Consider the following 57,671-nt stretch of genomic DNA (forward strand, 5'->3'; position numbering starts at 1 on the left):
GGGACGCGCCGCGAGATCGACCGATTCGGCGCGCGCCGACGATGCCGCGTTGCTCGCGGAAAACTCGTCACGCTTTTGCGCCGCCTTCTTTTCCGCGCGCTGCGCCGATACCGCGCCGGCCGCCGCCGCGCGCTCGCGCCGACGCACCGCCGACGACAGTCTCACGCTGCCCAGACCGAGCACCAGCAGCACGGCGCCCACGACGGCCGCGCTGATCTGCCCGAAGCCATCGATCTGAGGCGAATGCAGTCCGAGCAGCCAGACCAGCACCACCACCCCCGACAGCCACTGCACGTGTCCCGACACGCGCGCGGCGCGAGCCGTCAACGCGCCATCGACGGCTGCGTGAAACGCAAGCCACGACAGCCCGATGAGCGCGATACCGAGCAACTGCCCGGCGAAGGCCGGCTGAACGCGGATCGAATCCAGTTGCAGCGCGCCGTACAGGCCCGCCCACGGCGTCAGCAGAAACAACAGGCCGAACGCCAGAAAAATCAGGGCATTGATGACGAGCACGACCCGCAGCAACGGTTTCATGATCAGTCCGCTCGATTAGTCGACGTGATAGTTGGGCGCTTCCTTCGTGATCTGCACGTCATGCACATGCGATTCGCGCATGCCGGCCGCCGTGATCTGAACGAATTCCGCCTTCTCGTGCAGTTCGGAAATCGTGCGGCAACCGCAGTAGCCCATGCTCGCGCGCACGCCGCCGACGATCTGGAACAGGATCGCGTTGACCGAGCCCTTGTAGGCCACACGGCCTTCGATACCTTCCGGCACGAGCTTGTCGATGTTCGCCGAGTTGTCCTGGAAGTAGCGGTCCGCCGCGCCGTCCTTCATCGCGCCGACCGAACCCATGCCGCGGTACGACTTGTACTGGCGGCCCTGATACAGGAACACGTCGCCCGGCGATTCTTCGGTGCCCGCGAGCATGCTGCCCATCATGACGACGTTCGCGCCCGCCGCGAGCGCCTTCGACACGTCGCCCGAGAAGCGCACGCCGCCGTCCGCGATGACCGGCACGCCGGTGCCGCGCAGTGCTTCGGAAACATTCGCGATCGCCGTGATCTGCGGCACGCCGACGCCCGCCACGATCCGCGTCGTGCAGATCGAGCCCGGGCCGATACCGACCTTCACCGCGTCCGCGCCGTACTCGACGAGCGACTTGGCTGCCGCCGCCGTCGCGATATTGCCGCCGATGACCTGCACGTGCGGATAATTCTGCTTGACCCAGCGCACGCGCTCCAGCACGCCCTGGCTATGGCCGTGCGCGGTATCGACGACGATCACGTCGACGCCCGCCTGCGCGAGCAGCTCGACGCGCTCTTCATTGTCCGGACCGACGCCCACGGCCGCGCCCACACGCAGCTTGCCGTCTTCGTCCTTGCAGGCGTCCGGGTTTTCGGTCTGCTTGGTGATGTCCTTCACCGTCATCAGGCCGCGCAGCTCGAACGCGTCGTTCACCACGAGCACGCGCTCCAGGCGATGGCTGTGCATCAGCGCCTTCGCCTCGGCGAGCGACGTGCCTTCCTTGACCGTCACGAGGCGTTCGCGCGGCGTCATGATGTTGCGCACCGGCTCATCGAGCCGTTCTTCGAAGCGCAGGTCGCGATTGGTGACGATGCCGATCAGTTGCGCGCCTTCGACCACCGGGAAACCCGAAATGCCGTGCTGCTGCGTCAGCGCGATGACGTCGCGCACGCGCATTTGCGGCGGAATCGTGATCGGATCGCGCACGACGCCCGATTCGAAGCGCTTCACTTTCGCGACTTCGCGGGCCTGTTCCTTGGCGGTGAGATTCTTGTGGACGATGCCGATGCCGCCCATCTGCGCCATCGCGATGGCGAGCCGGCCTTCGGTGACCGTGTCCATGGCGGCGGACACGAGAGGCATGTTCAGGGAAATATTGCGAGTCAGCTGGGATTTCAGGCTGGTGTCGCGCGGGAGAACGCTGGAGAAGGCGGGCACGAGGAGCACGTCATCGAACGTGAGTGCTTTCTGGATCAGACGCATGGCAAATCCTATGGGCGCAAAAGCAGATTATACCGATAGTTCCCTGCATTTTCACTGCCCGAACAGCAGCTTAGCCCATTCGGACGCAAATTCCGGACCGCTTTCGCCCGTCTGCCGGGCGCCCGCGTTGTTGCAGTTTTAGACAAGACGGCCGCCCGGGGCCACATGCTACGCTTCGCGCCGTCAGTTGAAATTTCGGCAGGAGTCGGACGATGCAGCGCGGTGTGATGTACGGAATGGCGGCGGGAGCGATCTGGGGTTTCATCTTTCTCGCGCCACGGCTCTTGCCGGATTTTTCGCCGCTGACGCTCTCCGTCGGGCGCTATCTGATGTACGGCGCGGTTTCGCTCGCCGTGGCGCTGCCGTTCGCCCGGCGCCTCGCGGCCAAGCTCACGCGCGCCGATTTCATCGCGCTCGCGAAGCTCGCGCTGGTCGGCAACCTGCTGTACTACATGCTGCTCGCGAGCGCGGTGCAGCTCGTGGGCGTCGCGCCTTCGTCGCTGATCGTCGGCATTCTCCCCGTGACCGTCACGCTCGCCGGACGGCGGGATCGCGGCGCGGTCGACCTGAAAAGGCTCATCGGGCCGCTCCTGCTCGTGCTGGCGGGCATCGCGTGCATCAATCTCGATGTATTCAGCGACGCCGATCACGCGACGAGCGTGCTCACGCGCCTCGCCGGACTCGGATGCGCGCTCGGGGCGCTCGCTTCTTGGACGTGGTACGCGGTCGTCAACGCGCGGTATCTGCAATCGAATCGCCATTTCGACGGCAACGAGTGGTCCATCCTGTGGGGCATCGTGACGGGTCTGCTCGGCGTCGCGCTCGGCGCGATCGTCTGGATGCTGCCCGCGGGCACGGTGCAGGCGAGCGTGCCCGCCTCGCGCTGGCATCTGTTCTGGATCGTTTCTTTTGCGCTGGCCACCGGCGGCTCGTGGCTCGGCAACATGCTGTGGAACGCGGCAGCGAAGCGCCTGCCGCTCACGCTGTCAGGGCAGATGATCGTGTTCGAGACGCTCTTCGCCCTGCTCTACGCCTTCGTCTACGACGGCCGCTGGCCGCGCTCGCCCGAAGTGCTCGCGATCGTGCTGCTGCTCGCCGGCGTAATCTGGTCGGTCAGGCAGCACACGCTGGAGCCGGCGCCCGCCGCGGCGAAAGAAGCGCCCGCGCATTGAATTCGTTCAGCGCGAATCCTTCGACTGCCACTTGCGCCCTTCGATCGATCCCGCCTTGCGCGCCTTGTCCACGCGGCGCTGGCGCGCGGCCTTCGGATCCACCTTCAGCGGCCGATAAATCTCGACGCGGTCGAAGTCGGCGAGCGCCGCGTCGAGCGGCTTCGGCTTGCCGAACACGCCGACCTTCTGCGTCGTCAGATCGATGTCGCGATGCGCGAGCAGCACGCCGCTTGCGTCGATCGCATCGCGCACCGTCGCGCCCTCGGGCAGGTCGACGCGCTTCAGGAACGCGCCATCGGGCAGGCCGTAGCAGACATCGATATGCATCATGGCTTGCCGTAGCGCTGGTCCGCGCGCTTCACGAAGGAATCGACGAACGTGTTGGCGATATGGCTGAACACCGGCCCGATGATCTTCTCCAGAATCACGTTCGAGAATTCGTAGTGCAGCGCGAATTCGATCTTGCAGGCGTCCGCGCGCAGCGGCGTAAAGTGCCAATATCCGGTGAATTTCTTGAAAGGGCCGCTCAGGAACTCCATATCGATATTGGTCGGACGCTTTTGCACATTGCGCGTCGCGAAATGCTGCTTGATGCCCTTGAAGCTGATGTCGATCTTCGCTTCCATGCCGTTCTCGTCGTGGCGGCCGATTTCGACGCCGCCGCACCAAGGCAGGAAATTGGGGTAGTCGGCGACATCGGTGACGAGGTCGAACATTTCTTCCGCTGAATGGCGGATCAATACGGTTTTCTGGACGTCTGCCATATAGGGCGCAGCGGTGGCTGAATTGGGCGGCAACGCGCAAGAGAACGAGGCATCGGATCGAACGCATGCCGGCGCGCTGCTAAAATCAGGATTTTAAACGAGTTGGGCACTTTCCATTCATGAGCATCATCGACAACAGAAAAGCCTTCTTCGATTACTTCGTCGAAGAGCGCTACGAGGCCGGTCTCGTGCTCGAGGGCTGGGAAGTCAAGGCGCTTCGCGCCGGGCGCGCGCAGATCAAGGAAGGCTACGTCGTGATCAAGAACGGCGAGCTCTTTCTGATCGGCACGCATATCAGCCCGCTGCCCGAAGCATCGAAATTCGCTAACCTCGATCCGGTGCGCACGCGCAAGCTGCTCCTCCACCGCGAACAGATCGACAAGCTCATCGGCAAGGTCGAGCAGCGCGGGCACACGCTCGTGCCGCTCAACTTCCACTACAAGGATGGCCGCGTGAAATGTGAAATCGGCCTCGCGAAGGGCAAGAAGTTGCACGACAAACGCGAGACCGAAAAGAAGCGCGACTGGGAACGCGAACGCGGGCGTCTGATGCGAACCGCCTCGCGTTAAACCGTGAAACGAATCGGGGGCGCTTTTTAGCGCCCCCGATTGCTTCAGCTCTTCCTGATTATGCCGCTGCCCTCGCCTTTCACGATCGACAACGCGGACGCGATCATCGTGCTCATGTCGGACATGTTGCCCGGCACGATCAGCGTGTTGCCCTGCTTCGCGAGATTGCCGAACGCGCCGACATACTGCTCCGCAACCTTCAGATTCACCGCTTCCATGCCGCCCGCTGTCTGAATTGCAGTGCCGATCTTCTCGATGGCTTGCGCGTTCGCTTCCGCCACCGCGAGAATCGCGGCGGCTTCGCCCTGCGCCTGATTGATCGCCGCCTGCCGTTCGCCTTCCGACTTCTGGATCGCGGCCTCGCGCGCGCCCGATGCCAGATTGATCTGCTCCTGCTTGCGCCCTTCGGACGCGGCGATCAGCGCGCGCTTCTCGCGCTCGGCGGTGATCTGCGCCTGCATCGCGTGAAGGATTTCCTTCGGCGGCGTGAGATCCTTGATTTCATAGCGCAGCACTTTCACGCCCCAGTTCGACGCGGCTTCGTCGAGCGCATTCACGATGCTCTGGTTGATGAAGTCGCGCTCCTCGAACGTCTTGTCGAGCTCCAGCTTGCCGATGACCGAACGCAACGTCGTCTGCGACAGTTGCGTGATCGCGAACACGAAGTTGCTCGATCCGTACGAAGCCTTCATCGCATCCGTGACCTGGAAGTACAGCACGCCATCGACTTGAAGCTGCGTGTTGTCGCGCGTGATACAGACTTGGCTCGGCACTTCGAGCGGAATCTCCTTCAGCATGTGCTTGTAGGCGATGCGATCGATGAACGGCAGCACGATGTTGAGGCCCGGCGTAAGCGTCGCGTGATAGCGGCCGAGGCGTTCCATGATCCATGCGTGTTGCTGAGGGACGATCTTGACCGTTTTCGACACGATGACGATCGCGATGACGAGCACGATGAGCGCAAAGTACATTGACATTATTTTTCTCCTTATAGGACTACCGTTTGGCCGCGACGATCAGGCGATTGCCGTCGAGCGCCGTGATGCGATAAAGCCGTGCGCCCTCCGTTTCGCCCGGTGCGAGCTCGACATCCCACTGCGCGCCGCGATACATTGCGCGCGCGTGGCCGTGATGCCATTGATCGACTTCCAGGGTCGCGCCGATATCGAGATTCACGGCCGCATCGCGCGAGGCGTCGTCACGCCGCTTCCAGCTGACGAAGCGCGAGCGCCGCAGCACCGCCACCGCGATCAGCGCGATGACCGCGGCCGCGCCCATCTGTACGTGCGGCAACGCGCCGAGCACATGAGCGACGCCGCCCGCGATCATCCCGAGCGCGATCATGAGCAGATAGAACGTTCCGGTAAACAATTCCGCGACGATCAGCGCGCCCGCAGCGACCCACCAGATCAACCCGCCCGTTTCCATCATCGGTCTCCAAACGAAAACACCCCGGAAAAGTCCGGGGTGTTTTTATATCACGCTGCACCAATCCGAAAGCAAGTGGAAAGGTGTGACATCGACTTATTTTGACAAGGTCTTCGCGAGCTGCTGCCACGTATCGATGATCGTGTCCGGATTAAGCGACATCGACTCGATGCCCTGCTTCGCGAGCCACTCGGCGAGATCAGGGTGGTCCGACGGGCCCTGACCGCAAATGCCGACGTACTTGTTCAGCTTCAGGCACGTCTCGATCGCGCGCTTCAGCATGAACTGCACCGCTTCGTCGCGCTCGTCGAAGTCCGCCGCGAGCAACTCCATGCCCGAGTCGCGATCGAGGCCCAGCGTCAACTGCGTCAGGTCGTTCGAACCGATCGAGAAGCCGTCGAAGCGCTCCAGGAACTGCTCGGCGAGAATCGCGTTGGACGGCACTTCGCACATCATCACGAGCTTCAGGTCGTTCTTGCCGCGTTCGAGACCGAACTTCTTCAGCAGCTCGACCACGCGATCCGCCTGCTTCAGCGTACGCACGAACGGCACCATGATCTGCACGTTGTCCAGGCCCATTTCCTCGCGGACCTTCTTCAGCGCGATGCATTCCATGTGGAACGCCTCGGCGAAGTCTTCCGCGATATAGCGCGACGCGCCACGGAAACCGAGCATCGGATTTTCTTCATCCGGCTCGTAGCGCGAACCGCCGATCAGCTTCTTGTACTCGTTCGACTTGAAGTCCGACAGACGCACGATGACGGGCTTCGGATAGAACGCCGCTGCAATCGTGGCGATGCCTTCGGTCAGCTTGTCGACGTAGAACGCCTTCGGCGATGCATGGCCGCGCGCGACGCTTTCAACCGCCTTCTTCAGATCGGCATCGACGTTCGGGTACTCCAGAATCGCCTTCGGATGCACGCCGATGTTGTTGTTGATGATGAACTCGAGTCGCGCCAGGCCGACGCCCGCGTTCGGCAACTGCGCGAAGTCGAACGCGAGTTGCGGATTGCCGACGTTCATCATGATCTTGACCGGGATCTTCGGCAGTTCGCCGCGCTGCACTTCGGTCACTTCGGTTTCGAGCAGGCCGTCGTAGATCTTGCCTTCGTCGCCTTCCGCGCACGACACCGTGACGAGCGCGCCGTCCTTCAGGATGTCCGTTGCGTCGCCGCAGCCGACGACCGCCGGCACGCCCAGCTCACGCGCGATGATCGCCGCGTGGCACGTACGGCCGCCGCGATTGGTCACGATGGCCGATGCGCGCTTCATCACCGGTTCCCAGTTAGGGTCCGTCATGTCGGCGACGAGCACGTCGCCCGGCTGCACGCGTTCCATTTCCGACGGATCGTGAATCACGCGCACGGGGCCCGCGCCGATCTTCTGGCCGATCGCGCGGCCGGTCGCCAGCACGTTCGACTGCCCCTTCAGCTTGAAGCGCATTTCGGCCTTGCCCGACGCCTGGCTCTTCACCGTCTCCGGGCGCGCCTGGAGGATGAACAGCTTGCCGTCGCGGCCGTCCTTGCCCCACTCGATGTCCATCGGACGCTGATAGTGCTTCTCGATGATGACCGCGTACTTCGCGAGCTCGATCACGTCTTCGTCGGTGATCGAGAAGCGGTTGCGCTGTTCGTGCGGCACGTCGACGGTCTTCACGCGGCCCGGCTCGCCCGGCTTCGTGAATTCCATCTTGATGAGCTTCGAGCCGATCGAGCGGCGGATGATCGGGTATTTGCCCTGTTCGAGCGTCGTTTTGAAGACGTGGAACTCGTCCGGATTCACCGCGCCTTGCACGACGGTTTCGCCCAGGCCGTAGCTCGACGTGATGAAGACGGTTTCCTTGAAGCCCGATTCGGTGTCGATGGTGAACATTACGCCGGCCGCGCCGACGTCGGAGCGCACCATGCGCTGCACGCCCGCCGACAACGCGACTTCCGCATGCGTGAAGCCCTTGTGGACGCGATAGGAAATGGCGCGGTCGTTATAAAGCGACGCAAACACGTGCTTCATGCGATCGAGCACGTCCTCGATGCCGACCACGTTCAGATAGCTTTCCTGCTGGCCCGCGAAGGATGCGTCCGGCAAGTCCTCGGCCGTCGCCGACGAGCGCACGGCAAACGAAAGCTCTTCGGGCGAGCTGGCTTGAAGGACTTCGAAACCGCGGCGGATTTCGTCTTCGAGGCGCGGCTGCATCGGCGCGTCGACGATCCACTGACGGATTTCCTTGCCGGCTTCGGCGAGCGCCTTGACGTCGTCGACATCGAGCGTCTCGAGACGATTGGCGATGCGGTCCGTCAGATTGTTGTGATGGAGGAAGTCGCGGAATGCGAGCGCAGTCGTGGCGAAGCCCGTCGGCACGCGAACGCCGGCTTCGGAAAGCTGGCTGATCATTTCGCCGAGCGACGCATTCTTGCCGCCGACGATTTCCACGTCGGTCATTCGCAACTGCTCGAATGGAACTACATACGCCTGATCCTTTGCGACATCTTTCGCAACATTGACTGCGTTAGTCATACAAGCCCCTAAGGTGGATGGAATTCACGATCGCACGAGTGGGCTCATATGCGAGCGCGCTCATTGGAAGCGCGCTCGCATCTCGTACAACCTGTTTGATAAACCTTCGGGGACACGCGCCCGCGAGAACCGGGGCACGTCAAAAAGAAGCGGGGTACGTCTGAAATCTGCTCGAAAACGTGGACTGACGTAACGAAATGCCACGAAACGACCGCGATTTGACGAAAATCCGATTCAATTTCTCCGCAATTGCTTATCGAACAGGTTGCCGCTATTCTACCTTGCCGTATTTCAAAATTGTTTCGGCCGGGCAGTCGTTCCACGGCAAAATCGAGGTCTTTAACGCCTGATCGTGGGCTCACCCACACCCCGGCGCTCACGCCCGGTTCACTGCCTGCCAGCGGTCAGCTACCTTAACACAGGTTTTTACGGCGTCCGTGCTTTCGCGCTAGCCACGGTTCAGCGTTTGAGCATCGTCGCCCCAACTCGTTCCCTCTTTCGCCGATGCCGCCTTCCGTATTCATCGTTTCCGACGGGACCGGGATCACTGCCGAAACCTTCGCGCATTCGATCCTCGCCCAGTTCGATCAAAAATTCCGGCTCGTGCGCGTGCCGTTCGTCGACTCGATCGACAAGGCCTACGCGACCGTCGAGAAGATCAACGAAGTCGTCGCGCTCGATGGCCGCCGGCCGATCGTGTTCACGACGCTCGTCGACAGCGCATCGAATGAAGTGGTCAAGGGCTGCAATGCGCTCGTGCTCGACATGTTCCAGACCTTCATCGAGCCGCTCGAGCACGAACTGGAAATGAAATCGACGCACGCGATGGGCCGCGTGCACCAGAACGCCGACACGGAGGAATACAAGAATCGCATCGAGGCGATCAATTTCTCGCTCGCCCACGACGACGGCCAGTCGAACCGCAATCTCGCCGACGCGGACGTCATTCTCGTCGGCGTATCGCGCAGCGGCAAAACGCCGACGAGCCTTTATCTCGCGATGCAGTACGGCGTGAAGGCGGCGAACTATCCGCTGATTCCCGAAGATTTCGAGCGGGGCAAGCTGCCGACGCCGCTGCTCGAGCATCGGACGAAGATGTTCGGTTTGTCGATCGATCCGCAGCGGCTGGCCGAGATCCGTAACGAACGCCGTCCGGGCAGCAAGTACGCCGCACTCGAAAACTGCCGCTACGAGATCAACGAGGCGGAAATGATGATGAAGCGCGAAGGCATCAAGTGGCTTTCGTCGACGCACAAGTCGATCGAGGAAATCGCCACGACGATCCTGCAGGAGGTCAAGCCGGAGCGGCCTTCCTACTATTGACGGCTGTCAGCGCTGCTGGCGGCACTGCTCGAAGAGACAGATCGCCGCCGCGGCCGCCACGTTAAGCGATTCCATGCCGCCCGGCTGCGGAATCGTCACGCGATGCGTCACCGCATCGCGCCAGATTTGCGACACGCCCGCGCCTTCGTTGCCGAACACCCAGGCGAGCGCGCCCGACAGGTCGCAATCGTAGAGCGCGACGGCACCGTGCGAATCGGTGATCGTCACGGGTGCGTCGAGTCGCGCGATGAGATCGGCCGGTTCGACGTCCTCGAAAATATCCAGCAGAAAATGCGCGCCCATGCCCGAGCGCAGCACTTTCGATGACCACGCGTATGCCGTGCCCGGCGCGCAGAATACGCGCGTGATGCCCGCCGCCGCCGCGCTGCGCAGAATCGAGCCGACATTGCCGGCGTCCTGAACGCCATCGAGAATCACGCAGGTTTGTGCGACGCGCGCGGGCAATTCTGCATCGATCTTTTCGACGAGCAATAGCATGCCCACGCCGTGAACGACGCTCGACAACTGCCCGAAAAGCGCATCCGGCAACACGACGACGCGCTTCTCTTCGATGCGCGCGACGATCTCGCGCGCTTCCTCGTGCGTGAGCGCGCCTTCGGTGACGACGCACGTTTCCGGCTGGCCCGCCGCGTCGAGATACGCTGACGCCAGATGCAGGCCTTCGAGCAGCGCGTGGCCGCTTCTGCGCTGCTGCGCCGTCGACCCGGCGAGCGCCTTCATGCGCTTGTAGAGCGGGTTGTCCCGCGAAGTGATGGATTTCACGTTGATTCGGTTGACGCTCAGAAGGCGAGCGCGTCGGGATCGTCTTCGATCGTCGATGCGACCTGAAGCACTTCGGGAGCGATCTCGGGCAACACCGAACCGAACACGAGCGCGTGCGCCTCGCGCACCGGCGCGAACGACCGCCGATGATGCTCGCACGGCCCATGTTCGCGCAGCGCCTTCAGATGCTGCGGCGTGCCGTAGCCGGAATGCGTGGCGAAGCCGTACATCGGAAAAAGTTCGTGCAGATCGACCAGCATGCGATCACGCGTGACCTTTGCGAGAATCGACGCCGCCGAGATCTGCTTGACGAGCGCATCGCCGCCGATCACGGCTTCGCTGCGGATGGACAAGGTCGGGCAGCGATTGCCATCGACTTTCACGAGCGTCGGCGCGACTGAGAGGCCTTCCACCGCGCGCTTCATCGCCAGCATGCTCGCATGCAGGATGTTGATGGTGTCGATTTCCTCGACGCTCGCCGACGCGATGCAGTACGCGAGCGCGCGATCGACGATCTTCTCGTACAGCTCTTCGCGCCTTTTGGCAGAGAGCGCCTTCGAATCGTCGAGGCCGTTGATGCGCGGCTTCGCCGGATCGAAGATGACCGCCGCCGCCACGACCGGACCGGCCAGCGGACCGCGCCCGGCCTCGTCGACGCCACAAACGACGTCGAACGGTGAGCTGAAATCGAGTCCGGCTTGCGCCGATCGTCTAGCGGCCATTACCGCGGCCTCCGCGTGTCGAGCACCCGCGCGACGGCCTCGGCCGCTTTCTGCGACGTATTCTGGCGCAGCGCGATGTGCATGTCGGTGAATATTTCCGTCAGGGTACGGCGGTTGGCGTCGTCGTTCAACTGTTTCAGCGTGGCGTCGGCGAGCGCTTCGGGCGTCGCGAAGTGCTGCAGGATTTCCGGCACGACGAAGCGGCCCGCCAGAATGTTCGGCAAGCCGACATACGGCAGATAACCCTGACGCTTCATGATCTGACCCGTCAGCCAAGGCACCTTGTACGAGATGACCATCGGCTTCTTGAGCAGCGCCGCTTCGAGCGTCACCGTGCCGCTTTTCACGAGGATCGCATCGGCGGCGGTCATCGCGCGCTGGGCGTTGCCGTCCGTGATCGTCAGCGACAGATGCGGATGCGCGTCCACGAGCGGCCGCAGCAGTTCGCGCAACGCCGGATTCGCCGCGGGCATCAGGAAGCGCACGTTGGGCTCGCGAAGCTGCATCAGTTCCATCGCGTCGAAGAAGGTCGGGCCGATCAGCGAAATCTCCGAGCGACGGCTGCCCGGCAGGACCGCGATCACCGGACCGCCTTCCGCGATGCCGAGTTCGCGGCGCGCGCCCGCGACGTCCGGCTCGAGCGGAATGTCATCGGCGAGCGGATGGCCGACGTAGCTCGCGGCGACGCCCGCCTTTTCCATCAGCGCCGTTTCGAACGGAAACACGCACAGCATGTGATCGACCGCTTTCACGATCTTCTTGATGCGGCCGCCGCGCCACGCCCAGATGGACGGACAGACGAAATGCACGGTCGGAATGCCCGCTTCGCGCAGCGGCTGCTCGAGGCCGAAGTTGAAATCGGGCGCGTCCACACCGATGAAAACCGACGGCGGCTCGGCAAGCAACTGACGCTTGATCTCGTTGCGGATGCCGAGAATCTCGGGAATGTGCTTCAGCGCTTCGACATAGCCGCGCACGGTCAGCTTGTCCATCGGCCAATGCGCTTCGAAGCCCTCGGCCGTCATGCGGGGACCGCCGATGCCGCTATAGCGCGTGCCTTCGGGCAGCGTGCGCCGCAGGCCTTTGAGCAGCGATGCCGCGAGCAGGTCGCCGGACGGCTCGCCCGCGACCATCGCGATGCGTGGCGGGTTGGTGATCAGGGTCATCGGACAGCGTGTCAGCGGATGATGCCGCGCTGCGACGCCGCGATGAAATCGGAGAATGCCTTGACGGGCGCATCGCCCTCGCCGCCTGCCGTGCTCAGCTCCTTCAGCTGCGCTTTCGCCTCTTCGAGCGACAGGCCGCTCTTGTAGACGATGCGATACGCGGAGCGCAGCGCCGAAATGGCGTCGGGCGTGAAGCCGCGGCGGCGGAGACCCTCGACGTTGATGCCGTGCGGCTCCGCCTTGTTGCCTGCCGCGATGACGAACGGCGGCACGTCCTGCACGAGCGCCGATGCGCCGCCCAGCATGGAATGCGCGCCGATGCGCACGAACTGATGCACGCCCGACATGCCGCCGACGATCGCGTGGTCTCCGACGATGACATGTCCCGCCAGTTGCGCGTTGCTCGACATGATGACGTTGTCGCCGAGCCGGCAGTCGTGACCGACGTGCACGTACGCCATGATCCAGCAGTCGCTGCCGATCGACGTGAGGCCCTGATCCTGCGCCGTGCCCGTGTGCAGCGTCGTGAATTCGCGGATGGTGTTGCGGTCGCCGATTTCGAGGCGCGTCGGCTCGCCCTTGTACTTCATGTCCTGCGGACGGCCGCCGATCGACGCGTAATGGCCGATGCGGTTATCGCGGCCGATCGTGGTGTGGCCCTCGATCACGCTGTGCGAGCCAATGGTCGTGCCCGCGCCGATCACGACGTGCGAACCGACGATCGCGTACGGCCCGACTTCGACGGACTCGTCGAGCTGAGCGCCCGGCTCGATGATCGCGGTTGGGTGAATCTTGCTCATGCGCTTTTCGCCTATGCTGTTCGTGCTGCTTGTTACGTTGAACGCGGTGTGAACGCGAAGGCGCTCAGGCGTCCGTGCTCTTGACGGTACACATGAGCTCGGCTTCGGCGGCGGTCACGCCGTCCACTTCGGCGCGCGCCTTGAACTTCCAGATGCCCCGCATGTACCGCTCGAACGTGACGTTGAGAACGAGCTGATCGCCCGGCTCCACCACGCGCTTGAAGCGCGCGCCGTCGATGCCGACGAAGTAATAGAGCGTGTTGGACGGATCGTGCGGCTCTTCCGCGAACGTCAGAAGCGCGGCCGTCTGCGCGAGCGCTTCGAGAATCAGCACGCCGGGCATCACCGGGCGCGTCGGGAAGTGGCCCTGGAAATACGGCTCGTTGATCGTCACGTTCTTGATCGCTTTGATGCTCTTGTGCGGCTCGAGTTCGAGCACGCGGTCCACGAGCAGGATCGGATAGCGATGCGGCAGCAGCGTGAGAATCTTGTGGATGTCGAGATTGATTTTTTCTGTGCTCATGGTCGTTCTGCTCACGCGCGCGTCGGGCGCGGAAATTTGGATGGCGGGCCGTATCGGACGCCCGCCCGGGATTGCCAGCTCGCTTCGGCGGCTTGAACCGGCCCGCTCTTGCTTGTGGTTCGTTCTTCGTTCGAACGAGCCCGGCGCTTATGCGCCGCCGCTCGTCTCGTCGCGCTTGCCTGAATCGGCGAGCGCGGTCTCGAGCGCCTTGATGCGCTCGCGCATCTTGTCCAGATTGCGCATGATCGCCGCGCTCTTGTTCCAGTCTGCATGCGGCACGGCCGGAAACGCGCTCGTGTACATGCCGGGCTTCAGGAGCGACTTCGACACGCCGGATTGCGCGGTGACGATCACGTAGTCCGCGAGCGTCACGTGCCCCGCGATGCCCACCGCGCCGCCGATCATGCAATGCTTGCCGATGCTCGTGCTGCCCGCGATGCCCGCGCAGCCGGCGATGACCGTGTACGCGCCGATGCGGCAGTTGTGGCCGATCTGCACGAGATTATCAATCTTCACGCATTCCTCGATGACGGTGTCCGCCATCGCGCCGCGATCGATCGTCGTGTTGGCGCCGATTTCCACGTCGTCGGCGATATCCACCGCGCCAACCTGCGGAATCTTCACCCAGCTTCCGGTGCGCGCATCGCCCTCGCCGACGAAATCCGGAGCGAAGCCGAAACCGTCCGCACCGATCACCGCGCCCGCGTGCACGATCACGCGCGCGCCGAGCTTGCAGCCGTGATAAACGGTGACGTTCGGATACAGATGAACGTCGTCGCCTAGCGTAACGCCGCGCCCGACGACTACGCCCGCATCCAGCTTCACGCGCTCGCCGACGACCGCGCCCGCCTCAACCGTCACGTGAGGGCCGATCACGGCGCTCGCCGCAACCTTCGCGTCCGGATCGATGTAGGCGCTCGGATGCACGCCAGGCTTGGCCTTGGGCGTCGCCAAGTCGATGAACGCCTGAGCCACGCGAGCGAAATAAGCGTAAGGATTCGGCGTGACGATGAAATTACTGCCCGCGCGATTCGTCACCTTGTCGAGGTCGGCCGGGGAAATCAGCACGGCGCCGGCGCGCGTCGTCTCGACTTGCGGCAGATACTTCTGATTCGCGAGAAACGCGAGCTGCGCGGGGCCCGCCTTGTCGAGCGGCGCGAGACTGCCGACCGCGTGCGCGCCGTCGCCGACCACCTCGCCGCCGAAGCGTTTCACCAGCTCGCCGAGGGTGACCGTCATGCCTGATGCCATCTCGTCTCAGTCCTCGTCAGTTCGGGTTCGTGAGCGAACCCGTGCCGGTCGCGCCCGCCGCCAGCGCCTTCAGCACCTGATCCGTAATGTCGATGCGCGGGCTCACGTACACCGCTTCCTGCACGATCAGGTCGTAGTGCTGCTGCTCGGCGATCTGCTTGATCACCTTGTTCGCGCGGTCCAGCACCGCCGCGAGTTCCTCGTTACGGCGCTGGTTCAGGTCCTCGCGGAACTCGCGCTGCTTGCGCTGGAAGTCCGCGTCGAGCTGCGCCAGATCGCGCTGACGGGCCGCGCGGTCGGTCGGCGACATCGAGGCACCGTTCTTGTCGATGTTGTCCGACATCGCCTTCAGGCGCTGCGCCATGTCCTGCAGCGCCTTGTCGCGCTTGGAGAATTCCTGCTCGAGCTTCGACTGGGCGGCCTTCGCCGCGGACGATTCGCGCAAGATGCGGTCCGAATTGACCGCCGCGATGCGCGCTTCCTGAGCACTGGCGGACATCGCCGTGCCCAGGCCGAGAACCATCGACAACGCAAGCGCCAGCGCCCTATGTTTCGAATGCTTACCGGTTCCCAAAGTGTTCCTCACGTTACGTCGAAAAAAATGAAGTTCGCGTTCATCGGCGGGCTGCTTAGAACGCCGTACCGATCTGGAACTGGAACTTCTGATACTGGTCGCCCTCATGCTTCTGCAGCGGGAAGCCGAGGCTCAGCTTGAGCGGGCCGATCGGCGAGATCCACGCGAGACCCAGACCGTAACCGTAGCGCAAGCCGTTTGCACCGCCGCTCGTACCGCCTTGACCCGGATCGCCCCAAACGTTACCGGCATCGAGGAAGGTGAACACGCGCAGCGTACGATCGTAGCCCGTTCCCGGCAGCGGGAACGTCAGCTCGATATTGCCGACCGCCATGCGCGAGCCGCCGATCGGGTCGTTGGTCTTCGCGTCGCGCGGACCCAGCGAGCTCGGCGAGTAACCGCGCACCGAACCGATACCACCCGCGTAGTAGTTCTTGAAGATCGGGTACGTCTGCCCTTGCAGGCCCTTGCCGTAGCCGCCCTGCAGATTGAAGCCGAGCACGAAACCGCGCGCGAACGAGTAGTAATACTGGAACTGCGCGTCGAACTTCGCGTACGTCGTGTTGCCGAGCGGCGTGCCGTATTCTGCGTTCGACTGGATGTAGTAGCCGCGACTCGGGACGAGCGCGCTGTCGCGATTGTCTCGCGACCAGCCCGCGGTCAGCGGGTAGTTGTTCACGACACGGCCGAACTCGTTCACGTAGTTCTTGTAGGACTGCGGCGTGTTGCTGTCCACGTCCATCGTGTTCTGTTCGGCTCCGACGCCGAAGAACACCGTGTCCTGCTCCGAGAACGGGATGCCGAACTTCGTGTCCGCGCCCATCGTGATGATCTTGAAGCTCGAATCCGTCGAGTAATACAGCGGCTGATACGTGCGGTAGTAAGCGTCGGTGATGCGCTTGATGCCGTCGATCGTGAAGTACGGATCGACCTGCGTCACGGTCAGCGTGCGATAGGTTTTCGCGGTGTTCACGTTGACCGCGAGACTCGTGCCCGAGCCGAACACGTTGTCCTGCGACACGCCCGCCGAGAGCACCACCTTGTCCGTCGACGAGAAGCCCGCGCCCAGCGTGATCGCGCCTGTCGGCTTTTCGGCCACCTTCACGTCGACGTCGACCTGGTCGTTCGTGCCTTCCACGGGCGTCGTAGTGACGTCCACGTCGGTGAAGTAGCCGAGACGGTTGATACGGTCCTTCGACAGCGCGAGGCGGCTCGAATCGAACCACGAGCTTTCGAGCTGGCGCATTTCGCGGCGCACCACTTCGTCGCGCGTGCGCGTATTGCCGACGATGTTCACGCGCCGCACATACACGCGACGGCTCGGATCGACTTGCAGCGTGAGCGCCACGGTGTGGTTCGCCTGATCGATCTGCGGCTGCGCGTTGACCTGCGCGAACGCGTAGCCGTATTCGCCGAGCTTGTCGACGATCGCCTTGGTGGTCGACTGCAGCTTTTCGGCCGAGAAGCGCTCGCCCGGTTTGATCTTGATGAGCTTGTTGAGCTCGGCCTGACGGTCGAGCAGATTGCCCGAAAGCGTGATGCTGCTGATCTTGTACGGCTCGCCTTCGTGCACGGCGATCGTCAGATACATGTCCTTCTTGTCCGGCGAGATCGACACCTGCGTGGAGTCGATCGCGAACTCGAGGTAGCCGCGGTTCAGATAGTACGAGCGCACGTTCTCGAGGTCGCCCGTGAGCTTTTCCTTCGCGTAGAGATCGCTCTTCGTGTACCACGAGAACCAGTTCGGCGTGGAAAGCTGCATTTCGCCGAGCAGCGTACTGGAACTGAACGCCTTGTTGCCGACGAAGTTGATCTGGCGAATCTTCGCGCTCGGACCTTCCGCGACGGAGAACAGAATCTGCACGCGATTGCGGTCGACCGGCGTCACGGTGGTCGTGACTTCCGCGGCGTAGTAGCCGCGCGTCAGGTATTGGCGCTTGAGCTCCTGCTCCGCCTTGTCGACGAGCGCCTTGTCGTACGAGCGGCCTTGCGACAGGCCGACGGAACGCAGCGCCTTCGTGAGATTGTCCTTGTCGAACTCGTGCAGGCCCGCGAAATCGATGGCCGAAATCGCCGGGCGTTCCTGCACCTGAACGATCACCACGTTGCCTTCGGTGGCAATCTGAACGTCGTTGAAGAAACCCGTTGCGTAGAGTGCGCGAATCGCTTCGGAGGCCTTGTCGTCGGTGAAGGTGTCGCCTTGCTTGATCGGCAGATAAGCGAACACGGAGCCAGGCTCGATGCGTTGGAGACCGTCGATCCGAATATCCTGCACGACGAACGGCGTGGTGGCGTGCGCCGCCATGCCCGTTGCGGCGAGCGCCGCGGCCACAGCCGTCTTAGGAACAAAGCGATGAGGTTTGAACAACGTGCTTCCCCAGTATTTAAAGCTGCATTCGTTCCGGCGGTCGCTCGAAAGACGCCGCCAGAAATTGTCAAAGTGGATCAAAAACGAATCAGACGCGCGAGGTCATTGAACAGCGCGATCATCGACAGAGCGACGATGCAGACCAGGCCCGCCCTTTGCAGAACAAGCTGCCAGCGATCGGATACTGCCTTGCCGGTAACAGCCTCAACCAAATAATATAACAGATGCCCACCGTCCAATACCGGAATCGGTAACAAGTTCAACACTCCGAGGCTGATGCTCACGAGTGCCAGAAACGAAATGAAGGCCGTCGCGCCGAGCCTTGCGCTCTTGCCCGCGTAGTCGGCAATCGTGACCGGCCCTGACAGATTCTTGAGCGACGCCTCGCCGGTGATCATTCGCCCGAACATGCGCAGCGAGTACACGCTGATATCCCACGTGCGGTTCACGCCGAGGCGCAGACTTTCGAGCGGCCCGTAGCGCACATCTACGGTCGGCAGTTGATTCGCGAGCGCGGCGCCGATACGCCCGATGTCCTTGCCCGTCGACGCATCGCGCTTCACGTCCGGCACGATCTGCACGGAATCGCGCTGGCCGTTGCGCTCGACCACGAGCGTCACCGGCTTGCCGCCGTGCGCCTTCACGTAGTCGATGAAGCTCGTCGCGTTGTCGACGCTGCGGCCGTCGATCGCGCGCAGCATGTCGCCCGCCTTCAGCCCGCTCTTCTGCGCCGCGCTGCCCGCCTCGACGCCCGCGACCGTCAGCGTGCCGCCGCCCGGCGTGAAGCCGAGCTTGTCCATGAAATCCTGATCGGCTTCGGAATCGGTGATGCCCGTGACCGTCACCGGAAAGTCGAAGGTGCCGTCGTGCGTCTTCGCCGTCAGCACGATGCGCCGATGATCGAACGATGCGTCGAGCATCTTCCAGCGCAGGTCGGACCATGAGCGGATCGGATGCGTCTCGCCGCCTTCCGCGTCACGCATCGAGAGAATCGTTTCGCCGCCTTCGAAGCCCGCTTGCGCCGCCGCCGTATCGGAAGCGGGCTGCGAAACGATCGCCGCCGGCTCGGTCACGCCGCCCGCGAACACGGCGGAAAACAGCACGATTGCGAGCAGGAAATTGGCGATCGGCCCCGCCGCGACGATCGCGATGCGCTTGCCCACGTTCTGACGGTTGAACGCGCGCGGCAGGTCTTCAGCGGGAATGGTCGTGCCGCTCTCGGGATCGACCTCGCGTTCGTCGAGCATCTTCACGTAGCCGCCGAGCGGCAGCGCGGCGATCGTCCATTCGACGCCCGTCTTCTTGCTGACCCATCGCACGAGCGGCTTGCCGAAGCCGACCGAGAACCGCAGCACTTTCACGCCGCACAGTCGCGCGACGCTGTAGTGACCGAATTCGTGGACGACGACGAGTACGCCTATCGCGACAACGAAGGCGACGATTTCGGTCAGAAAGTTCATGACGGCCTCAATGGGCGATGGGTTCGGCGCCCGGCGCGCTCGCGGTGAGCTCTGCGACGAAACGGGACGCCAGACGGCGCGCGTCGACATCCGCGGCGAGAACGTCGGCCAAGGTCGCGGCGCTCGTATTCGGCAGCGCGTTCAGCACGCGATCCACCACGTCGCCGATCGCCATGAAGCCGATGCGGCGATCGAGGAACGCCTCGACGGCGATTTCATTGGCCGCGTTCAACGCCGCGCTCGCGATGCCGCCTGCTTCCAGCGCGGCAATCGCCAGCGCGAGACACGGGAAGCGCGCGAAGTCGGGTTTTTCGAATGTGAGCGTCGCGATCTGCGCGAGATCGAGCGGCGCGACGCCCGAATCGACACGCTCAGGATACGCCAGTGCATGCGCGATCGGCGTACGCATGTCCGGATTGCCGAGTTGCGCGAGCACCGAGCCGTCGGCATAGGACACCATCGAATGAATCACGCTCTGCGGATGGATCAGCACCTCGATGCGCGAGCCGGGCAGATTGAAGAGCCAGTGCGCCTCGATGACTTCGAGGCCCTTGTTCATCATCGTCGCGGAATCGACCGAGATCTTGCGGCCCATCGCCCAGTTCGGATGCTTCACGGCCTCTTCGGGCGTGACGTTCACGAGCGTCGCGGGCTCGCGCGTGCGGAAAGGACCGCCGGACGCCGTCAGGATGATCTTCGAGACGCCGCCGTGCAGCTTCGCTTCCTTGTCTGCGCAAGGCGGCAGGCACTGGAACACCGCGTTGTGCTCGCTGTCGACCGGCAGCAGGATCGCGCCGTTGTCGCGCACCGCATCCATGAAAATCTGGCCGGACATCACGAGCGCTTCCTTGTTCGCGAGAAGGATGCGCTTGCCGGCGCGTGCGGCGGCGAGCGTGGGCGCCAGGCCCGCCGCGCCGACGATGGCCGCGACGACCGTATCGCACTGCGCCGCGCGCGCGACTTCGACGAGCGCCTCGGGCCCGTGCGTCACTTCGGTCTTGCAACCCTGCGCGCGCAACGCAGCCGCGACGCGTACGGCGGTTTCGGCGTCGCCGACGACCGCCACTTCGGGCTGAAACTTCAGACATTGCGCGACGAGTTTGTCGCCGTTGCGGTGAGCGGTGAGCGCGTAGACCGAGAAACGGTCCGCATGCCGCGCCACGACGTCGAGCGTGCTATCGCCGATCGAGCCCGTGGAGCCGAGCAGTGTGAGACGTGTTTGCATAAATTCTTCTCTAGCCGATCAGCCAAGCATGAGCAATGCGATCGGCAATACAGGCAACAATGCGTCGATGCGGTCGAGGACGCCGCCGTGACCCGGCAGAAGGCCGCTCGAGTCCTTGACACCCGCCTGGCGCTTGAGCAGCGACTCGAACAGATCGCCGACGACGCTGAACGCGACCAGCACGGAAAGCGCGACGAACGCGCGATCCCAGCCGAGCTGTCCGACGAAGGCGGTGAATACGGTGGGCGCATAAAAGCCGGTGGCGGCGGCGAGCGCGCCGATGACGATAACGGCGAGCCACCCGCCGATGGCGCCCTCCCAGGTCTTGCCCGGGCTGATCGACGGGGCGAGCTTATGGCGGCCGAGCGCTTTTCCGGCGAAGTATGCGCCTATATCAGCCAGCCAGACTACTAGCAGAAGCGATAGCACGAAGGATACGCCTCGCGTGCGCGCGTCGACGACCGCGTGCCAGCAGGCCAGAAACACGACGATTCCGGCGAAAAGCAGGAACGCGCGCCAGGCGTGCGCGGCCAGCGTGGGCTTGCGAAGCAATGCGTAAGGCCCCGCCAGCACCCAGAAAATACCGGCCATCTGGTAGAGCGGCGTGGCTTTGATCCCGAGGAACGTGCTCAGAACGAGCGCGATGCCCGCGACGAGCGCGTAGGCGACCGGCCCCGCCCCGTTCAGCTTGAGGAGCCGTCCCCATTCCCACGCCGCGAACACGACGACGAACCCGATCAACGCTCCGAATGCGCCGATCGGCGCAAACAGCGTGATCGGCACGAGTACGGCGAGCAGGACGATTGCCGTGATGACACGGGTTCTTAGCATGAAAGGGTGTCGGCCTTCTGCGATTGGGAAGCGAGTTGCGCGCTGGTGCGCCCGAAGCGGCGTTCGCGGTCGCCGTAGGACGCGATCGCGCGGTCCAGGGCGTCGGCGTCGAAGTCGGGCCAGTAGGTGTCGGTGAAGTAGAACTCGGTGTAAGCGAGCTGCCACAGCAGGAAGTTGCTGATGCGCTGCTCGCCGCCCGTGCGGATGAACAGATCCGGCTCCGGCGCGTAGGCCATCGCGAGATGTTCGGCGAACGATTCGTCGTCCACGCGCGCGGGCACGCCCGACTCGAGAGACTCCGCGATGAGCTTCTTCGTCGCCTGCATGATGTCCCAGCGCCCGCCGTAATTGGCAGCGATGGTCAGCGTGAGTCGCGTATTGCGGGCTGTCTTGGTTTCGGCGCGTTGGATGAGCGCGCGGATGCGGTCGTCGAACATGGAAATGTCGCCGACGACGCGCAGACGAATGCCGTTCGCATGCAGCTTGCCGATCTCGCGTTCGAGCGCGGTCACGAACAGGCGCATCAGGAAGGACACTTCGTCGGTCGGACGGCGCCAGTTCTCGGAACTGAACGCGAAGAGCGTGACGAATTCGACGCCGCGCCGCGCGCAGCTTTCGACGGTCGCGCGGACCGCATCGACGCCGCGCGTATGACCGGCGACGCGCGGCAGACGCCGCTCGGTCGCCCATCGGCCATTGCCGTCCATGATGATCGCGACGTGACGCGGGACAGCCGCGACATCGGGCACGGCAACGGTGGAGCTGGTATAGGTCATGGCCGCTGAATCTGGGAATCTGAAGAAGTGAGAGCCAGCCCGGAGCTTGCACGTCCGGGCTTGGCAGGACCGTCTCTACGGCCTCACACCGTCATGATTTCGGATTCTTTGGTCTGAACGAGCTTGTCGATTTCGGCGACGAACTTGTCGGTGAACTTCTGCACTTCGTCGCTCGCACGGCGCTCGTCGTCTTCCGAAATCTCCTTGTCCTTCACGAGTTTCTTCAGTTGATCGTTCGCATCGCGGCGCAGATTGCGCACGGCGACCTTGGCGGTCTCGCCTTCGCTCTTCACGACCTTCGTGAGTTCGCGACGGCGCTCTTCGGTCAGCGCGGGCATCGGCACGCGGATCAGGTCGCCCTGCGTGGCAGGGTTCAGGCCGAGATCCGATTCGCGGATCGCCTTCTCGATCACCGCGACCATCTTCTTTTCCCACGGCTGCACGCCGATCGTACGGGCATCGACGAGCGTCATGTTCGCGACTTGCGAGATGGGCACGTTCGAACCGTAGTAGTCGACCTGGATGTGGTCGAGCAGCCCGGTATGGGCGCGGCCCGTACGGATCTTGGCGAGATCGGCCTTGAACGCTTCGATCGACCGCTGCATCTTCTGGTCGACGCTCTTCTTGATGTCAGCCACACTCATTTTGAACCTCCAAACCTAAGTTTTACCGGCGATAGCGGCGCTCTGTCGCGCGAGGCTTGCCGCCCCGCTGCGCGGCGCCTGATACCGCGAGAGTTTACACGTGGACGAGCGTCCCTTCGTCGTCGCCCTGCACGATGCGCTTCAATGCGCCCGGCTTCGTGATCGAGAACACGCGAATCGGCAGCTTCTGGTCGCGGCACAGTGCGAACGCGGTGGCGTCCATCACCTGAAGATTCTTGCCGATCGCCTCGTCGAAGCTGATCGTGCTGTAACGCGTCGCATGCGGGTCCTTCTTCGGGTCGGCGGAGTATACGCCATCGACCTTCGTCGCCTTCAACACCACTTCGGCGCCGATTTCCGAGCCGCGCAGCGCGGCGGCCGTATCCGTCGTGAAGAACGGGTTGCCCGTGCCGGCCGCGAAGATCACGACCTTGCCCTCTTCCAGTTGACGGATCGCGCGGGGGCGGATGTACGGCTCGACCACCTGATCCATGCGCAACGCGGATTGCACGCGCGCTTCGATGCCCGCGTGGCGCATCGCGTCTTGCAGCGCGAGCGCGTTCATCATCGTGGCGAGCATCCCCATGTAGTCGGCCGTCGCCCGGTCCATGCCGGCCGCGCCGCCCGCGACACCGCGGAAGATGTTGCCGCCGCCGATCACGACGGCCAGTTGCGTCCCGATCCGCACCACCTCCGCGACATCCGCCACCATCCTTTCGATTGTTGCGCGATTGATGCCGAAAGCATCGTCGCCCATCAGGGCTTCGCCGGAGAGCTTGAGGAGTACGCGTTTGTAGGCTGTGGGCATATGAGGTTCCGATCGCGCCGAGGAGGGTTGCAACAACGTAGAACTGTAGGGGTGAAACATTACTTACCGCAAGCGGACCGGATCGGGCGGCGGGCGCGGCAGGTCAGGGTTTTCCCTGATCTGCCGCGCCCGCTCTTCGTGCGAACCGGATCGCTGAATTGTTGCGGCGGGACGATCCGCCGCGGTACTGCGGGCCCGACGCGCGGCCGCGCCATGACAGCACACGCGTCTTAAACGAGCCTTAGCGTGCCTTAGGACTGCTTGGCCGCCGCGACTTGCGCCGCCACTTCGGCCGCGAAGTCGTCCTGACGCTTCTCGATGCCCTCGCCAACCACGAACAGCGCGAACTTCTGCACCGATGCGCCGGCCGCCTTCAGGTACTGCTCGATCGTCTGCTTGTCGTTCTTCACGAACGGCTGGTTCAGCAGCGACACTTCCTTCAGGTACTTCTGAATCGAGCCGTCGACCATCTTCGCGACGATCTCGGCCGGCTTGCCCGACTCGGCAGCCTTCTGCTCGGCGATGCTGCGCTCCTTGGCGATCAGATCGGCCGGCACTTCGTCCGACGACAGCGAAACCGGCTTCATCGCGGCGACGTGCATCGCGACGTCCTTGCCGACTTGCTCGTCAGCGCCCGTGAATTCGACCAGAACGCCGATGCGCGTGCCGTGCAGGTACGACGCAACCTTGTTCGCGGAGTCGAAGCGCACGAAGCGGCGGATCGACAAGTTTTCGCCGATCTTGCCGACGAGCGCCAGACGCACTGCGTCGACCGTCGAGCTTTCGAGCGGCAGCGCCGACAGCGCGGCCACGTCGGCCGGGTTGTTCTTCGCGACCAGTTCAGCAATCGTCTTGCCGAAAGCCAGGAAGTCGTCGTTCTTCGCGACAAAGTCGGTTTCGCAGTTCAGCTCGACGAGCGCGCCCACGCCGCCTTCGACGTGCGCCGTCACGATGCCTTCAGCCGTCACGCGCGATGCCGCCTTGCTCGCCTTGTTGCCGAGCTTCACGCGCAGCAACTCTTCCGCGCGCGCCATGTCGCCGTCGGCTTCCGTCAGCGCCTTCTTGCATTCCATCATCGGCGCATCGGTCTTCGCGCGCAGTTCTGCCACCATGCTTGCGGTAATTGCCGCCATCATTCGCTCCTTGAGTCTGTTTGATACGTGCCGCCGGCTTTACAGCCCGCCCACGGCAGGAAAATTGGCATTTCTATCGCGCCGACTAAAAAAAAGGGGCCTTTCGCAAAGCCCCCTTTTTTGTCGGCCACAGGGCTCGATTACGCCTCTGCGTTGACCTCGACGAACTCGTCGCCTTCGCCGTTACGGACAGCTTGCACAACGTCGTTCACCGCGTTCGCGCGGCCTTCGAGGATCGCGTCAGCGACGCCCTGAGCGTACAGCGCGACGGCCTTGGATGCGTCGTCGTTACCCGGGATCACGTAGTCGATGCCTTCCGGCGAGTGGTTCGTGTCGACCACGGCGATGACCGGAATGCCGAGCTTCTTCGCTTCGGTGACAGCAATCTTGTGGTAGCCGACGTCGATGACGAACATCGCGTCCGGAATGCCGCCCATGTCCTTGACGCCGCCGATCGACTTTTGCAGCTTGACCATTTCGCGCTCGAACAGAAGCGCTTCCTTCTTGCTCATCCGCTCGGTTTCACCCGATTCCAGCGCTGCTTCCATGTCCTTCAGGCGCTTGATCGAAACCTTCAGCGTCTTGAAGTTGGTCATCATGCCGCCGAGCCAGCGGGCGTTGACGAAAGGCATGCCGGCGCGCGCTGCTTCCTGCGCGATCGTGTCGCGCGACTGACGCTTCGTGCCGACGAAAAGGATCGTGCCGCGATTGGCTGCCAACTGGCGCACGTACTTCAGCGCGTCGTTGTAGAGCGGCAGGGTCTTTTCGAGGTTGATGATGTGAATCTTGTTGCGATGACCGAAGATGTACGGGGCCATCTTCGGATTCCAGAAGCGGGTTTGGTGACCGAAGTGGACACCGGCTTCCAGCATTTGACGCATCGTGACTGCCATGAAAATTCTCCGCGAGGGTTGGGTCTTAAGCCGGCTGCCGCATCCCGCGCCCGGTTATCTTTGCTTTCCGGACGCCGGACACCCTGGGTGCGCCGGCTTGCGTATCGACTTGAACAGACTGGAACAACTAACACTAAGTCGCGTTTCACACCTGCAGACACGATTGTCTTATGAAATCGTGACGACAATATGGATTACGACTTAGCCTGCGAGTATAGCATGTGAGGATTGGTCGGCTCAAGCAGCACGACCGATCCGAATTGCGCGCGCGTTTCGTGTTTCGCGGCCGCCCGCCTCGAACTATCCGGGTGCGGCGCATTTCCTAAGGTGCGATAATGCCGCTTTCGCGGCTCACTGCCGCATTGACGCATTCCGGGCCAAGTCATGTCCATTACGCTGAAAAACGAACACGATATCGCACAGATGCGCGTCGCCTGCCGGCTCGCCAGCGAAGTGCTCGATTTCATCACGCCGCATATCGTTCCCGGCGTGACCACCGAAGAACTCGATCGCCTTTGCCACGAATATATGGTGAAGGAACAAGGCACCGTTCCCGCACCGCTCAATTATCAGCCGCCCGGCTATCCGCCGTACCCGAAGGCCACGTGCATTTCCGTGAACGACGTGATCTGTCACGGCATCCCCGGCGAGAAAGTGCTGAAGAACGGCGACGCGCTCAATATCGACATCACCGTCATCAAGAACGGATATTTCGGCGACACGAGCCGCATGTTCATCGTCGGCGAGGGCTCGATTCTGGCGAAGCGCCTCGTGCAGACCACGTTCGACTGCATGTGGCTCGGCATCGATCAGGTGCGCCCTGGCGCGCATCTCGGCGATATCGGCGCGGCGATCCAGAAGCACGCGGAGTCGCAAGGCTACAGCGTCGTGCGCGAATATTGCGGCCACGGCATCGGCCAGGTGTTCCACGAGGAGCCGCAGGTGCTGCATTACGGCCGCGCGGGCACGGGCATCGAACTGGAGGCGGGCATGATCTTCACCGTCGAACCGATGATCAACGCCGGCCGCCGCGAAATCCGCACCATGCCGGATCAGTGGACCGTCAAGACGCGCGACCGCAGCCTCTCGGCGCAATGGGAGCACACGGTGCTCGTCACGCCGACGGGCTACGAAGTGCTGACCGTCTCGGCGGGCACGCAGGCGCCGTCGCAGCTGATCGCGGCAACGGCCTGATTCTCCGTCTCCCCGCGCGCCCGCTTTCCCGCCGGCGCGCCCCCACCTCCTTTTTGGTCGATCCATGAGCGTCACCGCCGCTGTCGCCACGCCCTGTGAATCGTTGCGCGCCGCCTACAAGGTGGCGAAGGCGGCGCTCATCGAACGCTTTCAGTCCGGCTCGAACGTCGAACCGCTGATGCGCGCGCTCGCCCGCGCCACCGACGACGCCCTCAAAGGCGCGTGGTCCGCCTGCGACATGCCGGACAGCGCGGCGCTCGTTGCGGTCGGCGGCTACGGACGCGGCGAGCTCGCGCCCTACTCCGACGTCGACATTCTCGTCCTGCTGCCCGACGCATCGCCGCACGGCAGCGACGCGGAGCTCAACGGCCGCGTCGAGCGCTTCATCGGCATGGCGTGGGATCTCGGGCTCGATATCGGCAGCAGCGTGCGCTCGGTGGAGCAATGCATCGCCGAGGCGGGCAACGACATCACCGTGCAGACGTCGCTGCTCGAAGCGCGGCGCATCTGCGGCGATACGCAACTTTTTCAGCGCTTCTCGGCGCGCTACCACGAGACGCTCGATCCGCGCGCGTTCTTCCAGGCGAAGGTGCTGGAAATGCGCCAGCGGCACGCGAAGTTTCAGGACACGCCCTACAGCCTCGAGCCGAACATCAAGGAAAGTCCCGGCGGCCTGCGCGATCTGCAACTGATTCTCTGGATTGCGCGCGGAGCGGGTTTCGGCAGCAGCTGGCGCGAACTCGACACGCGCGGGCTCATCACCGAACGCGAAGCGCGCGAACTGCGCCGCAACGAAGGCTTCCTGAAGGCGCTGCGCGCGCGGTTGCACGTCATCGCGAAGCGCCGTCAGGACATTCTCGTCTTCGACCTGCAGACGCCGCTCGCGGAAAGCTTCGGCTTCAAGGCGACCGCCGCCAAGCGCGCGAGCGAGCAGTTGATGCGCCGTTATTACTGGGCGGCGAAAGCCGTCACGCAGCTCGCGACCATCCTGATCCAGAACGTCGAAGCGCAGCTTTTTCCGTCGACGAGCGGCATCACGCGCGTCGTCAACGGGCGTTTCGTCGAGAAGCAAGGCATGCTGGAAATCGCCCGCGACGATGTCTTCGAGCGCGAGCCGCACGCCATTCTCGAAGCGTTTCTGCTGTACGAACAAACGCGCGGCATCAAGGGATTTTCGGCGCGCACGCTGCGGGCGATCTACAACGCGCGCGATCTGATGAACCGCGACTGGCGGCGCGACCCGGAAAACCGCCGGCTGTTCATGGAGATTCTCAAGCAGCCCGAAGGCATCACGCACGCGTTTCGCCTGATGAACCAGACGAGCGTGCTCGGGCGCTATCTGCTGAACTTCCGGCGCATCGTCGGACAGATGCAGCACGATCTCTATCACGTCTACACGGTCGATCAGCACATCCTGATGGTGCTGCGCAATCTGCGGCGCTTCGCGATCGCCGAGCACGCGCACGAATATCCGTTCTGCAGCCAGCTGATGGGCAATTTCGAGCGCCCGTGGGTGCTGTACGTCGCGGCGCTCTTTCACGATATCGCGAAAGGCCGCGGCGGCGATCATTCGACGCTCGGCATGGCCGATGCCCGGCGCTTCTGCCGCGAACACGACATCGGCGAGGAAGACACTGAGCTCGTCGTGTGGCTCGTGCAGCAGCATCTGACGATGAGCCAGGTCGCGCAGAAGCAGGACACGAGCGATCCGGACGTCATCAAGCAGTTCGCCTCCGTCGTGAAGACGGAACGCCGGCTCACGGCGCTGTATCTGCTGACCGTCGCCGATATCCGCGGCACGAGTCCGAAAGTCTGGAACAACTGGAAGGGCAAGCTGCTGGAAGATCTCTTCCGCGCGACGCAAGCCGTGCTCGGCGGCGCGCAGACCGACGCGCATTCGGAACTCAAATCGCGGCAGGAAGCGGCGCTCGCGCTGCTGCGGCTCGAAACGGTTCCCGAAGGCGCGCAGAAGCGGCTTTGGGATCAGCTCGACGTCGGCTATTTCCTGCGTCACGATCCGGCCGACATCGCGTGGCAGACGCGCGTGCTCTATCGGCACGTCGCGAGCGAGGAGCCGATCGTGCGGGCGCGGCCCTCGCCCATCGGCGCCGCGCTGCAGGTGCTCGTCTATCTGAAGGATCGGCCGGATCTTTTCGCCGGCATCTGCGCGTATTTCGACAAGAACGGGCTTTCCGTGCTCGATGCGCGCGTGACGACGACCCGCCACGGCTATGCGCTCGACAACTTCCTCGTGGCCCATCCGGACCACGACGGAAGTTATCGCGACATCGCCAATCTCGTCGAGCAGCAACTGGCCGCGCTGCTCACGGACGAGCGTATTCTCCCGGAACCGTCGAAGGGCCGCGTGTCGCGGCTCGTGCGTACGTTTCCGATCACGCCGCGCGTGGACTTGCGTCCCGACGATCGCGGCCAGTACTACATCCTGTCCGTGTCGGCGAACGACCGGCAGGGCCTTCTTTATTCGATCGCGCGCGTTCTGGCGCAACACCGGATCGGCGTGCAGGCGGCACGGATCAACACGCTCGGCGAACGCGTCGAAGACGTGTTTCTGCTCGACGGCAAGAGCCTGTCGAACAACCGCACCCAGATCCAGGTGGAAACCGAACTGCTGCGCGCGATCGCAGCCTGAGACTTTATGCGCGTCAAACTGACAGCCAAACATCCGCGTCCGACCTCGGCAACGCGTTCGCCGGTTCGAGCCGGCACGACCACCGGGCGCAAGCCCGTTCGCGCACCGTCGCCGGACGAGGCGCATCCGAAGCGATCGGGCCAGCCGGCCGACAAGCGCAGCGACGCGCCGCGTGAGCCGCGTGCTTTCAAGCCGCGTGGTGACGATTCGCGTCCGGCGTTCGGTGAACGCGGTCCGCGCAAGTCGTTCGAGGGTCGTCCGCCTGCGCGTGGCGAGCGTCCGTCGGGTGGCGATGAACGTCGTCCGTTCAAACCGCGTGGTGACGATTCGCGTCCCGCCTTCGGTGAACGTGGTCCGCGCAAGTCGTTCGACGACAGGCCGCCGCGTGGCGAACGCGCGTCGGGCGGCGATGAACGTCGTCCGTTCAAACCGCGTGGTGACGATTCGCGTCCCGCCTTCGGTGAACGTGGTCCGCGCAAGTCGTTCGACGACAGGCCGCCGCGTGGCGAACGCGCGTCGGGCGGCGATGAACGTCGTCCGTTCAAACCGCGTGGCGATGATTCGCGTCCGGCGTTTGGCGAGCGTGGTCCGCGCAAGTCGTTCGACGACAGGCAGCCGCGTGGCGAACGCACATCGGGTAGCGATGAACGTCGCCCGTTCAAACCGCGTGGTGACGATTCGCGCCCCGCTTTCGGTGAACGCGGTCCGCGCAAGTCGTTCGACGACAGGCCGCCGCGTGGCGAACGCGCATCGGGCGCCGATGAACGTCGTCCCTTCAAACCGCGCGGCGACGATTCGCGTCCCGCTTTCAACGAACGCGATCCGCGCAAGTCACGCGACGATCGCGCGCCCGGAGCGCGTCCCGCACGGCGCGACGAGAACGACCGTCCGTTCGCCAGACGCGACGATCGCGGCGATACGCGCAAGCCAGCGGCGAAACCTGCGACGAAGCCCGCCGCGCCCGTCGCGGAGTCCGCGCCGAAGCATCGCGATCACCACGACGGCCTCGTGCGCCTGTCGAAAGTGATGTCGGAGCTCGGCCTCTGCTCGCGCCGTGAAGCCGACGAATGGATCGAGAAAGGCTGGGTGCTCGTCGACGGCGAAGTCATCGACACGCTCGGCACGCGCATCCGTCCGACGCAGAACATCGAAATCCTGCCCGCGGCGCATTCCGCGCAGGCGCGCCTCGTCACGATCCTGCTGCACAAGCCGGTCGGCTACGTCTCGGGTCAGGCGGAAGACGGCTACGAGCCCGCGGTCACGCTCATCAACCCGGCCAATCACTGGAACGAGGACCACTCGGGTGTGCGCTTCGCGCCGAGCCATCTGCGCACGCTCGCGCCGGCGGGCCGCCTGGACATCGACTCGACGGGACTTCTCGTGCTCACGCAGGACGGCCGCATCGCGAAACAACTGATCGGCGGCCACTCGGAAGTCGACAAGGAATACCTCGTGCGCGTGCGCTTCGGCGAGCATACGGTCGATGTCGATCAGCATTTCCCCGCCGAAAAACTCGCGCTCCTGCGTCACGGCCTCGAACTCGACGGCGTGCCGCTCAAGACCGCGCAGGTGAGCTGGCAAAACGGCGAACAACTGCGCTTCGTGCTCCGCGAAGGCAAGAAGCGGCAGATCCGCCGCATGTGCGAGCTCGTCGGACTGGAAGTGGTCGGTCTGAAGCGCATTCGCATGGGCCACGTGACGCTCGGCGCGCTGCCCCCCGGCCAGTGGCGCTATCTCGGCCCGAACGAGACTTTCTGAGCAAACCGAGCAGTTCGCGCGCACGTCGATCGAACGTTCGCGCGGCGTCGTATTGCGTCGCAAAAATGCGACGTTCCAGCAGAAAAAACGGCACGACGCAATTCCGGTCGTGCCGTTTCATTTTTGGCGGCTTTTTGGCTAAAGAAAATAAGTCATCGATCCGATAAACCAGACAGCAGGATCAGCAGCATTGAACGGCATTGATGGAGAATCGCCATGTCAGTTGAGATCATCGTTCGTGAGACGGGAACCGGTCTGGAGATCGTGAGTGGCCGGCGACGGCTCGAAGCCCTCCTCGCCCTGCGCGACGAAGTCGTCGTGACGAGCCCCGGCGTGGGTGAAATGGTGATCGCCCGTCTGCCCGACGGACGCCTGCAGGCATCCGCGAATCCGGAGCATGTCGCGCTGTTTCGTCAACCCGACGTCAGCGGCAATCCGAAAACGTTGGCGTAAAGAAAAAGCCGCTTCTCGCGAAAGCGGCTCTCCGTATTCAGGCTGATTCGTTGCGATTCCAACCGCGCGGCGTCAGTCGTCGCGCGCGGGATCGAGACCCGGAAACAGCACTTCGGTGAAGCCGAACTTCGAAAAGTCGGTGATACGCATCGGATAGAGCTTGCCGATCAGATGGTCGCACTCGTGCTGCACGACGCGCGCGTGAAAGCCCTCCGCGAGCCGTTCGATGGCTTTGCCGTACTGATCGAAACCCTGATAGCGGATCATCGAGAAACGCTGCACCGCGCCGCGCAAACCCGGCACGGACAGACAGCCTTCCCAACCCTCCTCCATGTCGTGTCCGTTCGGCGCGATGATCGGATTGATGAGGACCGTCTCCGGCACCGACGGCGCGTCCGGATAACGCTCGTTCTGCCCGAAGCCGAAGATCACCACCTGCAGATCGACGCCGATCTGCGGCGCGGCCAGCCCCGCGCCGTTGGCGTCGCGCATCGTATCGAACATATCCTGCACGAGCGCGTGCAGTTCGGGCGTGTCGAAATGCTCGACCGGCTGCGCGATACGCAAAAGCCGCGGATCGCCCATCTTCAGGATTTCGCGAATCATGGAGTGACTCCTTCCAAAAGCTTACGCATGGCCTCTTCGTCGAGAACAGGAACCCCGAGTTCCTCCGCCTTGGCGAGCTTGCTGCCCGCTTCCGCGCCCGCCACGACGTAGTCGGTCTTTTTCGATACGGAACCGGCAACCTTCGCACCCGCCGACTCCAGCATTTCCTTCGCTTCCTCGCGCGATAGCGTGGGCAGCGTGCCCGTCAGCACGACGGTCTTGCCGGCCAGCACGCCCTGCGGCGCTTTCGGCGCGGGCGGCCCTTCCGGCCACGACACCTTGACGCGCAACTGCTCGATCACATGCTTGTTGTGTTCTTCGCTGAAGAAATTGTGGATGGCCTCGGCGACGATCGGCCCGACATCGTTGACTTCGAGCAGCTCTTCGACCGAAGCAGCCATGATCGGATCGAGCGAGCCGAAATGCTTCGCGAGATCCTTCGCCGTCGATTCGCCCACGTGCCGGATGCCGAGCGCATAGATGAAGCGCGCGAGCGTCGTCTTCCTCGCTTTTTCGAGCGAATCGATCAGGTTCTGCGCGGATTTGTCGGCGAAACGGTCGAGCGCCGCGAGCGTCGAAAAGCCGAGATTAAACAGATCCGCGGGCGTACGCACGAGATTCTGCTCGACGAGTTGATCGATGATCTTCTCACCTAGCCCGTCGATATCGAGCGCGCGGCGCTGCGCGAAGTGCCACAGTGCCTGCTTGCGCTGAGCGGGACAGAACAACCCGCCCGTGCAGCGCGCGATCGCCTCGTCCGGCAGGCGCTCGATCTTCGAGCCGCAGACGGGGCACTCCGTCGGCATGACGAATTCGCGCGCGTCGGCGGGACGACGCTCAAGAATGGCGCCGACGACTTCGGGGATCACGTCGCCCGCGCGGCGCACCGTGACCGTATCGCCGATGCGGATGTCCTTGCGCCGCACTTCGTCCTCGTTGTGCAACGTCGCGTTCGTGACCGTCGCACCGCCGACGAACACCGGCGCGAGACGCGCGACCGGCGTGATCGCGCCCGTTCGACCGACCTGCACGTCGATGGCGAGCAGTTGCGTCAGCGCTTCCTGCGCCGGGAATTTGTGCGCGAGCGCGAAACGCGGCGCGCGCGACACGAAGCCGAGCTTATCCTGCTCGTCGCGGCGGTCGACCTTGTAGACGACGCCGTCGATGTCGTACGGCAGCTTCTCGCGCTTCTCGCCGATCCGGTGGAAGAAGGCGAGCAAACCGTCGGCGCCTTCGACCACGGCGCGCTCCGCATTCACCGGCAAGCCCATTTCCTTGTACCAGTCGAGCAACGCGGCGTGCGTCGCGGGCATCTCCGCGCCTTCGAGCACGCCAATGCCATAAGCGAAGAACGACAGCGAACGCTGCGCGGTCATCTTCGGATCGAGCTGACGCAAGCCGCCCGCCGCCGCGTTGCGCGGATTCGCGAACTCGCGCTGGCCCGCTTCGCGCTGACGCGCATTCAGGCGCTCGAAATCGCGCTTGAACATCAGCACTTCGCCGCGCACGTCGAGCCGTTTCGGCACGTTCTTGCCCTTCAGCGTGAGCGGAATCGAGCGGATGGTGCGTACGTTCGCCGTCACGTCCTCGCCCGTCGCGCCGTCGCCGCGCGTCGCGGCCTGCACGAAATGGCCGTCCTCGTAACGCAGGGAAATGGCGAGACCATCGAACTTGAGCTCGCACGCATATTCGACGCTCGCGTGGCCCAGCGCGTCGGACACGCGCTTGTCGAATGCGGCGATGTCCTCGTCCGCGAAGCCGTTGTTGAGCGAAAGCATCGGCACGTCATGGACGACCGGCGTGAATCCTTCGGCGACTTCGCCGCCCACGCGCTGCGTCGGCGAATCCGGCGTGATCAGATCCGGATGCTCGGTCTCGATGCCCTGAAGTTCCTTGAAGAGCGTGTCGTACTCGGCGTCGGGCAGATCCGGCTGATCCAGTACGTAATACGCGTAGTTCGCGCGTTCCAGTTCCGAACGCAGCCACGCCGCGCGCTCGGCCGGACGAGCGGCGCTGGGCACGGCGGCGCCCGACTTCGCGGTCGCGGCGGATTCGGCTTTTGATTTTGCGGACATGCGGCTTCGAGAAAGTAGGTAAGTCAGTCAACCGACCGTTCGATTGTCTCAGAAGATCGGTAAATCGTGGCCTCGGCCAAACGGCCTAAGTGCGGGCGTCGGTGCGGCGGCGCGCACGCAAAGAAAAGCGCCCCGGCTGGGGCGCGATTCTCCTGGCAAGCGAGCGCCTTGCCGACTGCGCGCAGCAAAAAGTTACTGGCTGAAAAGACGCCGCGTCGCGGGCGAGCCGGCCGGAATGCCCGCCTGCTCCAGCTTCGCGTAGAGCGTCATCAACTGCTTCTCGATGGCGAGCAGCGCGGACTCCGGCAAGGGCCGGCGCTGGTCGTCGACGACACGCGCGCCGATACGCTCCGACAGCGACTTCGCGTAATCGCACATCAGGCGGAACGGCAGGATGTCTTCGTCGGCGACGGGCACGTCGAGCACCAGCGTGATCATCTGGCCGCCCTTGTAGGTGAGGTCGTCGCGCAGGAAGTTCGTGTCGCCGAACTGGAGCATGAAGACCGGATTCTGCTTCGCGTCGAGTTTGACGAAGCGCGTGCCGTCGCGCGAGAGCAAAAGGCCGTCTTGCGACGCCACCGCCTGCACGTAGTTCGCGGACCACGGCGCGCCGTCGGAGAGGATGTTGATCGAGAGCTGCGCGTCGCATTGCGCGGCGAACGCGTCCAGCTCGCGCGCCATGCCGACGGTTTCCATCATGTCGGGGAATTCGGGCGCGCCGTCGATGGCGTCGGCAAGCCGCTGCACGCCGGTCACGAACTCCGAGAATTCGAGTTCGTTGAGCGGGCCGCTGCGGTTCGCGAGCTGGGCGGCCGCGCGCAACTCCTCGTAGCGCACGCCGTTTCGCGGCAACTCCCACGCGCTGTCGCCTTCGGCCTTGCCTTCGATCGTCACGGGCTTCGTGCCCGCGCGGCGCAGGCGCTGCGCAAGCGGAATCACGCGATCGCCCGCAACCGGCGCGGCGAGGCGAATCGGCACGACACAATCGATGCGGCGATCGACGACCGCCGGCGGCGCCTGCGAAATCGTCGTCGCGGCGGGCATCACCGGTTCGGTGCGCTCGTCTTCGGTGGCACTTGGCGCTTCCTCGGACGCGCCATTGGCGGACGTCGCCTCGGCCTGGAGATCGACGGCGGTATCGGCAGGCGCGACGGGAGCCGCCGCCGTCGACTCGTTCGCCGTGCCGAAGCTCGGCTCGACACGCGTATCGCGCGGTTCGGCATCGGCGCCATCGGCGCCGCCCGCTACGGGCTCGCGCCGCGACTGACGCACGGGCTCGATGAACGGCTGCTCGTCGTCCGCTTCCTGGCGCGCAAGCGCATCCGCCGCTTCGTCCGGCATCGGACGCGGCATCTTGCGACGCACCTTCGCGCTCTGCCACGCGTTGTACACGACCACGCCGCCCACCACCACGGCTCCGGCTCCAATCAAACCGAGTGTCAACTCGTCCATGCAGGCTCCATCATTCTTTTAAGTTACGAAGCGCCGCGCGATCTGTCGCGCGCATCGCCGCGTTCCGGCTTCTCGCCGCCGCCTGGCCGATGCGCGCCACTCCGCGCCTTGACGCACGCTGCCGGAAACCTCGTCCGGCCCTTTCACTCAATCAAACTCTCGCGAGCGCGATGCTTCAGCCGTTCTGCGCGAAGCCCGCCGCCGCTTCCATGTCCACCGCGACGATGCGCGACACGCCCTGCTCCTGCATCGTCACGCCGATCAGTTGCTGCGCCATTTCCATCGCGATCTTGTTGTGCGAGATGAACAGGAACTGCGTCTTGGCCGACATCGCGCGCACGAGGTTCGCGAAGCGCTCGGTGTTGGCGTCGTCGAGCGGCGCGTCGACTTCGTCGAGCAGACAGAACGGCGCAGGGTTCAACTGGAACATCGCGAACACGAGCGCGGTCGCGGTCAGCGCCTTTTCGCCGCCCGAAAGCAGGTGAATCGTCGAATTCTTCTTGCCGGGCGGCTGCGCCATGACCTGCACGCCGGCGTCGAGGATTTCATCGCCGGTCATGATGAGCTTCGCCTGACCGCCGCCGAAAAGGCGCGGGAACAGTTCGCCGAAGTGACGGTTCACTTCATCGAAGGTGCCTTGCAGCAGCGCGCGCGTTTCCTGATCGATCTTCTGGATCGCGTCTTCCAGCGTGCCGATGGCGTCGTTCAGATCCGCGGACTGCGCGTCGAGGAAATGCTTGCGCTCGGTTGCCGCGGCGAGTTCTTCGAGCGCGGCCATGTTGACCGCGCCGAGCGCGTTGATCGCGTTGTTCAGCCGCGTGACTTCGCCCTGCAGATACGACGGCTTCATGTCCGGCGTGAGCTTTTCGGCGAGCTCGGCTTCATCGACGCCGGCTGCCTGCAACTGCTCGACGAACTGTTCGCCGCTGATGCGCGCCGCCTGCTCCTTCAGTTGCAACTCGTTGATCTTGTCGCGCAGCGGCTGCAGCGAACGTTCGGCCATGAGGCGCTGCTCGTCGGCCTGACGCAGACGCGCGGTCAGATCGTCCAGTTCGACGCGCGCCGCATGCAGCGCTTCCTCGCGCGCCGCGCGCACTTCGAGCGCGTCCTGCAGGCCGGTCTGCGCGGTCTGTTCGTTGATGGTTTCGAGTTCGGCGCGCGCGTCTTCCAGCGTGCCCGCGATGCGCTCGCTCTGATCGTGCGCCGTCTCGATATTGCGCTTGTATTCGTCGATCTTCGCGGCGAGGCCGCGCACGGCGAAGCTGGCATCGCTCGCGGCGCGTTCCAGTTCGCGCAGTTCATGGCGCGCGTTCGTGAGTTCCTCGTCGAGCGACTCGAACGCAAGCTGGTTGTCTTCGAAACGCGCCTGCAATTGCGCGATTTCGCCATCGTGACGTTCGAACGCGGCTTCCGATTCGGCGCGCAAGGCACGCTGCTCGTCGATCTGCGCGGCGATCTCTTCGAGCTCCTCGCCGATCTGCGTGTTGCGCTGCGTATAGCGTTCGTGCGCCTGCGCGAGCTTGAGCACGTCCATCTGCAACGCGTGCACGCGCTGCGTCGCGCGTTCAGCGGCGGCGCGCGCTTCCGCGAGCGTCTGCGAGCCTTGCGTGTGGGCGGCATCGGCACGCACGGCGTTGGCCTTGGCTTCATCGGACAGCAAAGCCTGCGCGCGCACCTGCTTCGTCAGATTCTCGATTTCCTGCGCACGCGCGAGCATGCCCGACTGCTCGGAATCCGACGCGTAAAGCTGCACGCCCACGCGCGTCACGATATGCCCCGCCTTCACGACGAACGCGGCGCCATCCGGCAACTGATTGCGCGAAGCGAGCGCCTGCGCGAGATCGTCGGCGACGAAAGTCGTGGCGAGCCATTCGTTGAGCACGGCGCGCAGGCCCGGATCGTCGATGCGCACGAGCGACAGCAGCGAGCGCAAGCCTTGCGGCGCGTCGACCGGCTTGCCCGCGACGGGCGGCGAGTAGAACGCGAGCTTGGCGGGCGGCGCATCCGTGGCGAACGCCTTGACCCAATCCAGATTCGATACTTCCAGCGCGGCGAGACGCTCGCGCAGCACGGATTCGAGCGCCGCTTCCCAGCCGGTCTCGACGTGCAGCTTCTTCCACAGACGCGGCAGCGCGCCGAGCTCGTGCTTGTCGAGCCACGGCTGGATCTTGCCTTCCGTCTGCACGCTTTCCTGAAGCTGCTTCAACGCGGCGAGACGCGCTTCGAGCTGATGGATCTGCGCGCTTTCCTTCTGCACGCGTTCCTGCGCGGCGCGGCGCTCGGCGTCCAGACGCGGCACGGTTTCCTGCGCATCGGCGAGACGCGCTTGTGCTTCGGCGAGAATCTCTTCGTTTTCCGCGAGCTGCATGCGCAACTCTTCGAGATGCGCTTCGTCGGGCGCATCCAGACCGCTCGCCTCGCTCTTCAGACGCTCCTGACGCTGCTGCAATTGCTGAAGCTGCTGATCCGCGTTGCGCTGATGCGCCGCTTCGAGCTTGAGCGCCTGTTCCGCGCGCGCGATGCCCGCGCGTTCTTCGTTCAATTGCGCTTGTGCGTCGCGCCAGCGCGCTTCGAGCGCGGGGAGCGCGTCGTGTTTCGCGGCGGCATTTTCCTGCGCGATCGCGGCCTTTTCTTCGCCTTCGGCGAGCGCTTCGGTCGCGGTATCGATTTCGTCGCGCGCCTTTTGTGCCTGCACCTGCCATTGCTCGCGCTGCGCGGTGAGCGCGGCGATCTGCGCCTGCACGCGATTGCGCGACTCGACGATGAAGCGGATCTCCGCTTCGAGCCTGCTCACTTCGGCATTGGCTTCGTAGAGCGAGCCTTGCGCGCCTTGCATCGCGTCGCTCGCGCTGTAGTGCGCGACGCGCAGCGTTTCCAGTTGCGCTTCGACTTCACGCAGACGCGCCGTCTGCGCTTCGAGCTCGACCTGGGCCTCGCGAATCGCGCGCTGCTGACGCTCGGCTTCGTTGCCCGCTTCCTTCTTGCGCAAGAGCCACAGAAGGCGTTGCTTCTCTTCGCCTTCGGCCTGCAGCTCCTTGTACTTCGTCGCGACGACCGCCTGCGCTTCGAGCTTTTCGAGGTTCGTCGACAGCTCGCGGATGATGTCTTCGACGCGCGTCAGGTTCTCGCGCGTGTCATGCAGACGGTTCTCCGTCTCGCGGCGGCGCTCCTTGTACTTCGACACGCCCGCGGCTTCTTCGAGGAACACGCGCAGCTCTTCGGGCTTCGCCTCGATGATGCGCGCGATCATGCCCTGCCCGATGATCGCGTAGGCGCGCGGGCCGAGACCCGTGCCGAGGAAGATGTCCTGGATGTCGCGACGGCGCGCGGGCAGATTGTTGATGTAGTAGCTGGAAGTGCCGTCGCGCGTGAGCACGCGCTTCACGGCGATTTCGCCGTAGGCGCTCCATTGACCGGCGGCGCGGCCGTCGCCGTTATCGAAAATGAGTTCGACGCTAGCCCGGCTGCCGGGTTTGCGCGCCGTCGATCCGTTGAAGATCACGTCCTGCATCGATTCGCCGCGCAACTCGGAGGCGCGCGATTCGCCGAGCACCCAGCGCACCGCATCGATGATATTGGACTTGCCACAGCCGTTCGGCCCGACGACGCCGACCAGTTGGCCGGGGACCTGGAAATGCGTGGGATCGACGAAGGACTTGAAGCCAGCGAGTTTTATCGAGGTCAGACGCACGGCGATATCGCTGTTTTGAATGAGTGACGGAGGATATATGGCGGACAGGCCGCAGCGCGGCCCGTCGTTTCCCGGCCGCGCGGCAGTGAAGCACCATCAACTGGCCCGGCGAAAGCGGACTCCATCATACCATCGCGCGAGTCGATTTCTTTTTGCTTTCCGGCACTTCTATCGCGATGTCGGACGCTGCGGACGAAGGCGAGCGCGCTGCCCGCGGCCGATGCACCCACGCCGACAGCACGCATGCAACGACGATGCACGCGCCGCCCGCCCATTCTCGCGCGCCGGGGACTTCGCCTGCGAAGAGCCACGCCGACAGCGCCGTGACGACGAGTTCGAACAGCATGATGATCGACGCACGATTGGCCGGCACGCGCGCGAGGCCGAGTTGCACGATCATGTTGTTGCCGGCGAGCACGACGCCCAGCCCGATCACGATCAGGCTCACGGTCGGCAAGAGAGCGGCTGCGGGCGGCGCGGGCATCGGCTCGAACAGCGTGACGATGGACGCGATGAGCGCCGCGCCGCCGAAGATCACCGCCGTGCGCATCTCGGGCTTCATCGCGGGCAGCGTACGGGTGACTTTCACGACGAGCACGTTGCTCATCGCGAAGCCCATGCCGCCCATCAGACCCGACCATTCGGCGAGATCGGCCGGCAGCGGCATGCCGAGTTCGGGCGACCAGAGCATGGTGACCGCGCCCGCGAGCGAGAGGAGCGAGAGCGCGGCGTCGGCGCGCGTGAGACGCTCTTTCAGGATGAAGTGCGCGAAGATCGCGGTCCACGCGGGCGTCAGATAGAAGAGCAGCAGCACGCGCATCACCTGACCGTGGATCGCGCCCCACACGAAACCGATATTGGTCACGCCCGCGGCCACGCCGAGCCCGACGAGCAGCCAGTGCCACGACAGCGTACTGATCGAGCGGCGTTTCGCGACGAGCACGAAGACGCACGCGGCGGCGCTCGTCGTCGCGCTCGCGGCCGTGCCGGAGAGGCCCATGGCGGCAAGCATCCGCATCGGATACCAAACGAGGCCCCACACCGACGCGCCGAGCATGATTGCGAGCGTCGGCCATGCGTTGCGCACGCTGCTCGTCATCGAGATGGTCCTTGCATTGCGTCCGGCATCACTCGTGTTTTCGTCCTTCGTGGCGCGCGCCGCCCGCCGTTTCCGGCGCGACGCCACGCGCTATAATCGTGAGTTCGTTTCACGTCCGTTCGATTCTTCCGATTGCCGCGCTCGCAGGCGCTTCTCGCCTCGCGCGCATCGCTCACTGCTTACCGGTCACGCCGTGAATCCACTTCTCGAGAAACTTCAGTCTTATCCATTCGAAAAGCTTCGTCTGCTCTTCAAGGGCATCGAGCCGCGCGCGGGACTCACGCCGATCAGCTTCGGCATCGGCGAGCCGAAGCATCCGACGCCCGCGCTGATCCGCGATGCGGTGATCGATTCGCTCGACGGCCTCGCGAGCTACCCGGCGACGCTCGGCAGCGAGCCGTTGCGCCGCGCGATCGCGGCATGGGTGATGCAGCGTTACGGCCTCGAATCGATCGATCCGGCAACCGAAGTGCTGCCTGTCTCCGGCTCGCGCGAGGCGCTTTTCGCGCTCGCGCAGACCGTGATCGACAGCCGCACGAACAAGGCCGCAGAACCGCCCATCGTACTCTGTCCGAACCCGTTCTATCAAATCTACGAAGGCGCGGCCCTGCTCGCGGGCGCCGAGCCGTACTTCGTCAACAGCGATCCGGCGCGCAACTTCGCGTGCGATTACTCGGCGGTGCCCGAAGAGATCTGGGCGCGCACGCAACTGCTCTACGTCTGCTCGCCGGGCAACCCGACGGGCGCCGTGCTCACGCTCGAAAACTGGCGCGAACTCTTCGCGCTGTCGGACAGGCACGGCTTCGTGATCGCATCGGACGAGTGTTATTCGGAGATCTATTTCGACGAAAGCAATCCGCCGCTCGGCGGCCTCGAAGCCGCGCGGCTGCTCAATCGCAACTTCGACCGTCTCGTGATGCTGTCGAGCCTGTCCAAGCGCTCGAACGTGCCGGGCATGCGTTCGGGCTTCGTCGCGGGCGATGCGTCGATCCTGAAGGACTTCCTGCTCTATCGCACGTATCACGGCGCGGCGCTGTCGACGGTGTTTCAGCGCGCGAGCATCGTCGCGTGGCAGGATGAAACGCACGTGCGCGACAACCGCGCGCAGTATCTGAAAAAATTCCAGACGGTCACGCCGATGCTCGCGGACGTCCTCGACGTGCGTTTGCCCGACGCCGCGTTCTACCTCTGGGCGAACGTTTCGGGCACCGGGCTCACCGATACGCAGTTCGCTGCACGCCTTTACGCCGACTATAATGTGACGGTTCTGCCGGGCTCCTTTCTCGCTCGCACGGCGCACGGCACGAATCCCGGCGAAGGTTTCGTGCGCATCGCGCTCGTCGCTGAAACCGGGGAATGTGTCGAAGGCGCTCGCCGCATCGTCGAATTCTGCCGCACGCTCAGTTCCTGACAAACGGTTCTGAAACGTAGCCGGCCCAACTACCCATCCTTGATACCAACTATGTCGCAACAACTTCAGAGCATCATCGATACCGCCTGGGAAAACCGCGCCGAGCTGTCGCCCAAGGCCGCGCCCGCCGAAGTCCGCGAAGCCGTCGCGCATGCGATCGAGCAGCTCGACAAAGGCCAGATGCGCGTCGCCGAAAAGCGCGATGGCGACTGGGTCGTGAATCAGTGGCTCAAGAAGGCCGTGCTGCTGTCGTTCCGACTGGAAGACAACGCGCCGATGCCTGCCGGTGGCGCGTCTTACAACTACACGCAGTTCTACGACAAGGTGCCCTCGAAGTTCGCGAACTACACGGCCGAAGACTTCGCGGCGGGCGGTTTCCGCGTCGTGCCGCCGGCCATCGCGCGCCGCGGCTCGTTCATCGCGAAGAACGTCGTGCTGATGCCGTCTTACACCAACATCGGCGCATATGTCGACGAAGGCACGATGGTCGATACGTGGGCGACCGTCGGCTCGTGCGCGCAGATCGGCAAGAACGTGCACCTGTCGGGCGGCGTGGGCATCGGCGGCGTGCTGGAGCCGCTGCAGGCGAACCCGGTCATCATCGAGGACAACTGCTTCATCGGCGCGCGTTCGGAGGTCGTGGAAGGCGTGATCGTCGAAGAGAATTCCGTCATCTCGATGGGCGTGTATCTCGGCCAGTCGACGAAGATCTACGATCGCGAAACCGGCGAAGTCACGTACGGCCGCATTCCGGCGGGCTCGGTCGTCGTCGCGGGCAACCTGCCGTCGAAGGACGGCTCGCACAGCCTGTACTGCGCGGTCATCGTGAAGAAGGTCGACGCCAAGACGCGCGCGAAAGTCGGCCTGAACGAACTGCTGCGAGGCGACTGATTTTGGCACGCGGATCCACCCCGACGACTGTCGTCTACGGCATTCCGAACTGCGACACGGTGAAGAAGGCGCGCGTGTGGCTGGAAGAGCACGGCGTGCCGTTCGAGTTTCACGACTTCAAGAAAGCCGGCGTGAACGAGAAGCTGGTTCAGGACTGGCTGAAGGACGTATCGCTCGATCAGCTCATCAACAAGCGCGGCACGACGTGGCGCGGCCTGTCGGACGTGCACAAGGCCGAAGCCGACACGACCAACGGCGCGATCGCGCTGATGATCCACAAGCCGTCGATCATCAAGCGGCCGGTCGTGGTGGTGAACGGACGCGTGAAGACGCTCGGATTTTCCGCCGAGCAGTACGAAACGCTCTTTGCCTGAGCCGATGCGATGACTGTGAATCCGACGGTCATCGCGAGCTTGCTACAAGTGCCGGCCCGCGCGCCGGCATTTTTTATCGCTGTGGAGAAAGAACCATGTCCGGCACCCTTTCCCTTACCGAAGCGCTGATCGAACGCGCATCCGTCACGCCCGACGACAAGGCTTGCCAGGCGCTCATGATCGAGCGGCTCGCGGCGATCGGCTTCGAATGCGAAACGATCGAATCGGGCGGCGTCACGAACCTGTGGGCCGTCAGGCGCGGCACGGACGCAAGCGGCAAGCTGCTCGCCTTCGCCGGCCATACCGACGTCGTGCCGACCGGCCCGCTCGAACAGTGGAGCTCGCCGCCCTTCACCCCGACGCATCGCGACGGCAAACTCTACGGTCGCGGCGCGGCGGACATGAAGGCGTCGCTCGCGGCGTTCGTCGTGTCGAGCGAGGAATTCGTCGCGCAGCATCCGGAACATCGCGGCACGCTCGCGTTTCTCATCACGAGCGATGAAGAAGGCCCCGCGACCGACGGCACGATCAAGGTCGTTGAAGCGCTGAAGGCGCGCGGCACGCGGCTCGATTACTGCATCGTCGGCGAGCCGACTTCGAACGCCACGCTCGGCGACATGGTCAAGAACGGCCGGCGCGGCTCGATGACGGGCAAGCTCGTCGTCAAGGGCGTGCAGGGGCATATCGCGTATCCGCATCTCGCGAAGAATCCGGTGCATCTGCTCGCGCCCGCGCTCGCCGAGCTCGTCGCCGAAAAATGGGACGACGGCAACGAATATTTCCCGCCGACAACCTGGCAAGTGTCGAACCTGCATTCGGGCACCGGCGCGACCAACATCATTCCCGGTCATGCCGACCTGATGTTCAACTTCCGCTTCTCGACCGCGAGCACGGTCGAGAGCCTGCAAAGCCGCGTCCACGCGATCCTTGACAAGCACGGCCTCGAATACGACCTGCAGTGGATCGTGAGCGGCCTGCCGTTTCTCACCCCGCGCGGTGCGCTGTCCGACGCGCTCGAAAAAGCCATCGCCGATGAAACCGGCGTGCGCACCGAGCTGTCTACCACGGGCGGCACGTCCGACGGACGCTTCATCGCGCAAATCTGCGATCAGGTCGTCGAATTCGGCCCGCCGAACGGCACGATCCACAAGATCGACGAGCATGTCGAAGTGCGCTTCATCGAACCGTTGAAGAACGTGTACCGCCGCGTGCTCGAAGCACTGATCGCCTAATTCAAATCCGACAATAAAAAGGAGCCTTCGATGGCGCTGCCCTTCACCACCGTGCGCGACCTGCTGCGCTTCGGCGTCTCGCGTTTCACCGAAGCGGGCTTGTCCTTCGGCCACGGCTCGTCCAATGCCTACGACGAAGCCGCGTATCTGATCCTGCATACGCTGCATCTGCCGCTCGACACGCTCGATCCGTTCCTCGACGCGCGCCTGCTCGACCACGAGATCGACGCGGTCATGAAAGTCATCGAGCGCCGCGCGAAGGAACGCATTCCCGCCGCGTACATCACGCAGGAAGCGTGGATGCACGGCCGCCGCTTTTACGTCGATGAACGCGTGATCGTGCCGCGCTCGTTCATCGGCGAGTTGCTGCAGGACGGCTTGCAGCCGTATGTGGCCGATCCGGATCAGGTCACGCGCGTGCTCGAACTGTGCACCGGCTCGGGCTGCCTCGCGATTCTCGCGGCGCAGGCCTTCGAAAACGCCGATGTCGATGCCGTCGACATTTCCGCCGATGCGCTCGCGGTCGCGCGCCGCAATGTGGACGATTACGGTCTGGAAGAGCGCGTGAGCCTCTACGAAGGCGACCTGTACGCGCCGCTTCCCGAGGCGCGCTACGAGGTCATCATCACGAATCCGCCGTACGTCAACGCGGACGCGATGCAGGCGCTGCCGGCAGAGTACCGCCACGAACCCGAGCTCGCGCTCGCGGGCGGCGCGGACGGCATGGACGTGGTACGGCGCATCGTGCGCGACGCGGGCAAGTGGCTGACCGAGGACGGCGTGCTCGTCGTCGAGATCGGCAATGAGCGCCCGAATGTCGAAGCCGCGCTCGGCGGCCTCGATCTCGTCTGGCTCTCGACGAGCGCCGGCGACGACAACGTGTTCCTCATCCAGGCCGCCGACCTTCCGGCCTGAGCGTCCGCTTCTCCGTGAGCGGTCGTTGCGGCGGCGCAAGCGCTGCAACGATCGCTGACACTTCGCGTGGAAGGGTTGGGTAATATGGCAAATCGCCATTAGCCAAGCCCTTAGCTCCTTCCCGCGTCTATGCAAGCATCCGACTGGCTTCACCTCGGCACGCTCGTGATGGCCGCGCATGTGCTCGGCGTGATCGCCGCGATCCATGCCGTCATCAACACACGCACGTCGCAAGGCGCGGTCGCGTGGGCCGTGTCGCTCGTCGCGATGCCCTACTTCACGCTGATCCCGTATCTCTTCCTCGGCCGCAGCAAGTTCGCCGGCTATATCGACGAACGGCGGCTGGAAATCGAGATCCTGCGCAGCCGTTCGAAGCCTGCCGAATGGGATTCCGGCGCCCGCAGCGATGCGCCCGAAGCCGCTCCGCTCGTCGATTCCACCGGCGCGCGCGGCGAAATCGCGCCGGGGCCTGCCGCTTATCTCGGCAATCCGACGATCCGCACGCTGCAGCGCCTGTCCGGCATGCCGTTCTTGCGCGGCAACTCGGCCCGCGTGCTCATCAACGGCGACGCGACGTTCGCCGCGATTCTCGAAGCGATCGCCGGCGCCGAACGCTATGTGGTCGTGCAGTTCTTCATCGTGCGCGCCGATGCGCTCGGCGAAATGCTCAAGGACGCGCTCATCAAGAAAGCTCAGGCCGGCGTGCGCGTGTACTTCCTCTATGACAGCATCGGCAGCTTCGACCTGCCGCATCGCTACGTCAATGCGCTGCGGGCGGGCGGCGTCGAGGCGCATCCGTTCGCGGCCACCCGCAAGTTCGTGCACCGTTTCCAGATCAACTTCCGCAATCATCGGAAGATCGTCGTGGTAGACGGCAAATGCGCGTTCGTCGGCGGGCACAACGTGGGCGTCGAATATCTCGGCGGCAATCCGCGGCTTTCGCCGTGGCGCGACACGCATATCGAAGTGCGCGGCCCGGCGGTCGCGAGCATTCAGTTCGTGTTCACCGAAGACTGGTACTGGGCGACGCAACGCCTGCCGGAACTCGGCCCCGCGCCGCATTCCGGCGAGAACATGCACTGCATGGTGCTGTCGAGCGGCCCGGCGGACAAACAGGAAACCTGTTCGCTTTTCTTTGTCGAGGCGATCAACGCGGCGCGCGAGCGCATCTGGATCACATCGCCCTATCTGATTCCCGACGAAGCCGTGTTCTCGGCGCTGCGGCTCGCCGTGATGCGTGGCGTCGACGTACGCATCCTGATTCCGAGCCGGCGCGATCATCGCGTGGTGTTCGCGGCGTCGCGGCTTTATGCGTACGACCTCGTGCAGGCGGGCGTTCGCATCTTCCGCTACAAGCCGGGATTTCTGCATCAGAAGGTCGTGCTCGTCGACGGCATCGCCGCGTCGATCGGCAGCGCGAATCTCGACAATCGCTCGTTTCGCCTGAACTTCGAGATCACGGTGCTGACCGTCGATCGCGCGTTCGCTAGCGAAGTGGAAACCATGCTGCTCGCCGACTTCGCGCATTCGTTCGAGATCGACGCCAATGACTATCGCGGCAAGGCCTTCTGGCGGCGCATGGCGATGCACGTCGCGCGGCTTTTCTCGCCGATTCTCTGAGCGGCGTCAGAGCAGCTTTTCGATGTCGTCGGTGATCGATTCCGGCTTGGTCTGCGGCGCATAGCGCTTGATGACCTTGCCACTGCGATCGACGAGAAACTTCGTGAAATTCCACTTGATCGCTTCGATGCCGAGCAGGCCCGGTTCCTTGTCCTTCAGATACTTGTAGAGCGGATGCGCGTTGGAGCCGTTCACCTCGATCTTCGCGAACATCGGAAACGTGACGCCGTAGTTTTGCTCGCAGAAAGCGCCGATTTGCCCGGCATCGCCCGGTTCCTGCTTGCCGAACTGGTTGCACGGAAAGCCGAGCACCTCGAAACCGCGCGCCGCGTACTGTCGATAAACCTCCTGCAAACCCTTGTACTGCGGTGTGAATCCGCATTCGCTCGCCGTATTCACGATGAGCAGAACCTTGCCGCGGTACTTGTCGAGGCTGACGGTCGCGCCGTCGAGTGTTTCGGCCGAGAAGCCGTAGATGCCTTCGCTGGCTGTGCTCATGGCGTGCTCCGGAAAAATTCGATGAAAGTCACGCGATGCTAACCCGTCGCGCGTTCGCCCGCCATTAGCCGAGCGGCCGACCCCTGCCGCGCAATCGGTCCGGTCTAAAATAGCGCTTTCCCTCAAAGCCGCGCCCTTTTCGCCGCCATTCCGACGTGATCCGCTTCAACCAGTTCAGCCTGTCCCGCGGCACCAAGCCGCTTTTCGAAGACACGAGCTTCACGCTCAATCCGGGCGAGAAGGCCGGTCTCGTCGGCGCAAACGGCGCGGGCAAGTCGACGCTCTTTTCCGTGCTGCGCGGCGAATTGCACGCGGACGGCGGCGATTTTTCGATGCCGCCGTCGTGGCGCATCGCGCACGTCGCGCAGGAAACGCCCGCCGTGGATCGCAGCGCACTCGACTACACGCTCGACGGCGACACGCATCTGCGTGCGATCGAGGCGCGCATCGTGGCCGCGTCCGCCGCGCATGACGGCGCGGCCGAAGCGGAAGCCCACGCCGCCTTCGCCGATGCCGACGGCTACACGGCGCCCGCGCGCGCCGAAACGCTGCTGCTCGGTCTCGGCTTCACGCTCGAGCAGACGCGCGAGCCGGTGTCGAGCTTCTCGGGCGGCTGGCGCATGCGCCTGAATCTCGCGCAGGCGCTGATGTGTCCGTCCGATCTGCTGCTGCTCGACGAACCGACCAACCACCTGGACCTCGACGCCATCGTCTGGCTGGAAGACTGGCTCGGGCGCTATGCGGGCACGCTCGTCGTGATCTCGCACGACCGTGAGTTCCTCGATTCGGTCTGCAACGTCACGCTGCATCTGGAAAATCGTCAGGTGAAGCGCTACGGCGGCAACTACAGCCAGTTCGAAGTGCTGCGCGCGCAGCAGATCGCGCTGCAACAAAGCGCGTACGAGAAGCAGCAAAGGACAGTCGCGCATCTGCAGAGTTTCATCGACCGATTCAAGGCCAAGGCGACCAAAGCCAAGCAGGCGCAAAGCCGCGTGAAGGCGCTGGAGAAGATGGAGCTGATCGCGCCCGCGCACGCAACCTCGCCCTTCACGTTCGAATTCCGCGAGCCCGACGCCGCGCCGAATCCGATGATGGTCATGGAGAGCGTGCGTTGCGGCTATCACAACGACGCGGGCGGCGAGATTCCAATCGTCGAAGGCGTGACGCTGTCGATCCAGAACGGCCAGCGCATCGGCTTGCTCGGCGCGAACGGTCAGGGGAAATCGACGCTCATCAAGACGCTCGCGCAGACGCTCGAACCGCTTTCCGGCGACGTCCGGCAGGGCAAAGGCTTGCAGATCGGCTATTTCGCGCAGCATCAACTGGAAACGCTGCGCCCGGACGATTCCCCGCTCCAGCATCTCGCGCGCCTCGCACCCGACACGCGCGAGCAGGAACTGCGCGACTTTCTCGGCAGCTTCAACTTCTCCGGCGACATGGCGACCGCGAAGATCGCGCCCTTTTCCGGCGGCGAGAAGGCGCGGCTCGCGCTGGCGCTCATCATCTGGCAAAAGCCGAATCTGCTGCTGCTCGACGAGCCGACCAACCACCTCGACCTCGAAACGCGCCACGCGCTGACCATGGCGCTCGCGCAGTTCGAAGGCACGCTCATACTCGTGTCGCACGACCGGCACTTGCTGCGCGCGACGACCGACACGTTCATGCTCGTCGCGAAGCATCGCCTGAGTCCGTTCGACGGCGATCTCGACGACTACCGCGACTGGCTTCTGCAGCACGCCGCCGAAACGCGCGCGGCGGCGAAGGAAGCGAGCGCCGCGGCCTCGGGCGAGGCGTCCGACAGCGCGCTCAATCGCAAGGAACAGCGCCGGCAGGAAGCTCAGGAACGGCAAAAGCTTGCGCATCTGACGAAGCCGCTCAAGTCGCGCATCGCCAAGATCGAGAAAGAGATGGAAAAGCTCAACGCGGAAAAATCGGCACTCGATGCGTTCGTCGCCGATCCGGCGAGCTACGAAGCGCCGATGAAAGCGAAACTCACTGAGACGATCCGACGCCAGGGCGAAGTGAATGCGCGCCTCGAAACGCTCGAAATGGAGTGGCTCGAAGCGCACGAGGAACTGGAGCAGATCGGCTCATAACAGGAGATCGACAACTTGACGACGCCTTCCCTCACCGGCCTGCGCGTGCTGGATCTGACGCGGCTTCTACCCGGCCCCATCGCCACGCTACGGCTCGCGGAACTCGGCGCCGATGTGCTCAAGATCGAGCCGCCGGGCGAAGGCGACTACACGCGCACGATGCTGCAAAGCGAAGCCGATCGGCAAAGCGGCACGCCGAGCGCGTTTTATCGCATCGTCAATCGCGGAAAGCGGCAGCTCACGCTCGATCTCAAAACGGACGAAGGCCGCGCGAAATTGATCGAACTTGCGCGCGATGCAGACGTGCTCGTCGAGAGCTTTCGACCTTCGGTGATGGCGCGGCTGGGCGTCGGCTACGACGTGCTGCGCGAGGCAAATCCGAAGCTCGTCTATTGCGCGATCACCGGCTTCGGCAGCGAGGGACCGTTCGCGCAGAAGGCCGGACACGATCTGAACTACATCGCGTATGCGGGCGTGCTGGATCAGCTCGCGGCGCGCGACGGCACCCCCATCGCGCCGAATTTCCAGTTGGCGGATCTGCTCGGCGGCGCGCTTTCGGCGGTCATGGAAATACTGGCGGCGGCGTGGCACGTCGCGCGCGGCGGCGAAGGACGTTGCCTGAATGTGTCGATGACGCACGCGGCGCACGCGCACAACGTGATGGCGCATATCGCGCTCGCCAATGCCGACGAAGCCACGACGCGCGCGGGCGCTGGCCTGCTGAACGGCGGCGCGCCCTGCTATGACGTGTATCGCACGCGCGATGACCGTTTCGTCGCGGTCGGCGCGCTGGAGCTGAAGTTTTGGCAGACCTTGTGCGAAGCGCTCGGCCGTCCCGATTGGGCGACGCGGCACTGGAGCCTCGGACAGGCGATCGGCGGTGCGGACGCCGCAGACTTGTCCGCGCAGCTTGCCGCGATTTTCCGCGAACGCACGCGCGACGAATGGATGACGTTGCTGGAGCCGCTCGATTGCTGCGTCGCGCCCGTGCTGACGCCTGCCGAAGCGGCGGCACACCCGCTTTTCAGAAGCGCCTAACGCCGCGGCAAGACCTGACGCGGCTGACGTTCGTCGTCGACGAGCACATGCTTGCGGCCCGTCACATGCTCGCGAATGGTCGCGACGACTTGATCCTCGGTGACATCGGCCGCGACGACGCGACGCGAGATCTGGCCTTGCTCGTCGATCCATTCGACGATCCGGCAGCCGCTGCCCCAAGGCTGCTGAAGCGGCGCGGAGACGCGGCATCCGCGCAGGTGGAAAGCGGGCTTCGGCCGGGCTGAATTAGCGTGTTTCAATGCGTGGTCCTCTCGATCCTTCCGGTCACTTCGCGTGTTGAAATGCCCTTGGCGAAGTTGGCCGGGTCCGTAGCCCTGTAAGGATAGGAAAACCGCGCGTCCGTTGGGTTACATTGCGCAACGGGATTTTTACACGCCGTTACGAAGGGTCCGATCGCGAAATCATTCTAGGTCGCGAACGCGGTCGATCGCTTCCTCGATGCGGTCCACGGCGATCACCTTCAGACCGTCGATGGCCTGCTTGGGCGCGTTCGCCTTCGGAATGAGCGCGACGGAAAAGCCTAGCTTCGCCGCTTCCTTCAGGCGATCCTGCCCGCGCGGCGACGGCCGGATCTCGCCCGCCAAGCCCACTTCGCCGAACGTAATGAGACCCTTCGGCAGCGGCTTGTTGCGCATCGACGAGTGGATCGCGAGCAGCACGGCGAGATCGGCGGCGGGCTCGGTGATCTTCACGCCGCCGACCGCGTTCAGGAACACGTCCTGATCGAAACACGCAATTCCCGCGTGCCGATGCAGCACCGCCAGCAACAGCGCCAGCCGGTTCTGTTCCAGCCCGACCGCGAGCCGGCGCGGATTGGGCACGTGCGCCGTATCGACGAGCGCCTGCACTTCGACGAGCAGCGGCCGCGAACCTTCCTGCGTCACGAGCACGCACGAACCCGCGACGCTCTGCTCGTGCTGCGACAAAAATAGCGCCGACGGATTGGCGACGCCGCGCAAGCCCTTTTCCGTCATGGCGAAGACGCCGAGCTCGTTGACGGCGCCGAAGCGATTCTTGAACGCGCGCACGAGCCTGAACGACGAGTGCGTGTCGCCTTCGAAATACAGCACGGTATCGACGATGTGCTCCAGCACGCGCGGTCCCGCGAGGCTGCCCTCTTTCGTCACGTGGCCGACCATGATGATCGACGTGCCCGTCTGCTTCGCGATGCGCGTAAGTTGCGCCGCGCACTCGCGCACTTGCGCGACGGAGCCGGGCGCGGACGTCAGCGCTTCCGAGTAGATCGTCTGAATCGAGTCGATGACGGCGACTTCAGGCCGTTGCTCATCGATGGTCGCCTGGATCTTTTCGAGCTGAATTTCCGCGAGCAGCGCGAGATCGCCCGCGGCGCTCGCGCCGCCGATCAGTCCGAGCCGCTGCGCGCGCAGCGCAATCTGCGCGCCGGATTCCTCACCGCTCACGTAGAGCGCCGGCCGCTCGCGCGCGATTTCGGCGAGCGATTGCAGTAGCAATGTCGATTTGCCGATGCCCGGATCGCCGCCGATCAGCACGACGCCGCCCGGCACGAGCCCGCCGCCCAGCACGCGATCGAATTCGCCGACGCCCGTCGTGAAGCGCGGCACGTCCGACGCCTCGATTTCCGCGAGCTTGCGCACCGGCGAACGCTTCGCGAGCGCCTGGAAGCGATGGTTCGACGCCGTCTGCGCCACCGATTCGGTCAGCGTGTTCCACGCGTTGCATGCGGCGCACTGGCCGGTCCACTTCGGCGATTCCCCGCCGCATACGCTGCACACATACAGCGTTTTTGCCTTCGCTACTTTTGCCACTCGAAGCCTTGCCTGATTTCTTGTTGTTGATTTCGTGTTGTTATTCCGCGCGCACCGGCACGCGTTGCGCGATCGCGCACATGAGTTCGTAGCCGATCGTGCCGGCCGAGCTCGCGACATCGTCGATCGGCAGATTCGCGCCCCACAGTTCCACGCGCGAACCGATGCCGGCGTTCGGGCACGGCGTCAGATCGACGGTCAGCATGTCCATCGACACGCGGCCGACGAGCCGCGTTCTCGCGCCGTCGACGATCACGGGCGTGCCTTCGGGCGCCACGCGCGGATAGCCGTCCGCGTAGCCGCACGCGACCACGCCGATGCGCATCGGCGTTCCCGCTGTATACGTCGAGCCATAACCGATGCTGCTCCCCGCGTCGACCGTCTGCACGGCGATCAGCTCGGACTGGAGCGTCATCGCGGGCTTGAGGCCGGTATCGGCGATATCCGCGGTCACGCCCGACGGCGATGCGCCGTACAGCATGATGCCGGGCCGCACCCAGTCGAAGTGCGCGCCCGGGTGCCACAAGAGCGCCGCCGAGTTTGCGAGACTGCGCGCGCCCGCGATGCCTTCCGCGCCGCGTTCGAACGCTTCCAGTTGATGCGCGACGCCGCGCGGGCCATCGGCATCGGAAAAATGGGTCATGAGCGTGATCTGGCCGACGCCCTGCACGGCGCGCGCGCGCTCCCACGCGGCGCGGAACTTCTCGGGCGTATAGCCGAGCCGGTTCATGCCGCTGTTCATCTTCAACTGAATGTTGACCGGTTTCGACAGCCGCGCCATTTCCAGCATCCGCAACTGCTCGTCGCAGTGCACGGCCGTGGTGAGGCTATAGCGGTCGATCACGTCGATGTCGGTCGGCCGGAAAAAGCCCTCGAGCAAAAGAATTGGCCCGGCCCACCCCAATTCACGCAACTTCGCGGCTTCTTCGAGGTCGAGAAGGCCAAAGCCGTCCGTTGCGCGCAAACCGGGGAACGCCCGGGCGAGACCGTGGCCATATGCATTGGCCTTGACGACGGCCCAGATCTTGGATTTCGGGGCGTACTTGCGTGCAACGGCCAGGTTGTTGGCGAGCGCGGCGGTGTGAATTGTTGCTGAAAGGGGGCGCGGCATGAGCGTTTGGTGGAATTGCAACGAGTGCGGTCTAAAAGGCCAGCATACGCGAGCGGGACGCGTCCTGCTGCGCCGACCGGGACGCCTTGCGAATCAGTATGTTATGAGGAATCACGAACACAGGCGCGTCATTTCTGGCGCGATCGAGATTACTGCTAGTCAGAATGCGCCTATTTTCGTGTTATAAAGCCGTGCACACAACCCATTTCGAAAGGCATAAGCCCGAGTGCACGACCGGTGCCCGGGGCGGATCACCCGCAGTGAGGAAAGCTTCGGATCAGATGAAAAAAGGTTTTTACACCATCATGGCCGCGCAGTTTTTCTCATCGCTGGCCGATAACGCTCTACTGATCGCTGCCATTGCACTGCTGAAAGACCTTCACGCCCCGAACTGGATGACGCCGCTGCTCAAGCTGTTCTTCGTCCTGTCGTATGTGATTCTCGCGGCTTTCGTCGGCGCTTTCGCGGATTCCCGGCCCAAGGGCCACGTCATGTTCGTGACCAATTCAATCAAGGTCGTGGGCTGCGTGACGATGCTCTTCGGCGCGCATCCGTTGCTCGCGTATGGCATCGTCGGGTTCGGCGCGGCGGCCTATTCGCCCGCGAAATACGGCATTCTGACCGAGCTCCTGCCAGCCGATCGGCTCGTCGCCGCGAACGGCTGGATCGAAGGCACGACGGTCGGCTCGATCATCCTCGGCACGGTCATGGGCGGCGCGCTCATCAGTCCGCATATCGCCAGTCATCTGCTGTCGCTGCACATTCCGCGCATCAACACGCCCGCCGAAGCCGCAATGCTCGTCATCATGCTGATGTACGTGATCGCCGCGATCTTCAATCTGCGCATTCCCGACACCGGCGCGCGCTATCCGAAGCAGGAGACGCGGCCGCTCAAGCTCATCACCGATTTCGCCGACTGCTTTCTCGTGCTCTGGCGCGACAAGCTCGGCCAGATCTCGCTCGCCGTCACGACGCTCTTCTGGGGCGCAGGCGCGACGCTGCAGTTCATCGTGCTGAAATGGGCCGAAGTGTCGCTCGGCATGACGCTCTCGCAGGCAGCGATCCTGCAGGCGGTGATCGCGGTCGGCGTCGCGGCGGGCGCGGTGCTCGCGGCCGCGCGCGTGCCGCTCAAGCGCTCGCTCAGCGTGCTGCCGGTAGGCATCGTCATGGGACTCGCCGTCATGCTGATGGCCTTCTACACGCGCCATCTCTTTCCCGCGCACTGGGGCATCTACTTCGGCAAGATGCACTTCCCCGGCTATCTGCTGATCGCATATGTGTTCCTGATGATCGTCGGCGGACTGTCGGGCTTCTTCGTCGTGCCGATGAACGCGCTGCTCCAGCATCGCGGGCACGTTCTGCTTTCCGCCGGGCATTCCATCGCCGTTCAGAATTTCAACGAGAACCTGTCGGTGCTCGTCATGCTGTGCCTCTACGCCGTGCTCGTGTGGCTCGACGTGCCGATCCAGTTCGTCATCGTGCTGTTCGGCTCGTTCGTGTGTCTCATGATGTACTTCGTGATGCGACGGCATCAGGCCAATCAGCGCGCGTTCGATTCGGTCGCGCTGATCGGCGAAGCGCGGCACTGACCCTCTTCGCATCATGCTTGCCGCCGATCTCTTTTCCTTCGTCACCCGCGTGCGCGAACGCGCGCCGCTCGTGCATTGCCTCACGAATCTCGTCGTCACCAACTTCACCGCGAACGTGCTGCTCGCGATCGGCGCCGCGCCCGCGATGGTCGTCGCGCGCGAGGAAGTCGGCGAATTCGCGGCCGTCGCCAATGCGCTGTCGGTCAATCTCGGCACGCTCGACGTGCCGCAGAGCCGCGCGATCCGCGCCGCCGTCGAGGCCGCCAACAGCGCAGGCACGCCGTGGGTGCTCGATCCGGTCGCGGTCGGGCCGCTCGCGTTTCGCACCGAATTTGCGTTCGATCTGCTCGATGCGAAGCCTGCGGTGATCCGCGGCAACGCGTCGGAGATCATCAGCTTGTCGGGGGGCGCAGCGAGCGGACGCGGCGTCGACAGCACCGCCGCCACCGATGCCGCGCTCGACGCCGCGCAGGTGCTCGCGCTGAAGACGCAGGCCGTCGTCGCGGTCACGGGCGAGACCGATTACGTGACCGATGGCCGCCGCGTCATCGCGATGTCGAACGGCTCGCCCTTGATGACGCGCGTGACGGGCGTCGGCTGCGCGTTGTCCGCGACGGTGGCCGCGTTCGTCGGCGCGGCGCCGGATCGCGACGCGTTCTGGTCCGCGACCGTCGCCGCCATCGCCTATTCGACCATCGCGGGGGAACTCGCCGCGCGCGACGCCGCGCTGCCCGGCAGCTTCGCCGTCGCGTATCTGGACCGGCTCGCATCGCTCGATGAAGCCGCGTTCGGCAAGACGCTCGTGCAGCGCGACATCGTTGCCGGCTGACATGCGCGCTTCGTTCGATCTCTCGCTCTATCTCGTGCTGGATCCCGTGCAGTGCGGCGGTCATGACGCGGCGGTTCGTGTCGCGCGCGCCGCGCTCGAAGGCGGCGCGACCATCGTGCAACTGCGCGCGCCCGAGTGGCACAAGCGCGCGTGGTTCGAACTCGCGCGCGATCTGCTGCCGATCACGCGCGCGCACGGCGTGCCGTTCGTCGTCAACGATCATGTCGATGTCGCGCTGGCTGTCGGCGCGGATGGCGTGCATATCGGCCAGCGCGATCTGCCCGCCGATGTCGCGCGCCGACTGCTCGGGCCGGACGCGCTGATCGGCCTGTCGGTATCGAATCTCGATGAAACCGCCGACGCGGCGAAACGCGCGGGCGTCGTCGATTATCTCGGCGCGGGTCCGGTGTACGCGACGCCGACCAAGACCGACGCCTCCACGCCCTGCGGCATCGACGGTCTCGCTGAAATCTGCGCGGCCGCGCATGTGGCGACCGTCGCGATCGGCGGCATTCAGGCGCATAACGCCGCAGACGTCATGCGCGCGAAGCCCGCCGGTCTCGCGGTGGTGTCGGCGATCTGCAAGGCGGCCGATCCGCGCACGGCGGCCTCGGCGCTTGCCGCGACCATCGCACAGTCACGCATCTAAGCTCATGGCAATCACGAAAACCATTCCGAACGTCCTCACGATCGCCGGCTCCGACTCGGGCGGCGGCGCGGGCATTCAGGCCGATCTGAAGGCGTTCTCCGCGCTCGGCGCGTACGGCGCGAGCGTCATCACGGCGCTCACCGCGCAAAACACGCGCGGCGTGACAGCCGTTCACGCGCCGGAGCCCGCGTTCATCGCGGCGCAGCTCGACGCCGTGTTCGACGACATCCGCATCGATGCCGTGAAGATCGGCATGCTGGCGAACGCGGGCATCGTGCGCGCGGTCGCCGAGGCGCTCAAGCGCCATCGGCCGAAACATGTTGTGCTCGACACCGTGATGATCTCGAAGAGCAATCACGCGCTGCTCGCGCCGGAAGCCGTTGCCGCGTTGCGCGACGAATTGCTGCCGCTCGCGACGCTCGTCACGCCGAATCTGCCGGAAGCGGCGGCGCTGTTAGGCGACGAAAGCGCCGCCGACGAAGACGCGATGGTCCGTCAGGGCGAAGCCTTGCGCGCGCTCGGCGCGCGGGCCGTGCTGATGAAAGGCGGCCACCTTGCATCGAACGACAGTCCCGACTGGCTGATCGAGGCGGCGGGCGCACTGAGGCTCGGCGGCGCGCGCGTGCCGCTCAAGAACACGCACGGCACGGGCTGCACGCTGTCGTCGGCGATCGCGGCGCTGATTGCGCAAACCGACGATCTTGCGAGCGCGACCGCCGAGGCGAAGCGCTATCTGACCGGCGCGATCGAAGCGAGCGTGCGGCTCGACGTCGGTCATGGCGTCGGTCCGGTGCATCATTTTTTCCGCTGGTGGTGATCAGCCGGTGATCAGTCCGCCGACGCGGCGAACGCCCGCGCGCGCTCCGGCCAGTCGTCCGGCACGATGAAGCCT

The 57,671-nt window shown here is 64.3% G+C and carries 52 protein-coding genes (1 of these 52 running past the window's edge); 19 read left to right on the top strand and 33 right to left on the bottom strand.

What is annotated here, in order from left to right; translation table 11 throughout:
* Together BG60_RS15880 and guaB are read right to left on the bottom strand one after the other, a co-directional pair.
* On the bottom strand, window positions 1-537 hold a 537-nt coding region (locus tag BG60_RS15880; RefSeq protein WP_034471973.1), incomplete at its 3' end, for a hypothetical protein.
* Window positions 538-552: 15 nt separating this feature from the next.
* Window positions 553-2,013, bottom strand: a complete 1,461-nt coding sequence (gene guaB, locus BG60_RS15885; RefSeq protein WP_008350049.1) for an IMP dehydrogenase — start codon at window positions 2,011-2,013, stop codon at window positions 553-555.
* 212 nt (window positions 2,014-2,225) lie between these two features.
* Here guaB and BG60_RS15890 point away from each other — a divergent pair, with 212 nt between their 5' ends.
* A complete protein-coding gene (locus BG60_RS15890) occupies window positions 2,226-3,185 on the top strand; it encodes a DMT family transporter (RefSeq protein WP_034471975.1) in 960 nt (319 codons plus the stop codon).
* 6 nt (window positions 3,186-3,191) lie between these two features.
* Here BG60_RS15890 and BG60_RS15895 read toward each other — a convergent pair whose 3' ends face one another.
* Together BG60_RS15895 and BG60_RS15900 are read right to left on the bottom strand one after the other, a co-directional pair.
* Complete coding sequence (locus BG60_RS15895; RefSeq protein ID WP_008350051.1) at window positions 3,192-3,515, bottom strand: RnfH family protein; 324 nt, start codon at window positions 3,513-3,515, stop codon at window positions 3,192-3,194.
* Window positions 3,512-3,949: a type II toxin-antitoxin system RatA family toxin gene (locus BG60_RS15900; protein WP_008350053.1), complete on the bottom strand. Its 438-nt coding sequence runs from the start codon at window positions 3,947-3,949 to the stop codon at window positions 3,512-3,514. Before BG60_RS15900 ends, BG60_RS15895 begins: the two co-directional genes overlap by 4 nt.
* A 119-nt stretch (window positions 3,950-4,068) precedes the next feature.
* Between BG60_RS15900 and smpB the strand changes: the two genes are divergently transcribed.
* Entirely contained in the window at window positions 4,069-4,518 is a 450-nt protein-coding gene (gene smpB, locus BG60_RS15905; protein WP_008350055.1) for an SsrA-binding protein SmpB, read from the top strand.
* A 44-nt stretch (window positions 4,519-4,562) separates the two neighbouring features.
* Here the strand turns inward: smpB and BG60_RS15910 are convergent, their stop codons facing one another.
* From BG60_RS15910 to ppsA, 3 genes are all read right to left on the bottom strand, one after another.
* Window positions 4,563-5,489: an SPFH domain-containing protein gene (locus tag BG60_RS15910; protein WP_008350056.1), complete on the bottom strand. Its 927-nt coding sequence runs from the start codon at window positions 5,487-5,489 to the stop codon at window positions 4,563-4,565.
* Window positions 5,490-5,514: 25 nt separating this feature from the next.
* Entirely contained in the window at window positions 5,515-5,946 is a 432-nt protein-coding gene (locus BG60_RS15915) for an NfeD family protein (protein ID WP_008350058.1), read from the bottom strand.
* Window positions 5,947-6,042: 96 nt separating this feature from the next.
* Window positions 6,043-8,460: a phosphoenolpyruvate synthase gene (gene ppsA, locus BG60_RS15920; RefSeq protein WP_033537249.1), complete on the bottom strand. Its 2,418-nt coding sequence runs from the start codon at window positions 8,458-8,460 to the stop codon at window positions 6,043-6,045.
* Between the two features lie 504 nt (window positions 8,461-8,964).
* Here ppsA and ppsR point away from each other — a divergent pair.
* Window positions 8,965-9,783 carry a posphoenolpyruvate synthetase regulatory kinase/phosphorylase PpsR gene (gene ppsR / locus BG60_RS15925; RefSeq protein ID WP_008350062.1) on the top strand — a complete coding sequence of 273 codons (819 nt, stop codon included), beginning with the start codon at window positions 8,965-8,967 and terminating at the stop codon, window positions 9,781-9,783.
* A gap of 6 nt (window positions 9,784-9,789) precedes the next feature.
* Here ppsR and BG60_RS15930 read toward each other — a convergent pair whose 3' ends face one another.
* From BG60_RS15930 to rpsB, 16 genes are all read right to left on the bottom strand, one after another.
* Window positions 9,790-10,566, bottom strand: a complete 777-nt coding sequence (locus BG60_RS15930; protein WP_008350064.1) for a TrmH family RNA methyltransferase — start codon at window positions 10,564-10,566, stop codon at window positions 9,790-9,792.
* A gap of 17 nt (window positions 10,567-10,583) precedes the next feature.
* Window positions 10,584-11,288, bottom strand: coding sequence for a ribonuclease HII (rnhB, locus tag BG60_RS15935; protein ID WP_008350066.1), 705 nt, complete (start codon window positions 11,286-11,288; stop codon window positions 10,584-10,586).
* Window positions 11,288-12,454: a lipid-A-disaccharide synthase gene (gene lpxB, locus BG60_RS15940; protein WP_008350067.1), complete on the bottom strand. Its 1,167-nt coding sequence runs from the start codon at window positions 12,452-12,454 to the stop codon at window positions 11,288-11,290. Before lpxB ends, rnhB begins: the two co-directional genes overlap by 1 nt.
* A gap of 11 nt (window positions 12,455-12,465) precedes the next feature.
* Window positions 12,466-13,254 carry an acyl-ACP--UDP-N-acetylglucosamine O-acyltransferase gene (lpxA, locus tag BG60_RS15945; protein ID WP_008350069.1) on the bottom strand — a complete coding sequence of 263 codons (789 nt, stop codon included), beginning with the start codon at window positions 13,252-13,254 and terminating at the stop codon, window positions 12,466-12,468.
* Between the two features lie 64 nt (window positions 13,255-13,318).
* On the bottom strand, window positions 13,319-13,777 hold the full coding sequence (gene fabZ / locus BG60_RS15950) for a 3-hydroxyacyl-ACP dehydratase FabZ (protein ID WP_008350071.1): 459 nt from the start codon (window positions 13,775-13,777) through the stop codon (window positions 13,319-13,321).
* 147 nt (window positions 13,778-13,924) lie between these two features.
* On the bottom strand, window positions 13,925-15,016 hold the full coding sequence (gene lpxD / locus BG60_RS15955; RefSeq protein ID WP_034472149.1) for a UDP-3-O-(3-hydroxymyristoyl)glucosamine N-acyltransferase: 1,092 nt from the start codon (window positions 15,014-15,016) through the stop codon (window positions 13,925-13,927).
* Between the two features lie 28 nt (window positions 15,017-15,044).
* Complete coding sequence (locus tag BG60_RS15960; RefSeq protein WP_008350075.1) at window positions 15,045-15,551, bottom strand: OmpH/Skp family outer membrane protein; 507 nt, start codon at window positions 15,549-15,551, stop codon at window positions 15,045-15,047.
* A 106-nt stretch (window positions 15,552-15,657) separates the two neighbouring features.
* Window positions 15,658-17,970, bottom strand: a complete 2,313-nt coding sequence (gene bamA, locus BG60_RS15965) for an outer membrane protein assembly factor BamA (RefSeq protein WP_008350077.1) — start codon at window positions 17,968-17,970, stop codon at window positions 15,658-15,660.
* A gap of 77 nt (window positions 17,971-18,047) precedes the next feature.
* The gene (gene rseP / locus BG60_RS15970; protein WP_008350079.1) at window positions 18,048-19,430 is read right to left on the bottom strand and encodes an RIP metalloprotease RseP; all 1,383 of its coding nucleotides are present in this window, start codon (window positions 19,428-19,430) and stop codon (window positions 18,048-18,050) included.
* Window positions 19,431-19,437: 7 nt separating this feature from the next.
* Entirely contained in the window at window positions 19,438-20,655 is a 1,218-nt protein-coding gene (locus BG60_RS15975; protein WP_034471980.1) for a 1-deoxy-D-xylulose-5-phosphate reductoisomerase, read from the bottom strand.
* Window positions 20,656-20,673: 18 nt separating this feature from the next.
* On the bottom strand, window positions 20,674-21,486 hold the full coding sequence (locus tag BG60_RS15980) for a phosphatidate cytidylyltransferase (protein ID WP_034471983.1): 813 nt from the start codon (window positions 21,484-21,486) through the stop codon (window positions 20,674-20,676).
* A complete protein-coding gene (gene uppS / locus BG60_RS15985; RefSeq protein ID WP_034471985.1) occupies window positions 21,480-22,262 on the bottom strand; it encodes a polyprenyl diphosphate synthase in 783 nt (260 codons plus the stop codon). Before uppS ends, BG60_RS15980 begins: the two co-directional genes overlap by 7 nt.
* 83 nt (window positions 22,263-22,345) lie before the next feature.
* Window positions 22,346-22,906 (bottom strand): ribosome recycling factor, encoded by a 561-nt coding sequence (frr, locus tag BG60_RS15990; RefSeq protein ID WP_008350085.1) that lies wholly within the window; start codon window positions 22,904-22,906, stop codon window positions 22,346-22,348.
* A gap of 94 nt (window positions 22,907-23,000) precedes the next feature.
* A complete protein-coding gene (gene pyrH / locus BG60_RS15995; protein WP_008350086.1) occupies window positions 23,001-23,714 on the bottom strand; it encodes a UMP kinase in 714 nt (237 codons plus the stop codon).
* Window positions 23,715-23,965: 251 nt separating this feature from the next.
* On the bottom strand, window positions 23,966-24,847 hold the full coding sequence (gene tsf / locus BG60_RS16000; protein ID WP_008350087.1) for a translation elongation factor Ts: 882 nt from the start codon (window positions 24,845-24,847) through the stop codon (window positions 23,966-23,968).
* A gap of 140 nt (window positions 24,848-24,987) precedes the next feature.
* On the bottom strand, window positions 24,988-25,740 hold the full coding sequence (gene rpsB / locus BG60_RS16005) for a 30S ribosomal protein S2 (protein WP_008350088.1): 753 nt from the start codon (window positions 25,738-25,740) through the stop codon (window positions 24,988-24,990).
* Window positions 25,741-26,124: 384 nt separating this feature from the next.
* Here rpsB and map point away from each other — a divergent pair, with 384 nt between their 5' ends.
* From map to BG60_RS16025, 4 genes are all read left to right on the top strand, one after another.
* A complete protein-coding gene (gene map, locus BG60_RS16010; RefSeq protein WP_008350089.1) occupies window positions 26,125-26,934 on the top strand; it encodes a type I methionyl aminopeptidase in 810 nt (269 codons plus the stop codon).
* Between the two features lie 64 nt (window positions 26,935-26,998).
* On the top strand, window positions 26,999-29,584 hold the full coding sequence (locus BG60_RS16015; protein WP_008350090.1) for a [protein-PII] uridylyltransferase: 2,586 nt from the start codon (window positions 26,999-27,001) through the stop codon (window positions 29,582-29,584).
* A 6-nt stretch (window positions 29,585-29,590) separates the two neighbouring features.
* Complete coding sequence (locus BG60_RS16020) at window positions 29,591-31,342, top strand: pseudouridine synthase (protein ID WP_034471988.1); 1,752 nt, start codon at window positions 29,591-29,593, stop codon at window positions 31,340-31,342.
* A 216-nt stretch (window positions 31,343-31,558) separates the two neighbouring features.
* On the top strand, window positions 31,559-31,795 hold the full coding sequence (locus tag BG60_RS16025) for a hypothetical protein (RefSeq protein WP_008350092.1): 237 nt from the start codon (window positions 31,559-31,561) through the stop codon (window positions 31,793-31,795).
* Between the two features lie 72 nt (window positions 31,796-31,867).
* Here the strand turns inward: BG60_RS16025 and def are convergent, their stop codons facing one another.
* The 5 genes from def to BG60_RS16050 form a co-directional block, all read right to left on the bottom strand.
* Window positions 31,868-32,401 (bottom strand): peptide deformylase, encoded by a 534-nt coding sequence (gene def, locus BG60_RS16030; RefSeq protein ID WP_034471991.1) that lies wholly within the window; start codon window positions 32,399-32,401, stop codon window positions 31,868-31,870.
* Window positions 32,398-34,476 carry an NAD-dependent DNA ligase LigA gene (gene ligA / locus BG60_RS16035; RefSeq protein ID WP_034471993.1) on the bottom strand — a complete coding sequence of 693 codons (2,079 nt, stop codon included), beginning with the start codon at window positions 34,474-34,476 and terminating at the stop codon, window positions 32,398-32,400. The genes def and ligA overlap by 4 nt, the downstream gene beginning before the upstream one ends.
* A gap of 192 nt (window positions 34,477-34,668) precedes the next feature.
* Window positions 34,669-35,928, bottom strand: coding sequence for a cell division protein ZipA C-terminal FtsZ-binding domain-containing protein (locus BG60_RS16040; protein WP_008350095.1), 1,260 nt, complete (start codon window positions 35,926-35,928; stop codon window positions 34,669-34,671).
* A 175-nt stretch (window positions 35,929-36,103) separates the two neighbouring features.
* Window positions 36,104-39,619 (bottom strand): chromosome segregation protein SMC, encoded by a 3,516-nt coding sequence (gene smc, locus BG60_RS16045; RefSeq protein WP_034471994.1) that lies wholly within the window; start codon window positions 39,617-39,619, stop codon window positions 36,104-36,106.
* Window positions 39,620-39,743: 124 nt separating this feature from the next.
* Window positions 39,744-40,718: a DMT family transporter gene (locus BG60_RS16050; protein ID WP_034472151.1), complete on the bottom strand. Its 975-nt coding sequence runs from the start codon at window positions 40,716-40,718 to the stop codon at window positions 39,744-39,746.
* Here BG60_RS16050 and dapC point away from each other — a divergent pair.
* From dapC to cls, 6 genes are all read left to right on the top strand, one after another.
* Window positions 40,675-42,129, top strand: a complete 1,455-nt coding sequence (gene dapC / locus BG60_RS16055; RefSeq protein WP_420912053.1) for a succinyldiaminopimelate transaminase — start codon at window positions 40,675-40,677, stop codon at window positions 42,127-42,129. The genes BG60_RS16050 and dapC overlap by 44 nt on opposite strands.
* 51 nt (window positions 42,130-42,180) lie before the next feature.
* On the top strand, window positions 42,181-43,020 hold the full coding sequence (dapD, locus tag BG60_RS16060; RefSeq protein ID WP_008350104.1) for a 2,3,4,5-tetrahydropyridine-2,6-dicarboxylate N-succinyltransferase: 840 nt from the start codon (window positions 42,181-42,183) through the stop codon (window positions 43,018-43,020).
* Between the two features lie 2 nt (window positions 43,021-43,022).
* Window positions 43,023-43,394: an ArsC family reductase gene (locus BG60_RS16065; RefSeq protein ID WP_008350107.1), complete on the top strand. Its 372-nt coding sequence runs from the start codon at window positions 43,023-43,025 to the stop codon at window positions 43,392-43,394.
* A 95-nt stretch (window positions 43,395-43,489) separates the two neighbouring features.
* Complete coding sequence (dapE, locus tag BG60_RS16070) at window positions 43,490-44,626, top strand: succinyl-diaminopimelate desuccinylase (protein ID WP_008350108.1); 1,137 nt, start codon at window positions 43,490-43,492, stop codon at window positions 44,624-44,626.
* 30 nt (window positions 44,627-44,656) lie between these two features.
* Window positions 44,657-45,541 carry a 50S ribosomal protein L3 N(5)-glutamine methyltransferase gene (prmB, locus tag BG60_RS16075; RefSeq protein WP_008350110.1) on the top strand — a complete coding sequence of 295 codons (885 nt, stop codon included), beginning with the start codon at window positions 44,657-44,659 and terminating at the stop codon, window positions 45,539-45,541.
* A gap of 129 nt (window positions 45,542-45,670) precedes the next feature.
* Entirely contained in the window at window positions 45,671-47,161 is a 1,491-nt protein-coding gene (gene cls, locus BG60_RS16080; RefSeq protein ID WP_033537247.1) for a cardiolipin synthase, read from the top strand.
* 6 nt (window positions 47,162-47,167) lie between these two features.
* On the opposite strand, the gene BG60_RS16085 is transcribed toward cls, so the two are convergent.
* Window positions 47,168-47,659 (bottom strand): glutathione peroxidase, encoded by a 492-nt coding sequence (locus tag BG60_RS16085; protein WP_008350115.1) that lies wholly within the window; start codon window positions 47,657-47,659, stop codon window positions 47,168-47,170.
* Between the two features lie 155 nt (window positions 47,660-47,814).
* Here BG60_RS16085 and BG60_RS16090 point away from each other — a divergent pair, with 155 nt between their 5' ends.
* Window positions 47,815-49,755: an ATP-binding cassette domain-containing protein gene (locus BG60_RS16090; RefSeq protein WP_008350117.1), complete on the top strand. Its 1,941-nt coding sequence runs from the start codon at window positions 47,815-47,817 to the stop codon at window positions 49,753-49,755.
* A gap of 15 nt (window positions 49,756-49,770) precedes the next feature.
* Window positions 49,771-50,793 carry a CaiB/BaiF CoA transferase family protein gene (locus BG60_RS16095; protein WP_034471999.1) on the top strand — a complete coding sequence of 341 codons (1,023 nt, stop codon included), beginning with the start codon at window positions 49,771-49,773 and terminating at the stop codon, window positions 50,791-50,793.
* Here the strand turns inward: BG60_RS16095 and BG60_RS16100 are convergent.
* The 3 genes from BG60_RS16100 to alr all read right to left on the bottom strand — a co-directional run bounded on the left by BG60_RS16100 (window position 50,790) and on the right by alr (window position 53,712).
* Complete coding sequence (locus tag BG60_RS16100; RefSeq protein WP_008350121.1) at window positions 50,790-51,053, bottom strand: DUF2866 domain-containing protein; 264 nt, start codon at window positions 51,051-51,053, stop codon at window positions 50,790-50,792. The genes BG60_RS16095 and BG60_RS16100 overlap by 4 nt on opposite strands.
* A 162-nt stretch (window positions 51,054-51,215) precedes the next feature.
* The gene (gene radA / locus BG60_RS16105; protein WP_034472001.1) at window positions 51,216-52,601 is read right to left on the bottom strand and encodes a DNA repair protein RadA; all 1,386 of its coding nucleotides are present in this window, start codon (window positions 52,599-52,601) and stop codon (window positions 51,216-51,218) included.
* Window positions 52,602-52,641: 40 nt separating this feature from the next.
* Window positions 52,642-53,712 carry an alanine racemase gene (gene alr / locus BG60_RS16110; RefSeq protein ID WP_034472003.1) on the bottom strand — a complete coding sequence of 357 codons (1,071 nt, stop codon included), beginning with the start codon at window positions 53,710-53,712 and terminating at the stop codon, window positions 52,642-52,644.
* Window positions 53,713-53,993: 281 nt separating this feature from the next.
* Here alr and lplT point away from each other — a divergent pair, with 281 nt between their 5' ends.
* The 4 genes from lplT to thiD are packed head-to-tail and all read left to right on the top strand — an operon-like array spanning window position 53,994 to window position 57,596.
* Window positions 53,994-55,301, top strand: a complete 1,308-nt coding sequence (gene lplT, locus BG60_RS16115; RefSeq protein ID WP_008350127.1) for a lysophospholipid transporter LplT — start codon at window positions 53,994-53,996, stop codon at window positions 55,299-55,301.
* A 13-nt stretch (window positions 55,302-55,314) separates the two neighbouring features.
* The gene (gene thiM, locus BG60_RS16120) at window positions 55,315-56,130 is read left to right on the top strand and encodes a hydroxyethylthiazole kinase (RefSeq protein ID WP_034472006.1); all 816 of its coding nucleotides are present in this window, start codon (window positions 55,315-55,317) and stop codon (window positions 56,128-56,130) included.
* Between the two features lies 1 nt (window position 56,131).
* A complete protein-coding gene (gene thiE / locus BG60_RS16125; protein ID WP_034472008.1) occupies window positions 56,132-56,779 on the top strand; it encodes a thiamine phosphate synthase in 648 nt (215 codons plus the stop codon).
* A 10-nt stretch (window positions 56,780-56,789) separates the two neighbouring features.
* On the top strand, window positions 56,790-57,596 hold the full coding sequence (gene thiD / locus BG60_RS16130) for a bifunctional hydroxymethylpyrimidine kinase/phosphomethylpyrimidine kinase (protein WP_034472154.1): 807 nt from the start codon (window positions 56,790-56,792) through the stop codon (window positions 57,594-57,596).
* 11 nt (window positions 57,597-57,607) lie between these two features.
* On the opposite strand, the gene BG60_RS16135 is transcribed toward thiD, so the two are convergent.
* Window positions 57,608-57,671, bottom strand: the final stretch of a protein-coding gene (locus BG60_RS16135; RefSeq protein WP_034472011.1) for a DUF1853 family protein. 920 nt of this gene lie beyond the right edge of the window; 64 of the gene's 984 nt are visible here — the last part of the coding sequence; its start codon lies beyond the right edge, outside the window; it ends in the stop codon at window positions 57,608-57,610.

The sequence above is a fragment of the Caballeronia zhejiangensis genome (assembly GCF_000698575.1).
Taxonomy (GTDB): Bacteria; Pseudomonadota; Gammaproteobacteria; order Burkholderiales; family Burkholderiaceae; genus Caballeronia; species Caballeronia zhejiangensis.

Coding starts and splice junctions, on each gene's coding strand:
- guaB (WP_008350049.1), bottom strand. CDS start 2,013: ATGCGTCTGATCCAGAAAGCACTCACGTTCGATGACGTGCTCCTCGTG.
- BG60_RS15890 (WP_034471975.1), top strand. CDS start 2,226: ATGCAGCGCGGTGTGATGTACGGAATGGCGGCGGGAGCGATCTGGGGT.
- BG60_RS15895 (WP_008350051.1), bottom strand. CDS start 3,515: ATGATGCATATCGATGTCTGCTACGGCCTGCCCGATGGCGCGTTCCTG.
- BG60_RS15900 (WP_008350053.1), bottom strand. CDS start 3,949: ATGGCAGACGTCCAGAAAACCGTATTGATCCGCCATTCAGCGGAAGAA.
- smpB (WP_008350055.1), top strand. CDS start 4,069: ATGAGCATCATCGACAACAGAAAAGCCTTCTTCGATTACTTCGTCGAA.
- BG60_RS15910 (WP_008350056.1), bottom strand. CDS start 5,489: ATGTACTTTGCGCTCATCGTGCTCGTCATCGCGATCGTCATCGTGTCG.
- BG60_RS15915 (WP_008350058.1), bottom strand. CDS start 5,946: ATGGAAACGGGCGGGTTGATCTGGTGGGTCGCTGCGGGCGCGCTGATC.
- ppsA (WP_033537249.1), bottom strand. CDS start 8,460: ATGACTAACGCAGTCAATGTTGCGAAAGATGTCGCAAAGGATCAGGCG.
- ppsR (WP_008350062.1), top strand. CDS start 8,965: ATGCCGCCTTCCGTATTCATCGTTTCCGACGGGACCGGGATCACTGCC.
- rnhB (WP_008350066.1), bottom strand. CDS start 11,288: ATGGCCGCTAGACGATCGGCGCAAGCCGGACTCGATTTCAGCTCACCG.
- lpxB (WP_008350067.1), bottom strand. CDS start 12,454: ATGACCCTGATCACCAACCCGCCACGCATCGCGATGGTCGCGGGCGAG.
- lpxA (WP_008350069.1), bottom strand. CDS start 13,254: ATGAGCAAGATTCACCCAACCGCGATCATCGAGCCGGGCGCTCAGCTC.
- fabZ (WP_008350071.1), bottom strand. CDS start 13,777: ATGAGCACAGAAAAAATCAATCTCGACATCCACAAGATTCTCACGCTG.
- lpxD (WP_034472149.1), bottom strand. CDS start 15,016: ATGACGGTCACCCTCGGCGAGCTGGTGAAACGCTTCGGCGGCGAGGTG.
- BG60_RS15960 (WP_008350075.1), bottom strand. CDS start 15,551: ATGGTTCTCGGCCTGGGCACGGCGATGTCCGCCAGTGCTCAGGAAGCG.
- rseP (WP_008350079.1), bottom strand. CDS start 19,430: ATGAACTTTCTGACCGAAATCGTCGCCTTCGTTGTCGCGATAGGCGTA.
- BG60_RS15975 (WP_034471980.1), bottom strand. CDS start 20,655: ATGCAAACACGTCTCACACTGCTCGGCTCCACGGGCTCGATCGGCGAT.
- BG60_RS15980 (WP_034471983.1), bottom strand. CDS start 21,486: ATGCTAAGAACCCGTGTCATCACGGCAATCGTCCTGCTCGCCGTACTC.
- uppS (WP_034471985.1), bottom strand. CDS start 22,262: ATGACCTATACCAGCTCCACCGTTGCCGTGCCCGATGTCGCGGCTGTC.
- frr (WP_008350085.1), bottom strand. CDS start 22,906: ATGAGTGTGGCTGACATCAAGAAGAGCGTCGACCAGAAGATGCAGCGG.
- pyrH (WP_008350086.1), bottom strand. CDS start 23,714: ATGCCCACAGCCTACAAACGCGTACTCCTCAAGCTCTCCGGCGAAGCC.
- tsf (WP_008350087.1), bottom strand. CDS start 24,847: ATGGCGGCAATTACCGCAAGCATGGTGGCAGAACTGCGCGCGAAGACC.
- rpsB (WP_008350088.1), bottom strand. CDS start 25,740: ATGGCAGTCACGATGCGTCAAATGCTGGAAGCCGGTGTCCACTTCGGT.
- map (WP_008350089.1), top strand. CDS start 26,125: ATGTCCATTACGCTGAAAAACGAACACGATATCGCACAGATGCGCGTC.
- BG60_RS16015 (WP_008350090.1), top strand. CDS start 26,999: ATGAGCGTCACCGCCGCTGTCGCCACGCCCTGTGAATCGTTGCGCGCC.
- BG60_RS16020 (WP_034471988.1), top strand. CDS start 29,591: ATGCGCGTCAAACTGACAGCCAAACATCCGCGTCCGACCTCGGCAACG.
- BG60_RS16025 (WP_008350092.1), top strand. CDS start 31,559: ATGTCAGTTGAGATCATCGTTCGTGAGACGGGAACCGGTCTGGAGATC.
- def (WP_034471991.1), bottom strand. CDS start 32,401: ATGATTCGCGAAATCCTGAAGATGGGCGATCCGCGGCTTTTGCGTATC.
- ligA (WP_034471993.1), bottom strand. CDS start 34,476: ATGTCCGCAAAATCAAAAGCCGAATCCGCCGCGACCGCGAAGTCGGGC.
- BG60_RS16040 (WP_008350095.1), bottom strand. CDS start 35,928: ATGGACGAGTTGACACTCGGTTTGATTGGAGCCGGAGCCGTGGTGGTG.
- dapC (WP_420912053.1), top strand. CDS start 40,675: ATGATTGCGAGCGTCGGCCATGCGTTGCGCACGCTGCTCGTCATCGAG.
- BG60_RS16050 (WP_034472151.1), bottom strand. CDS start 40,718: ATGACGAGCAGCGTGCGCAACGCATGGCCGACGCTCGCAATCATGCTC.
- dapD (WP_008350104.1), top strand. CDS start 42,181: ATGTCGCAACAACTTCAGAGCATCATCGATACCGCCTGGGAAAACCGC.
- dapE (WP_008350108.1), top strand. CDS start 43,490: ATGTCCGGCACCCTTTCCCTTACCGAAGCGCTGATCGAACGCGCATCC.
- prmB (WP_008350110.1), top strand. CDS start 44,657: ATGGCGCTGCCCTTCACCACCGTGCGCGACCTGCTGCGCTTCGGCGTC.
- cls (WP_033537247.1), top strand. CDS start 45,671: ATGCAAGCATCCGACTGGCTTCACCTCGGCACGCTCGTGATGGCCGCG.
- BG60_RS16085 (WP_008350115.1), bottom strand. CDS start 47,659: ATGAGCACAGCCAGCGAAGGCATCTACGGCTTCTCGGCCGAAACACTC.
- alr (WP_034472003.1), bottom strand. CDS start 53,712: ATGCCGCGCCCCCTTTCAGCAACAATTCACACCGCCGCGCTCGCCAAC.
- lplT (WP_008350127.1), top strand. CDS start 53,994: ATGAAAAAAGGTTTTTACACCATCATGGCCGCGCAGTTTTTCTCATCG.
- thiM (WP_034472006.1), top strand. CDS start 55,315: ATGCTTGCCGCCGATCTCTTTTCCTTCGTCACCCGCGTGCGCGAACGC.
- thiE (WP_034472008.1), top strand. CDS start 56,132: ATGCGCGCTTCGTTCGATCTCTCGCTCTATCTCGTGCTGGATCCCGTG.